At 73.0% G+C, this 55,411-nt stretch carries 51 protein-coding genes, 1 tRNA gene and 2 pseudogenes; 26 read left to right on the plus strand and 28 right to left on the minus strand.

Features of this window, described 5'->3' with window-relative positions; all coding sequences use genetic code 11:
* The first annotated feature begins 63 nt into the window (after positions 1 to 63).
* Positions 64 to 1,017, plus strand: a complete 954-nt coding sequence (locus AB0H28_RS26115) for a site-specific integrase (protein WP_358045504.1) — start codon at positions 64 to 66, stop codon at positions 1,015 to 1,017.
* Positions 1,018 to 1,086: 69 nt separating this feature from the next.
* On the opposite strand, the gene AB0H28_RS26120 is transcribed toward AB0H28_RS26115, so the two are convergent.
* Both AB0H28_RS26120 and AB0H28_RS26125 read right to left on the minus strand, forming a co-directional pair.
* Positions 1,087 to 1,158, minus strand: a tRNA-Val gene (locus AB0H28_RS26120).
* Positions 1,159 to 1,208: 50 nt separating this feature from the next.
* On the minus strand, positions 1,209 to 1,742 hold the full coding sequence (locus AB0H28_RS26125) for a TIGR02611 family protein (RefSeq protein WP_358045367.1): 534 nt from the start codon (positions 1,740 to 1,742) through the stop codon (positions 1,209 to 1,211).
* Between the two features lie 273 nt (positions 1,743 to 2,015).
* Here AB0H28_RS26125 and AB0H28_RS26130 point away from each other — a divergent pair, with 273 nt between their 5' ends.
* Positions 2,016 to 2,447: an SsgA family sporulation/cell division regulator gene (locus tag AB0H28_RS26130; protein WP_007457244.1), complete on the plus strand. Its 432-nt coding sequence runs from the start codon at positions 2,016 to 2,018 to the stop codon at positions 2,445 to 2,447.
* 75 nt (positions 2,448 to 2,522) lie between these two features.
* On the opposite strand, the gene AB0H28_RS26135 is transcribed toward AB0H28_RS26130, so the two are convergent.
* A complete protein-coding gene (locus tag AB0H28_RS26135) occupies positions 2,523 to 3,299 on the minus strand; it encodes a glucose 1-dehydrogenase (protein ID WP_358045370.1) in 777 nt (258 codons plus the stop codon).
* A gap of 156 nt (positions 3,300 to 3,455) precedes the next feature.
* Between AB0H28_RS26135 and AB0H28_RS26140 the strand changes: the two genes are divergently transcribed.
* A complete protein-coding gene (locus tag AB0H28_RS26140; protein WP_358045373.1) occupies positions 3,456 to 4,373 on the plus strand; it encodes an AraC family transcriptional regulator in 918 nt (305 codons plus the stop codon).
* A 7-nt stretch (positions 4,374 to 4,380) separates the two neighbouring features.
* Entirely contained in the window at positions 4,381 to 4,836 is a 456-nt protein-coding gene (locus tag AB0H28_RS26145; protein WP_358045376.1) for an Rrf2 family transcriptional regulator, read from the plus strand.
* 9 nt (positions 4,837 to 4,845) lie between these two features.
* Here the strand turns inward: AB0H28_RS26145 and AB0H28_RS26150 are convergent, their stop codons facing one another.
* The gene (locus AB0H28_RS26150; RefSeq protein ID WP_358045379.1) at positions 4,846 to 5,409 is read right to left on the minus strand and encodes a flavin reductase family protein; all 564 of its coding nucleotides are present in this window, start codon (positions 5,407 to 5,409) and stop codon (positions 4,846 to 4,848) included.
* A 587-nt stretch (positions 5,410 to 5,996) separates the two neighbouring features.
* Here AB0H28_RS26150 and AB0H28_RS26155 point away from each other — a divergent pair.
* Together AB0H28_RS26155 and AB0H28_RS26160 are read left to right on the plus strand one after the other, a co-directional pair.
* On the plus strand, positions 5,997 to 6,170 hold the full coding sequence (locus AB0H28_RS26155; protein WP_064498970.1) for a DUF4236 domain-containing protein: 174 nt from the start codon (positions 5,997 to 5,999) through the stop codon (positions 6,168 to 6,170).
* A 106-nt stretch (positions 6,171 to 6,276) separates the two neighbouring features.
* Positions 6,277 to 6,795: a potassium channel family protein gene (locus AB0H28_RS26160; protein ID WP_358045382.1), complete on the plus strand. Its 519-nt coding sequence runs from the start codon at positions 6,277 to 6,279 to the stop codon at positions 6,793 to 6,795.
* Here the strand turns inward: AB0H28_RS26160 and AB0H28_RS26165 are convergent.
* Positions 6,761 to 7,660, minus strand: a complete 900-nt coding sequence (locus tag AB0H28_RS26165) for a hypothetical protein (protein WP_358045384.1) — start codon at positions 7,658 to 7,660, stop codon at positions 6,761 to 6,763. The two genes, AB0H28_RS26160 and AB0H28_RS26165, sit on opposite strands and share 35 nt — an antisense overlap.
* 48 nt (positions 7,661 to 7,708) lie before the next feature.
* Positions 7,709 to 8,229 (minus strand): annotated as a pseudogene (locus AB0H28_RS26170) (VOC family protein).
* A 50-nt stretch (positions 8,230 to 8,279) separates the two neighbouring features.
* Between AB0H28_RS26170 and AB0H28_RS26175 the strand changes: the two are divergent.
* On the plus strand, positions 8,280 to 8,750 hold the full coding sequence (locus tag AB0H28_RS26175) for a MarR family transcriptional regulator (RefSeq protein ID WP_358045386.1): 471 nt from the start codon (positions 8,280 to 8,282) through the stop codon (positions 8,748 to 8,750).
* Between the two features lie 48 nt (positions 8,751 to 8,798).
* Positions 8,799 to 10,514 carry a tetratricopeptide repeat protein gene (locus tag AB0H28_RS26180; RefSeq protein ID WP_358045389.1) on the plus strand — a complete coding sequence of 572 codons (1,716 nt, stop codon included), beginning with the start codon at positions 8,799 to 8,801 and terminating at the stop codon, positions 10,512 to 10,514.
* Positions 10,515 to 10,518: 4 nt separating this feature from the next.
* On the opposite strand, the gene AB0H28_RS26185 is transcribed toward AB0H28_RS26180, so the two are convergent.
* Both AB0H28_RS26185 and AB0H28_RS26190 read right to left on the minus strand, forming a co-directional pair.
* Complete coding sequence (locus AB0H28_RS26185) at positions 10,519 to 11,940, minus strand: HAMP domain-containing sensor histidine kinase (protein ID WP_358045392.1); 1,422 nt, start codon at positions 11,938 to 11,940, stop codon at positions 10,519 to 10,521.
* Entirely contained in the window at positions 11,937 to 12,593 is a 657-nt protein-coding gene (locus AB0H28_RS26190; RefSeq protein ID WP_358045395.1) for a response regulator transcription factor, read from the minus strand. The genes AB0H28_RS26185 and AB0H28_RS26190 overlap by 4 nt, the downstream gene beginning before the upstream one ends.
* Before the next feature lie 95 nt (positions 12,594 to 12,688).
* Here AB0H28_RS26190 and AB0H28_RS26195 point away from each other — a divergent pair, with 95 nt between their 5' ends.
* Together AB0H28_RS26195 and AB0H28_RS26200 are read left to right on the plus strand one after the other, a co-directional pair.
* Positions 12,689 to 13,798, plus strand: coding sequence for a sigma-E factor regulatory protein RseB domain-containing protein (locus AB0H28_RS26195; RefSeq protein ID WP_358045398.1), 1,110 nt, complete (start codon positions 12,689 to 12,691; stop codon positions 13,796 to 13,798).
* Positions 13,799 to 14,041: 243 nt separating this feature from the next.
* Positions 14,042 to 16,258, plus strand: coding sequence for an AAA family ATPase (locus AB0H28_RS26200; protein WP_358045506.1), 2,217 nt, complete (start codon positions 14,042 to 14,044; stop codon positions 16,256 to 16,258).
* 56 nt (positions 16,259 to 16,314) lie between these two features.
* On the opposite strand, the gene AB0H28_RS26205 is transcribed toward AB0H28_RS26200, so the two are convergent.
* Complete coding sequence (locus AB0H28_RS26205; protein ID WP_358045401.1) at positions 16,315 to 16,737, minus strand: hypothetical protein; 423 nt, start codon at positions 16,735 to 16,737, stop codon at positions 16,315 to 16,317.
* Positions 16,738 to 17,048: 311 nt separating this feature from the next.
* On the opposite strand from AB0H28_RS26205, the gene AB0H28_RS26210 reads away from it, so the two are divergent.
* Positions 17,049 to 17,384 carry a hypothetical protein gene (locus AB0H28_RS26210; RefSeq protein ID WP_358045509.1) on the plus strand — a complete coding sequence of 112 codons (336 nt, stop codon included), beginning with the start codon at positions 17,049 to 17,051 and terminating at the stop codon, positions 17,382 to 17,384.
* 63 nt (positions 17,385 to 17,447) lie between these two features.
* Here AB0H28_RS26210 and AB0H28_RS26215 read toward each other — a convergent pair whose 3' ends face one another.
* From AB0H28_RS26215 to AB0H28_RS26250, 8 genes are all read right to left on the minus strand, one after another.
* Positions 17,448 to 18,479: a sporulation protein gene (locus tag AB0H28_RS26215; RefSeq protein WP_358045404.1), complete on the minus strand. Its 1,032-nt coding sequence runs from the start codon at positions 18,477 to 18,479 to the stop codon at positions 17,448 to 17,450.
* Between the two features lie 101 nt (positions 18,480 to 18,580).
* Positions 18,581 to 20,005, minus strand: a complete 1,425-nt coding sequence (locus tag AB0H28_RS26220) for a condensation domain-containing protein (RefSeq protein WP_358045407.1) — start codon at positions 20,003 to 20,005, stop codon at positions 18,581 to 18,583.
* A 29-nt stretch (positions 20,006 to 20,034) separates the two neighbouring features.
* Positions 20,035 to 21,378 carry an MATE family efflux transporter gene (locus AB0H28_RS26225; protein ID WP_358045410.1) on the minus strand — a complete coding sequence of 448 codons (1,344 nt, stop codon included), beginning with the start codon at positions 21,376 to 21,378 and terminating at the stop codon, positions 20,035 to 20,037.
* 22 nt (positions 21,379 to 21,400) lie between these two features.
* Positions 21,401 to 24,988 (minus strand): SDR family NAD(P)-dependent oxidoreductase, encoded by a 3,588-nt coding sequence (locus AB0H28_RS26230; protein ID WP_358045413.1) that lies wholly within the window; start codon positions 24,986 to 24,988, stop codon positions 21,401 to 21,403.
* A gap of 8 nt (positions 24,989 to 24,996) precedes the next feature.
* Positions 24,997 to 25,833: an acyltransferase domain-containing protein gene (locus AB0H28_RS26235; protein WP_358045415.1), complete on the minus strand. Its 837-nt coding sequence runs from the start codon at positions 25,831 to 25,833 to the stop codon at positions 24,997 to 24,999.
* Positions 25,834 to 25,844: 11 nt separating this feature from the next.
* The gene (locus AB0H28_RS26240) at positions 25,845 to 26,867 is read right to left on the minus strand and encodes a hypothetical protein (RefSeq protein WP_358045418.1); all 1,023 of its coding nucleotides are present in this window, start codon (positions 26,865 to 26,867) and stop codon (positions 25,845 to 25,847) included.
* A 527-nt stretch (positions 26,868 to 27,394) separates the two neighbouring features.
* Entirely contained in the window at positions 27,395 to 27,616 is a 222-nt protein-coding gene (locus tag AB0H28_RS26245) for a DUF397 domain-containing protein (RefSeq protein WP_358045421.1), read from the minus strand.
* The gene (locus tag AB0H28_RS26250) at positions 27,613 to 28,470 is read right to left on the minus strand and encodes a helix-turn-helix transcriptional regulator (protein WP_358045424.1); all 858 of its coding nucleotides are present in this window, start codon (positions 28,468 to 28,470) and stop codon (positions 27,613 to 27,615) included. The genes AB0H28_RS26245 and AB0H28_RS26250 overlap by 4 nt, the downstream gene beginning before the upstream one ends.
* 428 nt (positions 28,471 to 28,898) lie before the next feature.
* Between AB0H28_RS26250 and AB0H28_RS26255 the strand changes: the two genes are divergently transcribed.
* Together AB0H28_RS26255 and AB0H28_RS26260 are read left to right on the plus strand one after the other, a co-directional pair.
* On the plus strand, positions 28,899 to 29,141 hold the full coding sequence (locus tag AB0H28_RS26255; RefSeq protein WP_358045427.1) for a DivIVA domain-containing protein: 243 nt from the start codon (positions 28,899 to 28,901) through the stop codon (positions 29,139 to 29,141).
* Positions 29,138 to 29,461: a hypothetical protein gene (locus tag AB0H28_RS26260; protein WP_358045527.1), complete on the plus strand. Its 324-nt coding sequence runs from the start codon at positions 29,138 to 29,140 to the stop codon at positions 29,459 to 29,461. The genes AB0H28_RS26255 and AB0H28_RS26260 overlap by 4 nt, the downstream gene beginning before the upstream one ends.
* Before the next feature lie 9 nt (positions 29,462 to 29,470).
* Here the strand turns inward: AB0H28_RS26260 and AB0H28_RS26265 are convergent, their stop codons facing one another.
* Together AB0H28_RS26265 and AB0H28_RS26270 are read right to left on the minus strand one after the other, a co-directional pair.
* Positions 29,471 to 30,247, minus strand: coding sequence for a DeoR/GlpR family DNA-binding transcription regulator (locus tag AB0H28_RS26265; protein ID WP_358045430.1), 777 nt, complete (start codon positions 30,245 to 30,247; stop codon positions 29,471 to 29,473).
* Positions 30,248 to 30,283: 36 nt separating this feature from the next.
* On the minus strand, positions 30,284 to 32,293 hold the full coding sequence (locus tag AB0H28_RS26270; protein WP_358045433.1) for a beta-galactosidase: 2,010 nt from the start codon (positions 32,291 to 32,293) through the stop codon (positions 30,284 to 30,286).
* 228 nt (positions 32,294 to 32,521) lie between these two features.
* On the opposite strand from AB0H28_RS26270, the gene AB0H28_RS26275 reads away from it, so the two are divergent.
* The 6 genes from AB0H28_RS26275 to AB0H28_RS26300 all read left to right on the plus strand — a co-directional run bounded on the left by AB0H28_RS26275 (position 32,522) and on the right by AB0H28_RS26300 (position 39,888).
* Positions 32,522 to 33,859 carry an ABC transporter substrate-binding protein gene (locus AB0H28_RS26275; protein WP_358045436.1) on the plus strand — a complete coding sequence of 446 codons (1,338 nt, stop codon included), beginning with the start codon at positions 32,522 to 32,524 and terminating at the stop codon, positions 33,857 to 33,859.
* A gap of 22 nt (positions 33,860 to 33,881) precedes the next feature.
* Entirely contained in the window at positions 33,882 to 34,841 is a 960-nt protein-coding gene (locus tag AB0H28_RS26280; RefSeq protein ID WP_358045439.1) for a sugar ABC transporter permease, read from the plus strand.
* The gene (locus tag AB0H28_RS26285; RefSeq protein WP_358045442.1) at positions 34,838 to 35,722 is read left to right on the plus strand and encodes a carbohydrate ABC transporter permease; all 885 of its coding nucleotides are present in this window, start codon (positions 34,838 to 34,840) and stop codon (positions 35,720 to 35,722) included. Before AB0H28_RS26280 ends, AB0H28_RS26285 begins: the two co-directional genes overlap by 4 nt.
* A 65-nt stretch (positions 35,723 to 35,787) precedes the next feature.
* The gene (locus tag AB0H28_RS26290; RefSeq protein WP_358045444.1) at positions 35,788 to 38,142 is read left to right on the plus strand and encodes an alpha-galactosidase; all 2,355 of its coding nucleotides are present in this window, start codon (positions 35,788 to 35,790) and stop codon (positions 38,140 to 38,142) included.
* Between the two features lie 103 nt (positions 38,143 to 38,245).
* A complete protein-coding gene (locus AB0H28_RS26295) occupies positions 38,246 to 38,638 on the plus strand; it encodes a YciI family protein (protein WP_358045512.1) in 393 nt (130 codons plus the stop codon).
* A 2-nt stretch (positions 38,639 to 38,640) separates the two neighbouring features.
* Positions 38,641 to 39,888, plus strand: a complete 1,248-nt coding sequence (locus AB0H28_RS26300) for a DUF6596 domain-containing protein (RefSeq protein ID WP_358045515.1) — start codon at positions 38,641 to 38,643, stop codon at positions 39,886 to 39,888.
* Between the two features lie 50 nt (positions 39,889 to 39,938).
* On the opposite strand, the gene AB0H28_RS26305 is transcribed toward AB0H28_RS26300, so the two are convergent.
* Positions 39,939 to 40,508, minus strand: coding sequence for a hypothetical protein (locus tag AB0H28_RS26305; RefSeq protein WP_358045447.1), 570 nt, complete (start codon positions 40,506 to 40,508; stop codon positions 39,939 to 39,941).
* 128 nt (positions 40,509 to 40,636) lie between these two features.
* Entirely contained in the window at positions 40,637 to 42,025 is a 1,389-nt protein-coding gene (locus tag AB0H28_RS26310; RefSeq protein WP_358045450.1) for a cellulase family glycosylhydrolase, read from the minus strand.
* A gap of 326 nt (positions 42,026 to 42,351) precedes the next feature.
* Between AB0H28_RS26310 and AB0H28_RS26315 the strand changes: the two genes are divergently transcribed.
* Together AB0H28_RS26315 and AB0H28_RS26320 are read left to right on the plus strand one after the other, a co-directional pair.
* Complete coding sequence (locus AB0H28_RS26315) at positions 42,352 to 43,314, plus strand: TIGR03557 family F420-dependent LLM class oxidoreductase (RefSeq protein ID WP_358045453.1); 963 nt, start codon at positions 42,352 to 42,354, stop codon at positions 43,312 to 43,314.
* A gap of 173 nt (positions 43,315 to 43,487) precedes the next feature.
* A complete protein-coding gene (locus tag AB0H28_RS26320; RefSeq protein WP_358045456.1) occupies positions 43,488 to 44,123 on the plus strand; it encodes a GAP family protein in 636 nt (211 codons plus the stop codon).
* 76 nt (positions 44,124 to 44,199) lie between these two features.
* On the opposite strand, the gene AB0H28_RS26325 is transcribed toward AB0H28_RS26320, so the two are convergent.
* The 7 genes and pseudogenes from AB0H28_RS26325 to AB0H28_RS26355 all read right to left on the minus strand — a co-directional run bounded on the left by AB0H28_RS26325 (position 44,200) and on the right by AB0H28_RS26355 (position 49,487).
* Positions 44,200 to 45,003, minus strand: a complete 804-nt coding sequence (locus AB0H28_RS26325; protein WP_358045459.1) for an endonuclease/exonuclease/phosphatase family protein — start codon at positions 45,001 to 45,003, stop codon at positions 44,200 to 44,202.
* Positions 45,004 to 45,010: 7 nt separating this feature from the next.
* On the minus strand, positions 45,011 to 46,504 hold the full coding sequence (locus AB0H28_RS26330; RefSeq protein ID WP_358045462.1) for a phosphatase PAP2 family protein: 1,494 nt from the start codon (positions 46,502 to 46,504) through the stop codon (positions 45,011 to 45,013).
* A 76-nt stretch (positions 46,505 to 46,580) separates the two neighbouring features.
* Positions 46,581 to 47,582, minus strand: a complete 1,002-nt coding sequence (locus tag AB0H28_RS26335) for a YihY/virulence factor BrkB family protein (RefSeq protein WP_358045465.1) — start codon at positions 47,580 to 47,582, stop codon at positions 46,581 to 46,583.
* Positions 47,575 to 48,582: a diacylglycerol kinase family protein gene (locus tag AB0H28_RS26340; RefSeq protein WP_358045518.1), complete on the minus strand. Its 1,008-nt coding sequence runs from the start codon at positions 48,580 to 48,582 to the stop codon at positions 47,575 to 47,577. Before AB0H28_RS26340 ends, AB0H28_RS26335 begins: the two co-directional genes overlap by 8 nt.
* A gap of 92 nt (positions 48,583 to 48,674) precedes the next feature.
* A complete protein-coding gene (locus tag AB0H28_RS26345; protein ID WP_358045521.1) occupies positions 48,675 to 49,064 on the minus strand; it encodes a Clp protease N-terminal domain-containing protein in 390 nt (129 codons plus the stop codon).
* Between the two features lie 52 nt (positions 49,065 to 49,116).
* Positions 49,117 to 49,251 (minus strand): annotated as a pseudogene (locus tag AB0H28_RS26350) (Clp protease); the annotation flags it as partial.
* Positions 49,251 to 49,487, minus strand: a complete 237-nt coding sequence (locus AB0H28_RS26355) for an HTH domain-containing protein (protein WP_358045468.1) — start codon at positions 49,485 to 49,487, stop codon at positions 49,251 to 49,253. The gene AB0H28_RS26355 and the pseudogene AB0H28_RS26350, both read right to left, overlap by 1 nt.
* Before the next feature lie 102 nt (positions 49,488 to 49,589).
* Here AB0H28_RS26355 and AB0H28_RS26360 point away from each other — a divergent pair, with 102 nt between their 5' ends.
* From AB0H28_RS26360 to AB0H28_RS26380, 5 genes are all read left to right on the plus strand, one after another.
* Positions 49,590 to 50,390 carry a PP2C family serine/threonine-protein phosphatase gene (locus tag AB0H28_RS26360; RefSeq protein ID WP_358045471.1) on the plus strand — a complete coding sequence of 267 codons (801 nt, stop codon included), beginning with the start codon at positions 49,590 to 49,592 and terminating at the stop codon, positions 50,388 to 50,390.
* Between the two features lie 68 nt (positions 50,391 to 50,458).
* Complete coding sequence (locus AB0H28_RS26365) at positions 50,459 to 51,019, plus strand: helix-turn-helix domain-containing protein (protein WP_358045474.1); 561 nt, start codon at positions 50,459 to 50,461, stop codon at positions 51,017 to 51,019.
* Positions 51,016 to 51,840, plus strand: coding sequence for an oxidoreductase (locus AB0H28_RS26370; protein ID WP_358045477.1), 825 nt, complete (start codon positions 51,016 to 51,018; stop codon positions 51,838 to 51,840). The genes AB0H28_RS26365 and AB0H28_RS26370 overlap by 4 nt, the downstream gene beginning before the upstream one ends.
* 65 nt (positions 51,841 to 51,905) lie before the next feature.
* Positions 51,906 to 52,736, plus strand: coding sequence for a universal stress protein (locus AB0H28_RS26375; protein WP_358045480.1), 831 nt, complete (start codon positions 51,906 to 51,908; stop codon positions 52,734 to 52,736).
* Between the two features lie 128 nt (positions 52,737 to 52,864).
* On the plus strand, positions 52,865 to 55,276 hold the full coding sequence (locus AB0H28_RS26380; protein ID WP_358045483.1) for a phosphoketolase family protein: 2,412 nt from the start codon (positions 52,865 to 52,867) through the stop codon (positions 55,274 to 55,276).
* Positions 55,277 to 55,411 lie beyond the last annotated feature (135 nt).

Raw genomic sequence — 55,411 nt, forward strand, 5'->3', positions numbered from 1 at the left:
CCGACGGCTCAGCGGCCGGCTGTCCCACGGTGGTCTCGGTCGTCATCTGGCGTCTCTCCCTTGATCGGTCGATCAGCCGTTATTTGTACAGTCCCGACCTACGGACTCAACGGCCGATCAGACCGCACCAAGACCAAGTGCGAGATCCTGTGCCGTACCCACATCATCCCGGCGTTGGGCGCTCGGAAGCTGCGCGAGCTTCGCGCCCAGGACGTCGATCGCTGGCTAGCCGACAAAGCGACCACCCTCAGCACCCGCACCCTCGGCGACCTCTTCGGGTGCCTCAACCGCTCGGTGAATCGAGCCATGGCCCGGGATAAGGTGAAGCGCAACGTCGTCGCGCTGTGCACCGTCCCGCGTGGCCAGGAGGGACGCCCCTCCAAGTCCCTGACCCTCGTTCAGGCGAAGGCGGTCCTGAATGCGGCCGAAACTTCGCCGATCTACGCCTACGTGGTGCTGTCGCTTCTCATCGGAGCGCGCACCGAGGAGCTACGCGCCCTGCGTTGGGACCACGTCGACCTTGATGGACGGCCTAGGCTCGACCCTCCTCTACCGCCCTCAATCCAGGTGTGGCACTCCGTCCGGGCCGGCGGTGACACCAAGACCAAGAAGTCGCGACGGACGCTCGCACTTCCTCAGCGCTGCGTGACGGCGCTGCGACTGCACCGGGAGCAGCAGAACCGGCACCGGGCCAAGGCCGGCAAGGACTGGCAAGCCCTCGGCCTGGTCTTCACGACCACTCTCGGTACCGCCCTCGACGCGGCCAATGTCCGCCGGGCCTTCCGCCGAGTCGTCACCCTTGCCGGCCTCGATCCGGCTGCCTGGACACCCCGCGAGCTACGGCACAGCTTCGTCTCGTTGCTCTCCGAAAGCGGGGTCAGCCTCGAAGACATCGCGGACCTGTGCGGCCACGCGGGAACGACGGTCACGGAGAAGGTCTACCGGCACCAGCTCCGGCCGGTGCTTCTCGGTGGCGCACAGGCCATGGATGCGATCTTCGGGCCTGCGGACTCGTAGTCACTCAGTTAGTAACTCAGGAATGGAGAAAGGCCCTGATCATCGATGTGATCGGGGCCTTTACCTGCGTGGGCGATACTGGGATCGAACCAGTGACCTCTTCGGTGTGAACGAAGCGCTCTCCCGCTGAGCTAATCGCCCTCAGCGCCCATGACTGTACCCGATCGAGAGGCCGGACCAAAAACCGGGCCTCAGTGCGTGGCGAGGTAGTGCAGCGCCCGCGCCACCACGTCGATGCCGAAGCTGTACTTGAGCGACAGCCACACCACCACGCAGACGAAGACCAGCCCGACCAGGCCGAGCACGAAGCGCACCGGCAGCGACCGGCTGGTCACCCAGCGGGTCCAGGCGTTGACGTGGCGGCGGGTGAAGGCGAGCAGCCGGCGGGCCCAGTGGAACTCGACCGCCCAGACGCCGAGGCCGGCGATGACGAGCAGCCAGCCGGGGCCGGGCAGCGGGATGAGCGCGACGCCGACGGTGACCACGAGGGCGCCGAGGATGCCGATGAAGATCTTCAGGGCGACGCGACCGGTGGGGTTGGCGCGGATGAGTTCGAGCGTGGTGTGCAGGCGGGTCCGCCAGCCTCGCTGTCGGCGCGGGGCGAGGGTGCCGCGCGAACGGCCGTCCACCGGCACCTCGTACCCCCGATCTCTGGCCGTTCGGGCCGCATCCTCGGACGGATCGGCCGCGGCGCTGGTCGCCACCGAGGTACTCCTCGTGACCATTTCCGCCCCCAGTGTCGCCCGCGACCGTCACCCCTGCTGACGACTGGACGTTACCGGAGTAAGTCGACGACTGAACCACCCGTTGCCGGGCGGAACGACGGAGTGGGCGGAACCGGAAATTCTACGCGGGGTCGGGTGATCCCGGGGGCTTTCCGACCCCCTTCCCACCACTGGGTGAAGTCAGCGTATGGCGGAGCGTAGCCAGGAGCAGCACCTGAGTATGGGAAAAGCGGGACACGCGCGTTCCGCAGCGGTGCCGGGGGGAGAACGTCCATGAGTGTCATCCGACCGACGACCGTAGAGGTCGAGACGTCGCTAAGGCTCGTCGCGCCTGACGCCACCGCCTTGCCGGTGCGTGCCAGCCTGCGTTACGACCCTGCTGACCCGTATGCGGTCCATGTCCTGTTCCATGCCGAGTCCGCCGGCGGCGAGGCGGTGAGCTGGTCGTTCGCCCGCGAACTGCTGGTCACCGGGCTCGACGAGCCGGCCGGCATCGGCGACGTCCGGGTCTGGCCGTGGGCCACCCCGCGCGGCGACTTCGTCGCGCTGGCGCTGTCGTCACCGGACGGCAACGCCCTGTTCGAGGTCCCGCGCAGCGTGCTGGTGCGTTTCCTGCGCCGGACCTACGTCGTCGTCCCGCGTGGCCGCGAGGCCGAGCACCTGGACGTCGACACCGCGGTGAACCGGCTGCTCGCCGGTCGCTGAGCACGACCACAACCGGGGCCGCGCGGATCTGCCGAGTCCGCGCGGCCCCGGCCGTGCACCCCGGGGGTACGCGGGTCAGCCGCGCGTGGTGATCCCGCCGTCGACCGGGATGACCGCCCCGGTGAGGTACGCGCCGGCGCGTGAGGCGAGGTAGATGGCGGTGCCCGCCATGTCCTCGGGGCGGCCGATGCGGCCCAGCGGCACCTGCTGCTCGATGGCCGCGCGGGACTCCGGGTCGTCCAGCGCGAACGCCATCATCTTGCTCTCGAACGGCCCGGGCGCGATCGCGTTGACGGTGATCGCCTCGCCGGCGAGCTGGTGGGCGAGGCCGCGGGTGAGCATGTGCACGGCCGCCTTGGTGGCGGAGTAGGCGTACACCTCCATCCACGGCACCCGCAGCCCGTCGATCGACCCGATGTTGATCACCCGGGCCGGATCGTCGGGGTCGGCGGCGGCGCGCAGCGCGGGCAGCAGCGCGGTGGTGAGCCGGAAGACGGCCTTGACGTTCACCGCCCAGAGCTTGTCGAACGCGCCCTCCGGGTATTCCTCCAGCGGCGCGCCCCAGGTGGCACCCGCGTTGTTGACCAGCACGTGTAGCCGGTCGTGGCGCTGCCGGACGGCCTCGGCCAGCGCGAGCGCGCCTTCGTCGCTGCTCAGGTCCGCCGGGATCGCCTCGCAGTGCCCCTCGGCGGAGAGTTCCTCGGCGACCGACTCGCACACGTCGGCCTTGCGCGAGGAGATGATCACCCGGGCGCCGGCCCGGACGAAGCCACGCGCGATCATCAGCCCGATGCCCCGGGAGCCGCCGGTGACCAGCACCGTCTTGCCGTCGACCGAGAACAGATCCGTCATGCCCATCCCATCGCCGTTTTCCGCCGGTCACGGCCGTCGACCGGCCCGCGCCTTACCGACCGGTAACGTATCCGCCGGTGGTACGCGCCGACAAGACGACCGAGCGGGGCGAAACCGTCGAGATGCAACGTGCCGTCCGGCCGGTTACCGTCTCCGATGATGGTCACTACCGGTCAGCCAGCGCCGGCCACCCGCACCGGCCTGTCGGAAGCCCGCCTCGACACCGACGAGATCGTCACCGGCCCGCTCGACGACCTCACCCCCGCGACCGGACGCGCCCGGCCGGTCCTGCTCGACCGTGACCTGCTGATCCTGGTCACCCACGGGCACGGCACCGCCGAACTCGACTTCCGGGCCGTGCCCTGCCGTCCCGGCACGCTGCTGCGCGCCCGCCCGGGCCAGGCGCTGCGTTGCCTCGGCACCCAGCTCGACGCCACGGTGGTGAGCTGGGGGTCGGACGCGCTGCGCGGCCTCGACGTCGACCCGGACGCGGTGCCCGCCCACCGGCAGCTCGCCGGCGAGGACGAGGACGCGGTGATCAGCGAGGTGACCCAGCTCGCCGTGGACGCCGACCGGCACGCGCTGGTGCCCGCCGCCACGGCGCTGCTGCGCCATCAACTCGCCGTGCTGCTGCTGCGGTTGAGCCTGTTGCCGCACGCCGGGGAGGCGTCGACGCCGCGCGCCGAGGCGGAGACGTTCCGGCGGTTGTGCCGGGAGGTGGAGCGCGGCTACCGGCAGACCCGGCGGGTGGAGGACTACGCCGCCCAGCTCGGTTGCTCGGTGCGTACCCTCACCCGGGCCTGCCTGGCGGTGACCGGTCGCAGCGCCAAGCAGGTCATCGACGAGCGGGTGGCGTTGCAGGCATGCCGGCTGCTGGCCGCCACCGATGACCCGATCGCCCGGATCGGCCGGCGGCTCGGTTTTCCCGAGCCGACCAACTTCGGCCGTTTCTTCACCCGGGAGGTGGGGGTCAGTCCGGGTGCGTTCCGGGCGGCCCGGGAGCAGCCGCTGCCGGTGCGTCCGGGTCGTCCGCGCCCGCCCGCCGACGCCCCGGCGCCGGCCGGCCGGGCATGATGGCACTGTGCAGATCTCCGCGCGCGGCGACTACGCGGTCCGGGCCGCCCTGAGCCTGGCCACCGCGTACCCCACCCTGCTGTCCACCCAGGCCATCGCGGCGGAGCAGGACATGCCCCGCAAGTTCCTCGAAGCGGTCCTGGCCGATCTGCGCCGGTCCGGGATCGTCCGGGCGCAGCGGGGCGCCGAAGGTGGGTACACGCTGTCCCGGCCGCCACGGGACGTCACCGTCGGCCAGGTGCTGCGCGCCGTCGACGGTCCGCTCGCCGGGGTACGCGGGCTGCGTCCCGAGGAGACCCGCTACGAGGGCGCGGCGGAGAACCTGCCCCGGCTCTGGGTGGCGGTGCGCGCCTCGCTGCGGCGGGTGGTCGACGAGGTGAGCCTGGACGAGTTGGTCAGCGGCCGGTTGCCGGCCCACGTGCGCAAGCTGACCACCCAGCCGGATGCGTGGGAGCCGCGCTGACCCGACCGGTCACCACGGCTCGGGCCGGTCCTCGATGGTGGTGGCGTAGCGGGCCCGGTGGTGCAGCAGCGGGTCGCCGTCCTCGCCGGCGCCGAGCGCCAGCGGCTCGCCGAGCACGATGGTGTGGTCGCCGGCTTCGATCCGGCGGACCACCCGGCACAGCAGCACCGCCAGCGCGTCGCCGATCAGCGGCACGCCGAACGGCCCGGTGGTCCAGCCGGGGTGCGCGGTGAACCGGTCGATGCCGCTGGTGGCGAAGATCTGCGCGATCTCCTGCTGGTCGAAGGCGAGCAGGTGCACGGCCACGTGCTCGGCGTGCGCGACGGTCGGCCAGCTCGACGACGCGCGGCCGAGGCAGACCGACACCAGCGGCGGGTCGAGCGAGACCGAGGTGAACGAGGTGGCGGTGAAGCCGGCCGGCGGCAACGTCGGCCGGCGCCGTCCGCCGTGCAGGCCGGGTGCGGTGACCACGGTGACCCCGGACGCCTGGCGACGCAGCAGCCCGCGCAAGGAGTCGACGTCGACCGGGCGCAGTTCGACGGCGCCGGCGGCCGGGCGGTCCACGGTGGTCATGACGCCACCCGCTCTCGGGCAGCGTGGACGCCGGCCGGCCGGGGCGGGCCGTGGTGCTCGCGCAGCGTGAGCCTGGCGGGTCCGGACCGGAGCGGCCCGGGTCTGCGCGGCGGGGGTACGACGTGGTCCACGAGAGCCTCCAGTCCGTCGGGTAGCAGCGGTGGGCGTGGCAGGCCGGTCAGGTCGAGCCCGGTCGGGCCGGGGAGCTGCGCGAGGGCGCGGGCACGATCGATGCCTCCCGTGCGTCGGCGGGGCACGGCTTCCTCTTCCCTACCCCGGACCGCCGGCGCGACACCGGGCGGCACCGTGGCGATCGGCTCAGCGAAGCGCACCCGCGCGCCGGGCCGGGTTGACGTGCACGCGAGCGTGGTGCGGAGAAGCTCCTCCACCAGGCGAGACGTCGTCGCTGGCTCTGCTGCGACCCACCTCCAAAACAGCATCTACCACCCCCCAAGACCTACCAGATGAATAGAGATTGTGCCGACCGCTGCACCCGCCGTCCAGACCGGACGCGATCGGGTTTCGCGAATCGTCGGTCCGGGCATGTTCGATCCCGCAGAGGCAGGGAGACGAAGGAGGCACCCCCGATGGGCGTCCAGTTCCGCAAGCGCAAGAAGTACGGCCCGCTGATCCTCCACTTCACCCAGAACGGGTTCTCCTCGTGGAGCATCAAGATCGGCCGCTGGTCCTGGAACTCGAACACCCGCGCCCACCGCGTGGACCTTCCGGGGCCGCTGTCCTGGAAGCAGGACAAGGCCTGAGTCCCGGGCGAGGAACGGGGTGCCGGCGATGCGCCGGCGCCCCGTTCGTCGTTTCGACATTCGCCGTTCCGCCGACGACGCCGCCCGCCCGGCGGAGAATCGCGACATGGCGGACCCGACCCTGCGGCGGGCGCGGCGCCGGGCCGCGGCGGCCTGCGCGCTGCTGCTGGCCGGCTACTTCCTGGTGCCGGTCGAGGCGGACCCGAACGGCCTGCGACTGGCCCTGCGGTCGGCCGGCACGCTGCTGCTGGTGGCCGTGGTCGCGTTCCTGGTCACCGGTCAGGTCCGCCGTCAGATCGGCCGCGACCAGCCGACCGGCCGGGACGAGGACCGGGCGCTGACCCGGCTCGCGGTGGCGCTGGTCGCCGGGCTGCTGGTCTTCGCGCTGGCCGACTACGTGGTGGCGAACACCCGGCCCGGTGAGTTCGCCGGGCTGCGCACCCGCGTCGACGCGCTCTACTTCGCGCTGGCCACGCTCACCACGATCGGCTACGGCGACGTGCACGCCCAGGGGCAGATCGCCCGGGTGGCGGTCTGCGCCCAGATGGTGTTCAGCATCGGCGTGGTGGCCACCGGCGCGTCGGTGGTGTTCAGGCAGATGACCCCGCGCTCGGCGCGGCGCTGATCACCACGTCCCCGCCGAGGCGGCCGGGCTCCGGGTCGCGGGTCACCGCGCCGCCGTCGAGCAGCGAGGCGAGCGCGCGGTTGGCGTCGGCGGCCCGGTAGACGGTGGCGGTGGCGGCGAACCGGCGCAGCTCGGTGACCGTGCGCGGGCCGGAGCGGGCCAGCTCGGCCAGCAGTTCGCGGCGCAGCGGCCCGGGTTCCGGGTCCAGGCTGATGTCGAGCAGCTTCCCCGCCGGGTCGGCCGGGTCGCGGTAGCGCACCCCGGCATACTCGTCGACCGCCCAGAGCGCCTCCTTCAGCGCCTCCAGGCCCCGGTCGGAGCCGGTGCCGTAGCCGAGCAGCCGGGCCGGTCCGTCCTCGGGCACCAGCTCGACCTCGGTGACCAGCGGGAAGCCGGCGGCGGTCAGCGCCGGGCGCAGCGACCGCCCGGCGTCGGTGGCCAGCAGCAGCTCGGCCGGGCGACCGGACGCGACGGCGGCCAGCAGCGCCGGGTCGGGCTCGCCGCCGTCGACCACGGCGAGCAGCGGCGCGCCGGCCGCGCCGGCGGCCTTGAGCGCCACCGGCAGCCGGTCGGGCCGCCCGGGCACCACGTGCACGGCGACGTCGGCCGGCAGGGTGACCTCGGCGGCGCCGATCCGGGTCGGCAGCTCGGTGTCGCCGTCGGCCAGCACCAGCACGGTCAACCGCCGCCCGCGCAGCCGGTCGGCGAACTCGCCCACCACGCCCAGCGCGGCCTCCGCACCGGCGACGGCATCCCCGGCGTACGCGAGCGCGAGCGTGGCCCGCCGCGCGCGGTGCAGGGCCGCGGGCAGCCAGTGGTCGAGCTGGCGGACGAGCAGCTCGCGCAGGACGTCGTCGGTCGGCATGGTGCCGTTTCTACCGCACCGCGCGAGCCTCGTGCCGGCGAACCCCGCTCAGGCGGGTACGGAGACGCCCACGCCGCCGCGGGTCTGGCCGCCGTAGCGTTGCCGTTCCCGGTCGAGGTCGAGCCGGCCGATCCGCTTGCGGGCGGCGAGCGCGGCGTCGTCCAGCAGGTTCGCCGGGACGATCCAGACGATCTCGAACTCCAGCCCGTCGGGGTCGCGGCCGTAGAGGCTCTTGGTGGTGCCGTGGTCGGACGCGCCGACCAGGGCGTCGGCGGCGGCCAGCCGCTCGGCGGTGGCGGCCAGCTCGTCGAGCGTGTCCAGCTCCCAGGCGAGGTGGTAGAGGCCGACGGCGCCGCGCCCGGCCTCGGACGCCCGGGCCGCCGCGCCGACGGAGAACAGCCCGAGGTCGTGGTCGTTTGTGGAGTCGGGCGCCTGGAGGAAGGCGGCGCCGCGAAACCGTCGGGCGTCATCGGAACCCGGCGGAAGCCCAGCACGTCGCGGTAGAAGGCGACGCTGCGCTCCAGGTCACTGACGTAGAGGACGGCGTGGTTGAGCCGGTGGATTCCCATGACACCGACGGTAGCGCGGTTTTGTTGAGTGTTCAACTATAGACGCTATGATGGGCGACATGACCAGGTGGCTGAACCCCGACGAGCAGCGGACCTGGCGGGCCTTCCTCGCCGCCTCCCGCGCGCTGATGGAGACGCTCGACCGCGAGCTGCAACGCGACGCCGGCCTGCCGCACGCCTACTACGAGATCCTGGTCCGGCTCTCCGAGGCGCCCGACCGGCGGCTGCGGATGAGCGATCTGGCCGAGGTCACCGGCTCGTCGCGCAGCCGGCTCTCGCACGCCGCCGCCCGGCTGGAGGCCGCCGGCTGGGTCCGCCGGGAGGACTGCCCCACCGACCGGCGTGGCCAGCTCGCCGTGCTCACCGACGACGGCTTCGCCACCCTCGCCGCCGCCGCGCCCGGCCACGTCGACGGGGTACGCCGGCACCTGTTCGACGCGCTCAGCCCGGCCCAGGTCGACCAGCTCCGCCGGATCAGCGAAACGCTCGCCCAGCACCTGACCGGATCGGAACCAAACTGATCCACTCCGGGGGTTGTACATACCGTCGCCGGATGAGCACGATGGGGCGTGTCCTCCGGCTTCGCTGACCTGACCGTCCAGGCGCACCAACTGGTGTCCGAAGGCGACCTCACCGGCGCGCAACGACTGCTCGCCGACGCGCTCAGCGACGCCGACCCCCGCCCCGGCAACGCCTCCCCCGAGCTGACCGAGGCGGCCGGCCTGCAGGCTCGGCTGCTCGTCGCGCTCGGCGAGCCGCACTCCGCCCGGGGCTGGGCCGCGTTCGCGTACGCGGCGGCCACCCGGTTGTTCGGGCGCTCCGACGAGCGCACCGTCACCGCCGCCGCGACGCTCGCCGCGGTGCTGCACCGGGTCGGCAGCGACGCCCGCGCCGCCCGCCTCTACTCCGACGTCATCATCGAGCTGACCGCCCGTGACGGGCCGGAGTCGCAGCGGGTGCTCGCCGCGCACGCCGACCTGGCCACTGTGGAATACGCCCGCGGCCAGTGCGAGGTGGCCCGCGACCGGCTCACCGACGCCTGGGAGCTGCACCGCGAGGTCTACGGCGACGGCCATCCCAGCGGCATCAAGATGCTGGCCAAGCTCGGCGCGATGGAACGCGACTGCGGCCGGTACGCCGACGCGCACGAGCACCTGGCGCTCGCCGAGGACCTGTGCCGTGCGCACCTGGCCGTGGACGACCCGCTCGCCGTCCAGGTGGCCGGCCTGGCCCGGGCCGCCGCCGACCCGGATCACGTCTGCGCCGCGCCCGAGCCGCCCGCACCCCGGACGCCGGTGGTGCCCGCCGCCCGGGTCCCGGAGTCCGCCGAAGGTCCTCCCGACCTGCCGCCCTACCTCCCGCCCGCGCTCGACGACCCGGTCGAGACGCCGCTCTACCATCCGCCCGGCCGGACGGCCGACCCCACCCACGTGCCCACGCCGCGCACCCCGCCGGAGGCCGACGGCGACGCGTTCGACGACTACCCGTGGCCACCGGACGAGCCGGGCGAGCAACCGTGGCGACCGGACGGGCCGGCGGAGCAGCCCTGGCGGCCCGGCGGGCGTGCGGAGCAGCCCTGGAGGCACGACGAGCCGGCCGGCCCGCCCTGGCAGCCGGACGACCCGGCGGAGCAGTCCTGGCAGCCGGACGACCCGGCGGAGCAGTCCTGGCAGCCCGCTGCGGGTGCGCTGCCGCCGACCGTGGCCGGGCTCACCGACGACGAGCCGGCCGGCGTACGCCGGGTCACGCCGCCGGTGGAGGCGCCGTCGCGTTACCTGCCGGTGCACGTGCCCCGGCCGCCCGCCGCCCCCCGGCGGGAGCGGCCCTGGCTGCCGCTGGCGGTGCTCGGCGTGGTGGTGGCGCTGCTGCTCGGCACCATCGCCGTCATCGCCGGCGTGTCCCGGGTGGACGACGGCCGGGACACCCCGGCCGCGCCGTCGGGCGCCGCGTCCGGCAAACCGCCGCCCGCCTCCGCCCGCCCCACCCCGAGCGGGCCGCCGGCCGCCTCCCCGGGCACCCCGCCGGGCCGGTTCACGCTCACCGACCGGCGCGACAGCATCGTGCTGAGCTGGACCTACCCGCCCGGCGCGGAGGGCCCGGTGGTGGTCGCCGGTGGCCGGGCCGGCCAGCCGCAACGCACGTTCGAGACGCTGCCCGCCGGCTCGGCCGACTACATCGCCTACGGGCTCGACCGCACCACCGACTACTGCTTCACCGTGGCGCTGGTCTGGTCCACCGACACGGTCGCCCGCACCGGCCCGACCTGCACGAAACGGCGGCGCTGAGCGGTCACTCCGGCTCCGGCTCGACGAGCGCGGGCAGTCGTACCGTCACCCGCAGCCCCGGCGCGGGGGCGCCCGGCGTCGCGTCGGCCAGCTCCACCGTCCCGCCGGCCCGCCGCACCAGCTCCCGCACGATGGCCAGGCCGAGGCCCGCGCCGCCGGCGTCGCGGGCCCGCGCGTCGTCCAGCCGGGTGAACCGGGCGAACACCCGCTCCCGGTCCGCCACCGGGATGCCCGGCCCGTCGTCGGTCACCGTCACCAGGTGGTACGCCCCCTGGGGGCCGGTGACCGACAGCCGCACCTCGGCGTGCGCGTGTCGCAGCGCGTTCTCCACCAGGTTCACCAGCACCCGGCGCAACTCCCCCGGATCCCCCTCGGTCCACCAGGCCCCGGCCGGCGCCACCAGCCGCACCGGCGGGGACGGACAGCGGTCGGCCACCGCGCGCAGCAGCTCGCCCAACTCCACCGGACCCACCGCCGCCGGCCGGGCCGGACGCCCGTCGTCGGCCGGTCGGCGCTCCGCCGGCGCCTGCTCGTCCAGGCGGGCCAGCAGCAGCAGGTCGTCGACCAGCCGGCTCAGCCGTTCGGTGTCGGCGAGCAGGTCGTCGGCCACCGCCGGCCAGTCGGTGTCGGCACCGAGCCGCCGGGCCACCTCCAGCTCGGTGCGCATGTTGGTCAGCGGGCTGCGCAGCTCGTGCGCGGCGTCGGCGACGAACGCCCGCTGCCGGTCCCGGGACGCGGCCAGCCGGTCCAGCATGTCGTTGAGCGTCACCGCCAGCCGGTGGATCTCGTCCTGCCCGGCCGGCACCGGCAGCCGCTCCGCCCCGGCCCGGCCGGTGATCTCGGCGGCGCCGCTGCGCAGCTCCTCCACCGGGCGCAGGGTCGCGCCCACCACCCGCCAGGCCACCACCGCCAACCCGGCCACCAGCAGCGGAAAGCCGACCAGCAGCAGGTTGCGCACCACGTGCAGGCTGTGCCGCACGTCCGACAGCGACTTCGCCACCAGCACCGTGCGCGGCTCCTGCGGCGTGCCCGCCGGCACCGTCACCACCCGCACCGGCCCGGACAGCCCGACCCGCCGACCGTCCACCACCAGCCGCTGCGCCTGACCGGGGCGCAGCTCGCCCGGGCCGAGCATCGGCACCAGCCGGTCCGCGTCGATGGACGCGGCCCGGATCCGCCCCTGCGCGTCCACCACCTGCACCCGCAGTTGCCCGCCGGCCACCGGCAGCGGATCCGGCAACGCGTCCTCGGCGGCGAGCAGGGCGACCGCGTCCGCGGTGCGCAGCGCCTCCGCGTCGACCGACCGTTGCAGCGTCCAGCCGAGCGCGCCGAGCAGCAGCGCGCCGCCGAGCGCGAACCCGAGCACCAGCCCCAGCACACCCAGCGCGAGCAGCCGGGCCCGCAGGCCGAGACGAGGGCGATTCACGTCACCAGCCGGTAGCCGGCGCCGCGGACCGTCTCCAACCGCTCCCGGCCGATCTTGCGACGCAGGTAGCCGACGTAGACCTCCACCGCGTTCGGGGCGGTGTCCACCGCGGCGTCCCAGACGTGGTCCAGCAGCTCCGTCTTCGACACCACCTCACCGGGCCGGCGCATCAGGTAGGCCAGCAGCGCGTACTCGCGGGTGGTCAGCACCACCTCGGCGTCGGCCCGGGTCACCCGCCGCCGGGCCGGGTCCAGGCGCAGGTCCCCGACCGTCAGCACGGCTGGCCGCCGGGGCGCGCCCCGGCGCAGCAACGCCCGCAGCCGGGCCAGCAGCACCACGTACGAGAAGGGCTTGGTGAGGTAGTCGTCGGCGCCGCAGTCGAGGCCGTCGGCCTGGTCGTACTCGCCGTCCTTGGCGGAGAGCATCAGCACCGGCAGCCAGCGCTGCTCGGCGCGCAACCGGCGCACCACCTCGTAGCCGGAGAGGCCGGGCAGCATCACGTCGAGGATCATCGCGTCGTAGTCGCCGTGCCGCGCGGCGTCCAGCCCGGCCGGGCCGGTGGCCGCCACGTCGACCACGAACCCCTCCGCCGACAGGCCCCGGCGCAGCGCCCCGGCCAGCCGCGTCTCGTCCTCCACCACCAGCAACCGCACCGGTCCAGGGTGCCACCACCGGGTCACCCGTAGGGGAACTCCTCAGCGTCGTCACAGCGACGATCCCGCAGCATGGAGCGCAGGAGGTGCACACTATGTCCGTGATGAAGAACCGCGCCGTGCTGCGCTGGCTGGTCCCGGTGACCGCGGGGGTCGCCGTGATCGGCGGCGGCGCCGCCGTCGGCACGTTCGCCGCCGGCGCCGACCCGGCCCTGCCGCCGCGCAGCGCCGCCCAGCTCCTGGACGACCTGCGAACGTCGCGCCTGGACGGGCTCTCCGGCACCGTCGTGCAGCGCGCCGACCTCGGCCTGCCGCCGATCGCCGCGCTCGCCGGGAAGGCCACCGGCAACCAGCTCGCCGGCCTGGTCAGCGGCACGCACACGCTGCGCGTCTGGTATGGCGGCGAGGACCGGCAGCGGATCGCCCTGGTCGACACGCTCGGCGAGCAGGACGTGCTGCACAACGGGCGCGACGTGTGGACCTGGAACAGCCGGGAGAACACCGCCGTGCACCGCGAGCTGCCGGCCGACGGCAAGGACGTGCCGTCCGCGCCGGCCACCCCGGCGGACGCCGCCCAGCAGGCGCTGGCCGCGATCGACCCGACCACCGCGGTCACCGTCGGCCGTTCGGCCACCGTGGCCGGGCGGGACGCGTACGAGCTGGTGCTCACGCCGCGCGACAAGGCGTCGTTGGTGCACCAGGTGCGGATCGCGCTGGACGCGAAGGAGCACGTGCCGCTGCGCTTCGAGGTGCTCGCCGACGGGCAGGACGAACCGGCGTTCGAGGTGGCGTTCACCCAGGTCGACTTCCGCACCCCGGCCGCCGACCAGTTCCGGTTCAACCCGCCGCCCGGCGTGCGGGTCACCGAGGAGTCGGCCGAGGCGCGCCCCGGCCCGGCCGGCCGGACGTCCAAGGACGGCACGGCCGATGGGCAGCGGCCGGACGTGCGTACCGTCGGCACCGGCTGGACCACGGTGGTGGTCGCCAAGCTCGGCGACGTGGCCGGTGGCGCGAAGGCCGGCGCGGACGCGCCGGACGCGGACATGCTCGCCAAGGTGCTCGGCGACCTGCCGAAGGTCAGCGGCGACTGGGGCAGCGGCCGGCTGCTCAGCGGCAAGCTGTTCAGCGTGCTGCTCACCGACGACGGCCGGGTGGTCGCCGGCCTGGTCACGCCGGAGCGGCTCTACCAGGCCGCGAAGGGCTGATCGATCACGGGGCTCGGGCCCGGCCGGCGGACGCCGGCCGGGCCCGAGCCGTGTCCGGGCTTGGTGCGATGGCGGGCGACGCGCTATCTTTCTCAGTTCAGACACAAAAAAGGAATGGCATTCGAATGCCATTCCTGCGGCAATTCTAGTCAATGAGGAGCCGGCTTGTCAACGCACTCCGACGTGTCGGGTGACCTGCACCAGGACCGCGACGAGATCGGTCGCGAGCAGGAGTACGTCTCGATGCTCTACGACCGGTTGGACGGGCTGCGGGAGCAGGCCGCCCGCCGGCTCGACGAGGAGTTGCGCCGCACCGGTGGCACCCAGCAGGCGCGCTCGCAGCGCGACGCCACCGTCGCCATGTACGCCGACCAGGTCGAGCAGTTCTCCGCGGTCGAGTCCGGCCTCTGCTTCGGCCGCCTCGACGGCGACGACGGCGCGACCCGCTACATCGGCCGGATCGGCATCTTCGACACCGCCGGCGACTACGACCCGCTGCTGATGGACTGGCGCGCCCCGGCCGCCCGCCCGTTCTACCTCGCCACCGCCGCCAACCCGCAGGGCATACGCCGACGGCGGCACCTGCGCACCCGCGACCGCAAGGTCACCGGGCTCAACGACGAGGTGCTGGACATCGCCGCCGCCTCCCCCACCGCGCACGAGGAGGTCACCGGCGAGGCGTCGCTGCTCGCCGCGCTCAACGCCGGGCGTACCGGCCGGATGCGCGACATCGTCGAGACGATCCAGGCCGAGCAGGACCGGATCATCCGCGCCGACCTGCCCGGCGTCATGGTGGTGCAGGGCGGGCCGGGCACCGGCAAGACCGCGGTGGCGCTGCACCGGGCCGCGTACCTGCTCTACACCCACCGCCAGCAGCTCTCCACCCGGGGTGTGCTGCTGGTCGGCCCGAACGCCACGTTCCTGCGCTACATCTCCCAGGTGCTCCCGGCGCTGGCCGAGACCGGCGTGCTGCTGCGCACCCAGGCCGACCTGTTTCCCGGTGTGCACGCGCGACGCGCCGAGCCGGCCACCACCGCCGCGCTCAAGGGGCGTGCGGTGCTGACCGAGGTGCTCGCCGCCGCGGTCCGGGACCGGCAGTGGGTGCCCGCCGAGCCGATCACCATCGAGCTGCCCCAGCGGGAGGTGCTCACGCTCGACCCGGAGACGGTGCGCCGGGCCCGCGACCGGGTCCGCCGCACCGGCCGCCCGCACAACCTGGCCCGGGCGCTGTTCGACATCGAGGTGGTGCACGCGCTCGCCGACCAGGTGGCCGAGCGGATCGGCGCCGACCCGCTCGGCGGGGAGAACCTGCTCTCCGAGGCCGACCGGGCGGAGATCCGCCGCGAGCTGCGCGAGGAGCCGGAGATCGTGGCCGCGCTCGACGAACTGTGGCCGGTGCTCACCCCGCAGCGCCTGCTCGCCGACCTGTTCGCCTCGCCGGAGCGGATCGCCACCGCCGCGCCGATGCTCACCGACGACGAGCGGGCCGCCCTGCACCGGGAGCCCGGCGGCTGGACGGCGGCCGACGTGCCGCTGCTCGACGAGGCCGCCGAGCTGCTCGGCGAGGACGAGCGGGCCGCCGCCGCCCGCCGCGAGCGGATCCGCGCGATGGAACGCGAGTACGCCGAGGGCGTGCTGGAGATCTGGCGCGGCTCCCGCTCGATCGACGTCGAGGACGAGGCCGACGGCGGTGAGATCCTCGGCGTGACCGACCTGATCGACGCCGCCCGGCTCTCCGAGCGGCAGGAGGAGTCCGACCGGCTCACCACCGCCCAGCGCGCCGCCGCGGACCGCACCTGGGCGTTCGGGCACGTGATCGTCGACGAGGCGCAGGAACTCTCGCCGATGGCGTGGCGGCTGCTGATGCGGCGCTGCCCGAGCCGGTCGATGACGATCGTCGGGGACGTGGCGCAGACCGGCGCGCTGGCCGGCACCCCGTCCTGGGGTGAGGCGCTCGCCCCGTACGTGGCGGACCGGTGGCGGTTGGAGGAGCTGACCGTCAGCTACCGCACCCCGGCCGAGATCATGGCGGTCGCCGCCGAGGTGCTCGCCGAGATCGACCCGGCGCTGCGCCCACCCCGCTCGGTACGCGCCACCGGCGTACCCCCGTGGGACCGCACCGTCGTGGCGGACCGGCTCGTCGCCGAACTGGTCGAGGCGACCGCCCGGGAGGCCGCCTCGCTCGGCGACGGGCGGCTCGGCGTGATCGTGCCGACCGGCCGGGTGGCGGAGCTGGGCGCGGCGGTCGTCGCGGCGCTGCCGGAGGCGGCCGTGGGCGAGCAGCCGGAGCTGGCGAACCGGGTGGTGGTGCTCACCACCGAGCAGGCAAAGGGCCTGGAGTTCGACTCGGTGTTGGTGGTCGACCCGGACCGGATCGTCGCCGAGTCCCCGCGCGGCCACAGCGACCTGTACGTCGCCCTCACCCGCGCCACCCAACGCCTCGGCATCCTCCGGAGGTAAGGAGGGGCCCCTTGTTAACGCCTCCGGTAGAGAAGGGGCCCCTTCTCACCGACGGCTCAGCCGGGGTTGGCGCCCTCGTCGGTGACGTTGGCGACCTGGGCGCCCGGTGTGGAGGCGTCACTCGTGGAGCCGCCGGCGGGGGTGCTCAAGCCGCCGGTGGTCGCGTCGCCGGTGGTGGTCGGGGCCACCTTGCCCGGGTGTTGTTCCGGCTGCCGGGCCACCCGACGCACGCTGGCCGGGCCGGCCGTCCCGCCGGTCGTGGTGACCGCGCCCTGGCCCCGGGTCGGTCCGCCGTCGCGCAGCACGGTCGGGTCGACCGGCACGTGCGCCGGGTCGTCCGGATCCGACTCCTGGATCGTCCGCTCCACGTCGGTCTGCGGCACGGTGACCTCGTCGAGCGCGCCCTCGCCGTAGACCCCGCCGGCGACCCGCTGCTCGGCCCGCCGGGCGGCGTCCTGCCGGATGTCGTCCTCACGCACGTCAACCACCTCGCAGCTCTCGGTGTGGGTATCGGTGTTGCGTGCCCGTGGGCCGAGGGCTGAAACCGGCGACGCGCGGGGCGGAAAGCGCCTGATGTCCGAATCTGAGCGAGGCGCGGAGACCGCCGGAGTCCGGCGGTTACCTTGTCTCGGGGGCCGGGTAGACGGTGGGTGCCCCCGCCACAGAGCGCGAACCGTGCCGTGGCCGACCTGCGGTAGCGGGGCGAGGGTGTGCAGGTAACGACTCATCAAATCCTGAGGAGGACCAGATGAGCACGCAGGCTGCATCCACCAGGCCGATGAACCGGCCCATGTCCGACGTCCAGAGCCGGGCGAACATGCAGGACACCGCGACCCGTCCGATGCCGTCGATGCACGACGGCCACCGGGAGCAGATGCCCAGCCCGGGCACCGAGACGAAGCAGGCGTTCCTGACCACCGAGTTCTGGGTGTACGCCGCAGCCGTCACGGTCGTCGTGATCGCCGCCTTCTGGCGGGGCGCCGCCACCAACGGCCTGAACATCAACAACCCGAACCAGGCGTGGTGGTACCTGACCGGGCTGACCGGCGCGTACCTGGTCAGCCGCGGCCTGTCCAAGGCGGGCAGCGCGCGCCGCTCCGGCAAGGAGCGTCAGGGCCGGCACTGACCCGCGCCGGCACGCCGACGGCGACGCCCCCGGGACCCGTCCCGGTGGCGTCGTCGCGCGTCGTCACTCCTCGCCGAAGTCTCCGAAGTCGCCGCCGTCGTCGTCGCCACCGAACGCGTCGTCCAGCATCTCGCCGGCGACCAGGCCGCCGGCCACGCCCAGCGCCGCGCCCGCCACCACGCCGCCCATGCCCGGGCCGCGTCGGCCGTGGTGGCCCGGCGCGCCGTAGTGACCGGGCGCGCCGTAGTGGCCCGGCGCGCCGTAGTGGCCGGGGGCGCCGTAGTGGCCCTGCCCGCCGAAGCCCTGGGCGCGCAGGCCGCCGTAGCGCGAGGTGGTCTCCCGCAGCCAGCCATCCACGACCTGCGTCCAGTCGGTGCGGGCGGCGTCGCTGTGCGGGACGGAGTATCGGCCGAAGACGTCGTGCCCGGCGCTGAGGAAGCCGCCGCGCTTGTCGCACTCCAGGATCACCTCGACGCCCTGCTGACTGGTCACGAACGTCAGCTCGACCTCGGTGACGGTCTGCGCGTACTGCGGCGCGGCGAAGAACTCGATCTCCTGGTAGAACGGCAGCGTCTGCGGCACGCCGTAGATGTGGCCGCGCTCCAGGTCGGCGTGCTTGAACCGGAAACCCAGCGCCTGGAACGCGTCGAGGATCCGCTCGTGGACCGGCAGCGGGTGCACCGACACCTGGTCCAGGTCGGACTTGTCGACCGCCCGGGCCACCGCGACCTCGGTGCGCAGGCCCATCGTCATGCCGTGCAGCCGCTGGCCGTAGACGTCGGTGATCGGGGTCTCCCACGGCACCGGCAACTGGAACCCGATGGCGAGCTGCTGCTTCGGGGCCAGCTCGAACGCGCCGCTGACCGGCATCCGGTGGAACTCCATGACGCCGGCGTACTCGGTGTCGCCGCCCTCGATCTCGACCCGGGTGACCAGGCCGACGCTGATCTGCTCGATGCGTGCCGGCGCGTCGCCGCCGACGAGGTTGACGTGCCCGTCCAGGGCCAGCCCGGGCCGGGTGTTCGGGTTGGCGAGCACGGTGTCGACGCTGGGCCCGCCCACGCCGAACGCGCTCAACATCTTCTTGAAGACCATCGGTCACTCCCGCGGGGACGGCGCTCCGACATGGACCGTCGGACGCTTGGTGAGGGCACCCTAACCGGCGACGCTGGGAAGTGTCTGAGAGGCGCGCCCGGTCACCGTTCGGCCGCGTCGCACATCCGGTGCCCGTCGTAGATTTCCGTCACCCGGCGCAGGCTCACGTCGCCGCCGGCCAACTCGACGGCGATCTGTTCGACGGCGTACAGGAAGCCACGGATGTCGGCGGGGGTGAGCAGCGCGGTGTCCGCCATCAGCGACAGGTGGATCCGGTCGGCGGGGCCGCTGGCGTCGACGTAGAGCGGCATGCCCTCCGCGGCGGCCTTCTGCGGCCAGTCGAAGGTGGTCCGCCCGGTCAGCCCGGGCAGGTCCGCCAGGCCCGGCGGGGTGCCGGTGGGTCGGGGTGTCAGCGACCACCGGTCGTTGAACTGCCCGCCGACCGGCAGCGGGTGCGGGGCCGCGTCGGCGGCGTCGCGGGCGACGCGCGCGGCGGCCCGGCCGTCGTGGCGGGCATGTCGCATCGCGGCAGTCATCGCGGTACGGGCGTGGCCGAGCAGGTCGTCGAAGGTCTCGCCGGAGACGTCCATGGCGAGGCGGACGGCCTGGTTGAGGCTGGTGACGGTGTGCCGCAGCGTCGGCGCGGCGCGGTTGCTCTGCATGATGTCGAGCGGATAGGCCGGCGCGGCGCAGAACGTGCGGACCAGCACGTTGGTGATGGCCAGCAGCGTGACCGAGGTGCTCGCGCGCAGGCGCCGGGCGGCCAGCCGCAGCGCCGCGGCGGCGGCGTCGGAGGCGAGTTCGCCGCGCCAGTGCCGGGGGGTGGCCGGGGCGGCCCGGGGCGGCAGCGGCGCGACCGGCAGCCGGGCGAGCTGGTCGCGCAGGTGGGCGAGCGCGTCGACGTTGAGACGCTGCCCGTCGACGGAACGTTCGAAGGCCGCCAGGTCGACCGGTTGCGTCGCCGGTCGCGCGGGCGGGGCGGCGGCGCCGTCGGCCCGGGCGCGCAGCAGCTCGGTCAGCTCGGTGACGAGCAGGTCGGCGCTGAGGTGGTCGGCGGCCAGGTGCGAGACCGCGAACATCACCAGGACCGGTACGCCCTCGTGGGTGGCGACCCGGAAGCGGATCGGCAGGTCGGTCTCGTGGTCGAACGGGGTGGTGCCGGCCTCCCGGACGAAGTCGGTGACCAGGTCGGCGAAGCTGACCGGGTCACCGTCCGGCCGGTCGAGAACCTCGACCGGGGTCACGCCCCGGCCGAGCACGTGCTGGCTGCCCTCGCCGGCCGCGCCGGCGGGGAAGACCGTCCGCAGCGACTCGTGCCGCTCCAGCAGGTGCGCGAGCTGCGCCAGCACGTCGTCGAGTTCCAGCAGCAGGGGTACGGGCAGCCACCGGGTCAGCACGAAGAACGGCTTCATCTCCGGCAGCCACTGCCGGAAGACGTCCCAGGTGCCCTGCTGTCCCCAGGTCAGGTGGGCGGACCGGTCGGCGCCGGCGTGGAAGGTGACCTCGGCGCTACGACGTGTGATCAACAGGTGTCCTCACGGGAAGGGTGGGCGGGTCAGGGCACGGTGGCGGGCACCGGTTCGGGCGCCGGGCGGGTGAACAGGACCCGGCGCAGGCACAGCACGCTGTAGGTGAGTCCGGCGGTCCAACTGGCCACCACCGCCCACATCACGGCGTCGATGCCGAACGGGCCGTTCAGCAGCCAGGCGAACGGGATCTGCACCCCGACGAAGGCGATCAGCGTGCAGATCAGCGGCGCGGTGGTCCGGCCCGAGCCGTTGAGGTAGCCGTGGACGACCACCATGACGGTGTAGAGGATCAGGAATGGGTAGATGATCGTCAGATAGCGTCCGGTCAGGTCGCGGGTCGCCGGGTCGTCGGTGAAGACGGCGGCCAGCGGGGCCCGGGCCACCAGCACCGCACCGGTGACGACCACCGACAGCACGGCGGTCAGCCGGATGGTGCGCAGCAGCCCGTCGCGGGCCCGCGCCAGGTCGCCCGCGCCGAGGTTCTGCGCGGCGAAGGCGGTCACCGCGCCGGAGAAGTCGAGGAACAGCAGCCCGGTGAACAGCTCGATGCGGGACACGATGGTGAAGGCGGCGAGGACCACCTCCCCGTACGACTGGATGATCCCGACCAGCACCATGATCCCGACGGCGAGCACGATGTGCTGGCTGGCCAGCGGAAGCCCCAGCCGGGCGGCGTCGACGAGTTCCCGGCGGACCGCCGGGCGCGGCCCGCGCCGGCGGACCGGGTGGGCGCGGGCGGCCCAGACCAGGCCGACCACCAGGGCGGCCGTGCTGGCAACCCCGGTGGCGAGCGCCGCGCCGGCCACTCCCCCGCCGAGCACGGCGACGAAGACCCAGACCAGGACGAAGTTGGCGATGCTGCCGACGCCCTGCACCCACATCGCCGACCGGGAGTCGCCCAGCCCGCGGAAGTAGGCGCTGACCGCGGCGGTGCCGAAGATCCCGGGGAAGCCGATGGCCAGGGTGGAGAAGAACCGGGCCGAGTCGGCGGCGAGCCGGCCGTCGATGCCCATCAGCGCCAGCGCCGGGTCGACAAGCAGCGTGGCCAGGACCACGCAGCCGGCCGACCAGACGACGGTGAGCAGGGCCAGGGCGGCGACCACGTCGCGCCGGCGGTCGACCTGCTGCCCGCCGGTCAGGTGGGCCAGCCGGATCGTGAACGCCGTGCCGAGCCCGATGAACATGGCATTGAGCAGATAGAACAGTGGCCCGCAGGCACCGACCACGGCCAGTCCCTCGACCCCCACGTAGCGACCGACGACGATGCTGTCGACCAGCAGGTAGCCCTGTTGCAGCAGGTTGGCGGCGGTCAGCGGCAGGGCGAAGCCGACGATGCGGCGCAGCGCCGGCCCGGTGGTCATGTCCGACATGCCACCCTCCGATCGGTGTCGTTCAGACGGTGTCGGCCGCGAACGCGACCAGGTCCTCGACGTGGTAGGCGATCTCGGCGACGGTGCGGTCGGCGAGCAGGTCCGCCACGTCGTACGTCACGCCGTGGCGGACCGCGATGGTGTTGGCGACCGAGGCGGCCATGATCGAGTCGCCGCCCAGGTCGAAGAAGTCCGCCTCCACGTCGAGCGCGGGATAGCCGAACGCGAGCGCCAGGCACTGCGCCACCGACCGCTCCACGTCGGTGTAGTCACCGTCCGGCCGTCCCTCCAGCTCCACCGCGACCGCGTCGACGGTGGCCCGGATCTTCTCGGCGGCCTGGCTGAGCCGCTGCTCCAGCGCCTGCATCTCCCGGTCGACCTTCGCGTCGATGTCCGGGGCCAGTCGCACGTCGTAGGAGCGCAGCAGGTGGATCAGCTCGCCCCGGTAGTGCAGTTCCCCGGCGAACAGCCGGGACCGCCCGGAGCGCAGGCCGGCGTCGAGGATCTCCAGCGCGGTCGCGGTCGGCAGGGCCCGGAACATGGTGTCGCCGCTGGTGCCGTGGTCGACGGCCATGCCGATCTCCTTCCACGCGACCCAGTCCAGGGCGATCACGTGGGTCGGCCCGCCGGCCCGCGCCCGGGCGACGTTGTCCAGGTAGTAGTTGGCCGCCGCGTAGTCGGCCTGCCCCGGTGCGGGGAACACCGAGGCCACCGACGAGAAGTGCACGACGAAGTCCGGCGGGTCGTCGCGGGTCAACTCCTCCAGGTGGAACGCGGCGTGCAGCTTCGCCCGGACCACCGCGTCGAAGTCGGCGGGTTCGCGGAACATGACGGTGCTGCCGCCGGGCAGGCCGGCGGCGTGCACGACGCCGTCGACGCGGCCGAACTCGGCGCGGATGCCGGCCACCGCCTCGGCCAGGGCGGTCGGGTCGCCGGCGTCGGCGGCCACCACCCGCACCTGCGCGCCGAGGTCCTCAAGGTCGCGCACCGCCCGGACGCGGGCCGCGCGGGCGTCGCCGCCCGGCGCGGCGAGCAGGTCCGGCCACTGGGCGCGCGGCGGCAGCCCGGAGCGGCTGAGCAGCACCAGGTTCACCCCGGGCTGCCGGGTGGCGAAGGACCGGGCGACGGCCAGGCCGAGCGCCCCGGTGCCGCCGGTGACCAGGTAGGTGCCGCCCGGCCGCAGGTAGACCTGCGGGCCGTCGGTGTCGACCTCGGGCACCTCCACGAAGACCTCGTGCAAACGCCGGCCGTCGCGCAGCAGGAACACGCCGCGCTCCGGGGAGAGGATCTCCGCCCGGACCGCGTCGGCCGACGCCGCCGCGTCCGCGTCCAGGTGGGTGACCCCGAGGTACGGGTACTCGCGGCCGATGACCTTGCCGAAGCCGACGAGCGCGCCGTTCTCCACCACCACGTCGGGTTCGCCGTCACGGGCGCAGACGGCCCGGCGGGTGAGCACGGTCAGCTCCAGCTTGACGCCGGCGGCCATCAGCGCCTTGGTGAGGTGGAAGAGACTGTCCAGGTTCTTGGCCGTGCGCCGGTTCAGTTCGGCGAGGTCGGTGGCGGGGGCGGCGTCGAAGCCGAGCGCGTGCACCACGTGGGTGATCCGGGTCTCGCCGACCAGGTCGGCGATCTCCGCGTGGGAGCCGGCCGAGCCGGCGTCGAAGGGGGCGCCGTCGGGGCGTACCGGCTCGCCGAGACGCAGCACGCGCAGGTCCAGGCCGGTCGCGGCGAGCAGTTCCCCGGCGTCGGTGTCCGGGTCGACCAGGGCCAGCACGCGAGCCGCGCCCGCCGCTTCCGCCGGTTCGGGCGCGGGCTCGAAGACCGCGTCGTGGGTGACCGGCTGCTCCTCGTCGGCGGTGCCGAGGGAGAGCTGATCGCGCCAGGTGTCCGGGAACTGCACCCAGGCGGGAACGGTGTCGAAGACGTACCCGGGGAGGCGGACGATCCGGCGTGGGCCCGGTGACACCCGGCGCCAGTCGACCGGTTCGCCGGCCAGGTAGCGGCGGGCCTCGTCGCCGAGCGGGCCGGCGGGTGGCGGCGTCGCCCCGTCGGCGAGCGAGGCGACAAGTTGCCGGCGCAGGTCGGCGACGTCGTGCACGACGAACGCGGCCCGGTGCCGGTGGCTGCTGCGCGAGACCTGGCTGGTGTGACAGACGTCGGCGATGTCGACGCCGTCGAGCCCGGCGGCGTCGATGAACCGCACGTAGCTCTCGCCGAGGCGGACCAGCGACTTCAGCGTGGCCGCGCTGAGCGTGAACAGGTACGGCCCACCGCCGGCCGGAGCCGGTGGCGGCGGGGCGACGTATTCCTCGACGACGACGTGGGCGTTGGTGCCGCCGAGGCCGAACGCGCTGACCCCGCACCGCCGGGGCCCGTCCGGCGACTCCCACGGCCGCAGGCTGGTGGAGACGTAGAGCGGCCCGGCGGCGAAGTCGAGCTTCGGGTTGGGGTTCTTGAAGTTGGCCTGCGGCGGGATCATCCGGTTGCGCAGCACCGCGATGGCCTTGATCAGCCCGAGCACGCCGGAGCCCTCGAACAGGTGCCCCACGTTGGCCTTGACCGTGCCGACCGCGCAGAAGCCCCGGTCGCTGGTGTGCCGGGCGAAGGCCCGCTTCATCCCCTCGTGCTCGATCGGGTCGCCGACCCGGGTGGCGGTGCCGTGGGCTTCCAGGTAGCCGAGCGTCCGGGGGTCGACGCGGGCGTTGCGCCAGGCGGCGTCGAGCAGGTCGGCCTGCGAGTCGGAGTCGGGGTTGGTGATCCCCTCGGTGTTGCCGTCGTGGTTGACCGCGCTGCCCTTGATCACGGCGTAGATGCGGTCGCCGTCCGCGAGCGCCTGCGACATCCGCTTGAGGACCACCGAGCCGGAACCCTCGCCGAAGCCGGTGCCGTCGGCGGCCTCGTCGAAGGTGCGGGTGACCCCGTCGGAGGACTCGATGCCGATGTTCGAGTGCGGGTGCTTGACCGGGGAGAAGACGATCCGCGCGCCGCCGACCACGGCCATCTCGCAGTCGCCGGCGAGCAGGGCGTTCTTGGCCTGGTGCACCGCGACCAGGGTGGCCGAGCAGGCGGTGTCCACCACCAGGCTCGGGCCGCGCAGGTCCAGCAGGTGCGACAGCCGGTTCGCCAGCATCGCCGGGATGTTGCCGGTGATGGCCTGCTGGCCGTTGTTGGGGTCGACCCGGCAGATGTAGTCCAGATAGGTCGATCCGGGGTTGACCGCGAATCCGACGAAGACCCCGGTCCGGCTGCCGCGCAGCCGGTCGAACCCGTAGCCGGCGTCCTCCAGCGCGAGGAACATCGCGCGCATCACCATCCGGTGGTGCGGATCGGTGAGCGCGGCCTGCCGCGGATTCATGCCGAAGACGGTGTGGTCGAACGTGTCGACCTCGTCGAGGAAACAGCCGTTGTGATATTCGATGTCCGGGTCGGGCACCGGCTCGATGCTGGTGGCCCGCAGATAACTGATGTATTCGCGCAGCTTCTGGCGGCGGTCGACGGGAAACGGCCGGGTGAGGCTCGCGCCGGAACTGACGATCTGCCAGAAGCTGTCCAGGTCGTTGGCGCCGGGGACCTCGACCGACAGGCCGACGACCGCGATGTCCGTGTCCATGCGGTGATTCACCTCTCCGCGATTCGGGTGAGAAATGCGCTGAGCGTCTTGCCGTTGACCTCGTCGAACCCGGTGACCCCGGCGGCCCGCAGCGTGGTGACCGCCCGGACCCACTCCACCGGCGCCCAGAGCTGCCGGGCCAGCAGGTCGGCGGCCTGCGCCGGGTCGAGGACGTCGCCGGTGACGCTGGACACCACCGGGGTGTGCGGGGCGGCGAAGTGACAGTCGGCCAACTCGGCCCGCAAGCGCTCGGCGGCGGGTTCCATCAGCGGCGTGTGGAACGGTCCGCTGACGTTGAGCGGCACCACCCGGGCGCCGGGCAGCGCGCCGATGGCCTTGGCCGCGACCGCGAGTTCGGCGCGGTCGCCGGCGATGGTGTTCTGGGTGTCGGCGTTGAGGTTGGCCACGAACACCCGGGGCAGGCCGGTCTCGGTCAACGCGCGCCGGACGAAGGACACCGGCAGGCCCTGCACCGCCGACATGCCGCCGCCGGTCACCTCGGCCATCAGCGCGGCCCGCCGGTCGACCAGCCGCAGGGCGGTGCCGAGGTCGAGCATCCCGGCCGCGACGAGCGCGTTGTACTCGCCGAGGCTGTGCCCGGCGAAGTAGTCGTACCGCCGCTCGGCGGTCAACTGCCGCGCCAGCAGCGCGTTGACGAAGAAGACGGCCGGTTGGGCGTAGCGGGTGTCGCGCAGTCGCCGGTGCGGGTCGCGGACGCACAGTTCCTCGATCGACCAGCCGAGGATCTGGTCGGCGGTCGCCGTCTCCTGCGGGAACAGGCCGAACAGGTCGGCGCCCATCCCTCTGCGCTGCACGCCCTGGCCCGGGAAGAGTAGACAGTGCACGGGGTGTCCTTTCAGGGTCGGCCCGAGGGGCGTCGGATCGAGGTGAAGCGCAGCGCGCGGGCGCCGGCGCCGAGGCATTCGCGGGTGAAGCGCCGTGCCGCGGGGCCGGGCCCGCAGTCGAGCACCGTGGTGATGCCGGCGTCGGTGACGGCGTGCACGCTGGCGACCGCCCAGTCGACCGGGCGGACCAGCACCTGGTCGAGGAACTCGTCGATCAGGTCGGCGTCGGGCGGCAGCGTGCGGGGCGCGTCGGCGGCGTACACCGGGATCCGCAGCGCCGCGGCGGGGGGCAGCGTGCCGACGAAGCCCCGCTCGCGGCGTACCTGCTCGGCGGCCGGGGCCAGGTGCGGGCTGTGGAACGGCACGGTGTTGGCGAGGAACGCCCACCGGACCGTGCCGTCGCGGAACACCGGTTCGTGGTGGGCCCGGAAGTGCAGCAGGTCGCCGGTGCGCCCGCTGAGCACACCCGTCGTCGGGGTGTTCACCAGGCTCACCGAGACCGGCCGCCGGCTCTCCCGCCGGTAGCCGTCGACCAGGGCCGCGAGGTCGCTCCGGGACAGGCCGCTGACGGCTGCCATCGGCGCCGGCCGCGACCCGGGCTCGCCCGTGTCGGCCCGCGCCGGATCAGCCGCGTGGGACCGGTCGGCCGGGTGCGGCGGCTCGGCCGGGTCGGGTGGCCGGGCGGTCACCTGGTGGGCGCGGACGAGGCTGAGCGCGACCAGCCGCAGCGACGTCTCGGCCAGCGCGAGGAAGTCGTCGGTGCGTCTGGGGCGCAGGCCGGCGACGATGGCCGCCTGGAGGCCGATGCTGTGCCCGAGGACGGCGCTGACCCGATCCAGTTCCGTCCGCTGTGGTTGCAGGTCGCACAGTTGCAGCAGGTGGACGCAGACCCCGGCGGCGACCGAGTCGTCGGCCGCCCCGGGCGGCGCCGCGCCGGGCGCGGCCAGCCACCGTCGGAGTCGGCCCCCGGCGGGCGGCGCCGGCCCGGGCGTGGGGCCGAGGTGCTCCACGAGCATGTCGAGGGTACGGAACATGCGGTCGAAGAATGGCGCGTTCTCCGGTTGTGCATATCGTTCGGCGAGTGCGGCGAGCAGGTTTCCCTGATGTCCGCCTATTCCGTCGAAAAGGGCAAGGACACGCCGGGATGAGGCGAGCGTTTCCAAGGATCTCCTTGCGGATCGGGGTGTTGTCGCGCAATTCGAGTGCGCCCGGAATCTCAGTGTTGCGGCACGAGGATCCACTCACTGTCCGATTTGGATGGTGCTTCTTGGCAGGTCGCGGGCCGGGCACCGCGAACAGTATGCGAACCATCGCGTAGCGTCAATAGCGCGTCGCGCAATTCCCGCGTTTGCGCAGCTCAATCCACTTGCCCTCGACGACCCGCCAAAGAATTGCCAGGCAGGTACCATTTGTCCCGCTCATTGGCGTACGCGCAACCACCCCACGCGGAATTAACGCCGCTGACACCGTTCGTCAACGCACACATGATGAGCTGCGATCACGAAGTAGGGATCTTGGTACGCGACGGCCCCCGGAGGGGCCGTTTCACACCAAGATCTCCTCAGACCGTGGGAGGAGCGAACTCGCCGGCCTTGACCGCGCCGACGAAGGCGGTCCAACCGGTGGCCGGGTAGACGAGCGTCGCTGCCGCACGCGCCTTGCTGTCCCGCACCGCCACCCGACCGGAGCCGTCCAACACCGGCCCCGCCTCGACGCAGCTTCCACCGTTGTCATTGCTCCTGGTGCTGATGTGCCAGGCGACCGCCGGCAAGATCCCGCTCATGACAACTCCTTCACGAGGCTGGCGATCAACTGCGCTGACTCCTTCGCGCTCAACGCAGCCTGCCTGAGGCGATCGTACGCATGAACGAACCTCTCCGATCGCGGTGCTTCCACGTAGAGCCGACCGCCCAGATTCTCCAGATAGGCCACCGCCGGGTACGGCTTGGGCAGGACGAACAGGGTGAAAGCGCCGTCCATGCCGGCGTGCAGCGCCACCGAGGAGGGCAAGACCCTGAGTTCCACGTTCCGCCGCAGCATCAGTTGTTGGAGATGCCGGAGCTGCACACACATCGTCTCCCGGCCGCCGACGAGCCGGCGCAACGCACTCTCGTCGAGGACTGCCGCGACCTTCGTGGATCCGTCCAGGATCTTCTGGCGTTCGAGCCTCAACTGCACCCACCGAGCAACCCTGGACTGTGGCACCCCCGGATCTTCCGCGTTGCGAATGACCGCCTCGGCATAGTCACGAGTCTGCACGAGTCCGGGAAGCAGGATCGTGTTGTATGAAGCGATCCGCTCAGCACGGCCCTCCAGCCACGGGTACTCGATGAAGGACGAGTCCACGACGTCGCCGTAGTCCTCGTCCCAGCGGTCGGTGCGCCACACCTCCTCGGCCAGCGCCAGCAGGCGGGCCCGCTCGGCGGCGTTGTGGTAGCCGTAGAGGTCCAGCAGCGCGCTCACGTCACCCTTACGGATCGGCCAGTCCGCACGTTCGTAACGGCCCAACGCCGACATGTCGCGTTGCAGATGCTCGGAGACGAGCTTCAACGTCATTCCACGCTCTTCGCGCAGTGCCCGCAACTGCTGCCCGAGCCACTGCGCCCGCAGCGTCCGGATGAACGGCTTGTGCGGCATGACCCACCTTCCGAAAATTTGGCAGCGGCCCGCGAAGGAACCATTGCTCCAGTTCGAGTCCGCTGGAAATCTGGTCTTCGGGTTAAGGTGATCACCGGCCCCCGGGGACGCCCGGTGCAAGCGCAGTAACCGCGGCTGTGCCAACAGCCGAGAAGGTGACGAGAGGCGGCCTCGCGGGCGGCAACCGCATACCGGCTCTCGTCGGGCCTCAACGTGGAGCCGCGCCACAGGCGCATTCCGGCTCCGACCGACTTGCCTGAATATCTATCACGCAGACCGGGGCGTGCGCGACCCTGACCTGCTCGACATCACCGATCCACCGGCAGCCCGGTGCGCCGTACCCGCCGATCGAGGCTGCGGTCACCGGGCGGGGCGGCCCTGCGCCGGAAATCAGGGCCGCCCCTTCCACAGACGAGGAAGGGCGACTCATGACCCGAGGCACCATCCGCGGCGGCGGCACACTCCACCCGACCGTCGTACGCGACCGCCAGTTCACCGTCGTCGGCTTCGGCCGCCGGGGCCTCGACCCCGAGGAGGTACGCCGGTTCCTGTGCCGCGTCGCGCTGGAACTCGCCACGTTGCACGACGAGATGACCCGGCTGGCGGACGAGAACACCCGGATCAAGCGGGCGCTGCGCGAGTGGCAGGGCATGCACCGGCGTCAGCCATGAGCCCGGATCCCGACGCGGTGTTCGCGCCGCTGCCCCGCGCCGTGGTCGAGGGGTGCGCCGAACCCGACGACACGCCACCCCGCCACGTCGTTCACCTGCCGATCACGATCGCCGGGACGGACGAGGCGGTGCGCTTCGCGTACATTCTGGCCCGTTCACTGGCGTCGATCCCCGGGGTGGAGGTCGCCGGCGCCACCGTCTCCGCCGAGGACGCCCAGCACGTACGACGCTGGGTCTTCTGCGACCTGGTCATGCCCGATCGCCGCCGGTGCCTGCGCGCGGCCGGTCACGACGGGCGGTGCGCGCCCGGTGGGCAGTGAGTCCGCGTCTCAGCCGGTGTCGACGACGACCAGCTCGCCCACCTGCTCGCCGAGTTCCTGGCGGGCGTCGACCGGCAGGCCGGCATCGGTGACCAGCACGTCAGCCTCGCCCAGCGGGGCGATGGTGGCGATGCCGATGGTCTCCCACTTGGTGTGGTCGGCGAGCACCACCAGGCGGCGGGCCGCGCCGATCAGCCGGCGGTTCACCGCCGCCTCCAGCAGGTTCGGGGTGGTGAAGCCGGTGCGCCGGCTCATCCCGTGCACGCCGAGGAAGAGCAGGTCGACGTTGAGCACGGCGATCGCCGCCTCGGCGACCGGACCGGTCAACGCGTCCGACGGGGTGCGGATGCCGCCGGTCAGCACCACGGTCTGGTCGGGGCGGGGGTTCTGGTAGAGCGCGTCGGCGACCGGGATCGAGTTGGTGACCACGGTCAATCCGCGTACCTCGGCCAGCCGGGCGGCCAGCGCGGCGGTGGTGGTGCCGGCGGAGAGCGCCACGGCCATGCCGGGCTCGACGAGGCCGGCGGCCCGCTCGACGATGGCCTGTTTCTCGGCCCGCTGCCGCACCGACTTGGCGGCGAAGCCGGGTTCCTCGGTGGAGCCGGGACCGACCAGGGTCGCGCCGCCGTGCACCTTGTCGATCAGCCCGCGCTCGGCGAGCACCTCCAGATCCCGCCGGATGGTCATGTCCGACACGCCGAAGCGGCTCACCAGGTGGCTGACCCGGACGCCGCCGCGCTGGCGGATCAGCTCCAGGATGGCGCTCTGCCGTTGCTGGGCGAGCATGGGGACCTCCTCGGCGCGCGAGCGGCAGGGTAGCGGTTAGGTGGTCGCGGGTTCGGGCACGGCTTCCTCGCGGACCACCGCCACCTCGCCGGGCGGCACCGTCAGCTCGCCGTCGCACCGCTCGCCGGTGAGCAGTTCGGCGCCGGTGACCGGCAGGCGGGCCGATTCGTCGGTGTGGTTGACCACGAACAGCCAGCTCCGGTCCGCTGCGCGGCGGCGGACCACCTCCACGCCGGCCGGGGCGGGCGTCGCCGGGCGCACGTCGGCCTCGGCGAGCAGCCGGGCCACCAGCCGGTCGGTCGCCGCGTCGTCGAGCCGGGTGCCGACGTACCAGGCGGCGCCCGCGCCGACGGCGTGCCGGGTCAGCGCGGGCACGCCGGGCAACGGCCCGTCGGCGTACGCGGCGAGCACCTCGGCGCCCTCGGCGTGCAGCCACTCGGTCCACACGTCGGCGCGGGCGCCGTCGTCGAGGCGGACCGTCTCGCCGTCGCGCAGCGGGAAGAACTCCTCGGTTCGGACGCCGAGCAGGTCGCGGAACGCGCCGGGGTAGCCGCCGAGCCGGATGTGGTCGTGCTCGTCGACGATGCCGCTGAAGTAGGTGACGAGCGCCGTGCCGCCCGCTTCGACGAAGCGGCGCAGCGCCGCCGCGTCGGCGTCGCGGGTCAGATAGAGCGTGGGTACGCACACCAGCCGGTAGCGGGACAGGTCGGCCGACGGGTGCACCACGTCGGCGGTGACGCCGGCCCGCCACAGCGCGCCGTGCAGGGCGGTGGGCCGGTCGGGGTAGGTGACGTCGACGCTCGGGTGGGAGTCGAGTTCCGCGCCCCACCACGCCTCGTAGTCGAAGAGCACGGCGACGTCGGCGTCGACGCGGCTGCCGCGTACCTCGGCCAGCGCCCGCAGGTCGGCGCCGAGCCGGCAGACCTCCCGGAACACCTTCGTCTCCGGCCCGGCGTGCGGCACCAGCGCGGAGTGGAACTTCTCCGCGCCGGCCCGGGAGGCCCGCCACTGGAAGAAGAGCACCCCGTCGGCCCCTCGCGCCACGTGCGCGAGGCTGTTGCGGCGTAGCTGCCCGGGCGTCTTGGCGACGTTGCGGGGCTGCCAGTTGACCGCGCTGGTGGAGTGCTCCATGAGCAGCCAGGGCGCGCCGCCGGCCACGCCGCGGGTGTGGTCGGCGGCGAACGCGAGGTCGACCTCGGGGTGCGGGTGGGCGGCGTTCAGGTAGTGGTCGTTGGCGACCACGTCCACGTCGGACGACCAGGAGTGGTAGTCCAGGTGCTTGATGCCGGTGCCGATCATGAAGTTGGTGGTGACCGGCTGGGCGACGAGGCGGTTCAGCAGCTCCCGTTCGGCGCGGAGCTGGGCGCGCTGCTCGTCGGAGGAAAACCGCAGGAAGTCGAGCTGCTGGGTCGGGTTGGCGAAGGTCGGCGCGGTGCGCGGCGGGTTCACCTCGGCCCAGTCGTGGTAGCGCTGGCTCCAGAAGGCGGTGCCCCAGGCGGCGTTGAGCGCGTCCAGGTCTTGGTAGCGAGCGCGCAGCCAACGCCGGAACGCCTCGGCGCTGACGTCGCAGTAGCAGTGCACGTTGTGGCAGCCCAACTCGTTCGAGACGTGCCAGAGCACGACGGCCGGGTGCGCGGCGTACCGCTTGGCGACCGCCTCGACCAGGGCGAGCGAGCGGTCCCGGAACACCGGCGAGCTGGGGCAGTATGCCTGCCGGCCGCCGGGCCACAGCAGGGCGCCGTCGGCGCGGCGGGGCAGCGTCTCCGGGTGCCGGTGGGCCAGCCACGGCGGCGGGCTGGCGGTGGCGGTGGCCAGGTCGACGCCGATCCCGCCGGCGTGCAGCAGGTCCAGTGCCCGGTCCAGCCAGCCGAACTCGTACCGGCCGGGGGCGGGTTCCAGCAGGGCCCAGGAGAAGATGCCGACGGAGACCAGGTTGACCCCGGCGCGGCGCATCAGCTCGACGTCCTCGGCCCACACCTCTTCGGGCCACTGCTCCGGGTTGTAGTCCGCGCCGTAGAAGATTCCGTCGCCGTGCCAGTTCCGCATGAGAGCAGAGGGTGCCCCCGTCCGGCAGCCAAGTCAACACTTTCCAACATCGACAAAAATTACAACGTTTACCCGGCCTTTCCCCTGCCACACCCCCGTTATCACCGTCCTTTCACCCCCTTGACACCGCCGAACCAAGGGGTAGCTTCAACCGCCACCGGCTATTTCTGTTCGGACGTGTGGATTCTCGGTGGATCTCGTCGCACACCTCTCCACGCAGGAGGCGCAATGTCCCGTCCCCGTTCCCAGGCCGAGTACCTCGCCCGGCTCGTACCCCCGTCCGTCGCCGGGCTGAACCGGCGCTCGCTGCTCGCCGGCGCGGCCGGCGCGGGCGCGCTGCTCGGCACCGGCGCGCTCGCCGGCTGCGGCGACTCCGACTCCGACTCCGACTCCGGCGGCGACGCGAAGAGCGTCTCGCTGGGCTCGAACCAGTCGGACCCGAAGCCCAAGGACGTCGTCGCCAAGGTGATGGACGGCTTCAAGACCTCGTCCGGGGTGACCGTCGACATCAACACCGTCGACCACAACACGTTCCAGGAGAACATCAACAACTACCTTCAGGGCAAGCCGGACGACGTGTTCACCTGGTTCGCCGGCTACCGGATGCGGTTCTTCGCGGCGAAGGGCCTGGCTGGCGACCTCAGCGACGTCTGGGGCAAGCTCGACGGCTACTCCGACGCGTTCAAGAAGGCGTCCACCGGCGACGACGGCAAGCAGTACTTCGTGCCGGCGTCCTACTACCCGTGGGCGGTCTTCTACCGCAAGTCGGTCTGGCAGCAGCGCGGCTACCAGGTGCCGACCACGCTGGACCAGCTCACCACGCTCGGCGCGCAGATGAAGAAGGACGGGCTGACCCCGATCGCCTTCGCCGACAAGGACGGCTGGCCGGCGATGGGCACGTTCGACATCCTCAACCTGCGGATCAACGGCTACCAGTTCCACGTCGACCTGATGGCCGGCAAGGAGGCGTGGACCTCCGACAAGGTCAAGAAGGTCTTCGACACCTGGGCCGGCCTGCTCCCCCTGCACCAGCCGGACGCGCTGGGCCGCACCTGGCAGGAGGCCGCCCAGTCGTTGCAGCAGAAGAAGAGCGGCATGTATCTGCTCGGCCTCTTCGTCGGCCAGCAGTTCAGCGGCGCGGACCTGGAAGACCTGGACTTCTTCACGTTCCCCGAGGTCGACTCCACGATCGGGGCGAAGGCGCTGGACGCGCCGATCGACGGCTACATGATGGCCCGCAAGCCGAAGTCCAAGGACGCGGCCACCAAGCTGCTGACCTACCTGGGCTCGAAGGAGGCCGCGGACATCACGGTCAAGAACGACCCGAGCACGCTGGTCGCCAACAGCAACGCGGACACCGCCAGCTACACCGCGCTGCAGAAGAAGGCCGCCGAACTGGTCGGCTCGGCCACCGAGATCGCGCAGTTCCTCGACCGGGACACCCGGCCGGACTTCGCCTCCACCGTGATGATCCCGGCGCTCCAGCAGTTCATCAAGAACCCGAAGGACATCAGCGGGATGCTCACCAGCGTCGAGAACCAGAAGAAGTCGATCTTCACAAGCTGACGGCGGAAGGGGGAAGGACACCATGTCCGACCTGCCCCTGATCCAAGCGGATCGCGCCGTGCCGCCACCGGCCGCGACCACCACCACCGGTGGTGGCCGCGGCCGCCGGCTACGGCTCCTGTCCCGCACCGACCGCGTGGTCATCACGCTGATGGTGCTGGTGCCCCTGCTGCTCGTCCTCGCCCTGGTCTGGCTGCCGGCGGCGGCCACCGTGCTGCTCTCCGGCACGAGCTGGGACGGCATCGGCCCGATCAACGAGATCGACTGGGTCGGGCTGAAGAACTACGACGACGTGGTGAACATCTATCCGCCGTTCGTCCCCGCGGTGCAGCACAACCTGCTCTGGCTGGCCGCGCTGTTCGTGGTGGCCACCCCGTTCGGGATGTTCCTCGCCGTGCTGCTGGACAAGGAGCTGCGCGGCAGCCGGTTCTACCAGACCGCGCTCTACCTGCCGGTGGTGCTGTCGCTGGCGCTCATCGGCTTCGTCTGGCAGCTCATCTACAGCCGCGACCAGGGTCTGCTCAACGGTGTGTTCGGCGGCGACACCGACTGGTACGGCGACCCGAACGTCAACATCTGGGCGGTGCTGGTGGCCGCCGGCTGGCGGCACGTCGGCTACATCATGCTGCTCTACCTGGCCGGCCTCAAGGGCGTCGACCCGTCGCTGCGGGAGGCCGCCGCGGTGGACGGCTCGTCGGAGACCAGCACCTTCTTCCGGGTCGTCTTCCCGGTGATGCGCCCGATCAACATCATCGTGCTGGTGGTGACCGTGATCGAGTCGCTGCGCGCGTTCGACCTCGTCTGGGTCATCAACAAGGGCCGCAACGGGCTGGAGCTGATCTCCGCCCTGGTCACCCAGAACGTGGTCGGCGAGGCGAGCCGGATCGGCTTCGGCTCGGCGCTGGCGACGATCATGCTGATGGTCTCGCTGGCCTTCATCACCATCTACCTCTGGACCGTGATGCGGGAGGACAAGCGATGACCGCCGCCGTCTCCACCGGGCGCCGCCGGCCGCTGCGGCCGGCCCGGGTGGTCCTGCACCTCTTCCTGGGTACGGTCGCGGTCGGCTGGTTGTTCCCGATCCTCTGGGCGGTGCTCACGTCGTTCCGCTCCTACGAGTACACCGCCGTCAACGGCTACGTCTCGCTCGGCGGGTGGACCGTCGACAACTACGTCACCGCGTGGCAGACCGCCGAGTTCGGCAAGCACTTCCTCAACTCGGTCTACATCACCGTCCCGGCGGTGCTGCTCACGCTCTTCCTCGCCTCGTGCGTGGCGTTCGTGATCGCCCGGTTCAGCTGGAAGATCAACATCGCGCTGCTCGGCCTCTTCACCGCGGCGAACCTGCTGCCGCAGCAGTCCCTGCTGATCCCGCTGTTCCGGATGTTCACCGAGATCCCGCTGCCGGCCTGGATGAGCGACTCGGAGCTGCTCTACGACAGCTACTGGGGGCTGATCCTGGTCAACGTCGCGTTCCAGTGCGGCTTCTGCGTCTTCGTGCTGAGCAACTACATGAAGGCGCTGCCGCACGAGCTGTACGAGGCGGCGATGGTCGACGGGGCGAGCGTGTGGCGGCAGTACTGGCAGGTCACCATGCCGCTGTGCCGGCCCGCCCTGGCCGCGTTGGCCACCTTGGAGGTGACCTGGATCTACAACGAGTTCTTCTGGGCCACGGTGCTCATGCGCAGCGGCGACAAGTTCCCGGTGACCAGTTCGCTGAACAACCTGCGCGGCCAGTTCTTCACCGACAACAACCTGGTCTCGGCCGGTTCGGTGCTGGTCGCGATCCCCACCCTGGTGATCTTCTTCCTGCTTCAGAAGCAGTTCGTCCGGGGCCTGACGCTGGGCGCCTCCAAGGGCTGACGGCTGCGGGCTCGCGTCACTCTTCGTGACGAGAACGGGTGAGCATTCCACAGAATCGAGTGGTCATGACGCCTCCGGCCATCGTCCACCTGCGCCGCGCGCGGACCAGCCTGGTGCTCGACGCGCGCGGCCCGGGGCTGCCCCGGATCGTGCACTGGGGCGCCGACCTCGGACCGCTGTCCACCGAGGACCTGCCCGCACTTGTCGACGCCACGGTCCCGCCGGTGGTGCCGAGCAGCTTCGACGAGCCGACAGTGCTGTCGCTGCTGCCCGAGGCGAGCGCGGGCTGGAGCGGCCGGCCCGGGCTTGCCGGCCACCGCGCCGGCCGGGACTGGTCCACCGCCTTCCGTCTGATCGACCTCGACGTGACCGACCAGCCGCCGGCCGTCGGGCCCGGCGCCGAGCCGCAGCACGTCGCGGCCCTGACCGAGCCCCGCGAGCACGACGGACCGGCCGGACCCCGCGAGCACGACGGACCGGCCCGACCCCGCGCGCACGACGGGGCTGCGGCCCGTGAGCCGGGTCGCGTGGCCGACGGCGGGGAGTCGGTGCGCGTATCCGATGAGGAGCGGGACCACGACGGCGGCGGGGCGGCGCGGGTGACCGTGCGGGCGACGGACCCGGACGCGGGGTTGAGCCTGACCGTCGAGATCACACTGGACCCGGCCGGGCTGCTGACGCTGCGGCACCGGCTGCGCAACGACGGCGACGGCCGCTACGAGCTGCGGGAGCTGACGCCGGTGCTGCCGGTGCCGGCGGTCGCCACCGAGCTGCTCGATCTGACCGGGCGCTGGTGCCGGGAACGCGCGCCGCAGCGGCACCCGTGGCCGATGGGCGCCTGGGTGCGCGAGGGGCGGCACGGCCGCACCGGGCACGACGCCACGCTGCTGCTGGTCGCCGGCACCCCCGGCTTCGGCTTCGGGCACGGCGAGGTGTGGGCGGTGCACACCGCGTGGAGCGGCGACCACGTCACGGTCGCCGAGCGCCGCCCCACCGGGGAGGCCACGCTCGGCGGCGGGGAACTGCTCGCGCCCGGCGAGGTGGTGCTCGCCCCCGGCGAGGAGTACGCCACCCCGCTGCTGTACGCGGTCCGGTCCGCCGACGGGCTGGACGGGCTCAGCGACGTGCTGCACACCAGCCTGCGGGCCCGGCCGGAGCATCCGCGCACCCCCCGGCCGGTGACGCTGAACGTCTGGGAGGCGGTCTACTTCGACCACGACCTGGACCGGCTGCGGACGCTCGCCGACCGAGCCGCCGAGGTGGGTGTGGAACGCTTCGTGCTCGACGACGGCTGGTTCCGTGGCCGGCGGCACGACCTCGCCGGGCTCGGCGACTGGTGGGTCGACGAGCAGGTCTGGCCGGGCGGGCTGCAACCGCTGATCGACCACGTACGCGCCCACGGCATGCGGTTCGGGCTGTGGGTCGAGCCGGAGATGGTCAACCCCGACTCCGACCTGTTCCGGGCCCACCCGGACTGGGTGCTCCAGGCGCCCGGCCGCCTGCCGATTCCGTGGCGGCACCAGCAGGTGCTCGACCTGGCCCACCCGGACGCGTACGCCTACCTGCTCGGCCGGCTCGACGCGGTGCTCGGCGAGCACGACGGGATCACGTACCTGAAGTGGGACCACAACCGGGACCTCACCGAGGCCGGGCACGCCGGCCGGCCCGGGGTGCACGCCCAGACGGTGGCGGTCTACCGGCTGCTCGACGAGCTGCGCGCCCGGCACCCCGGCCTGGAGATCGAGAGCTGCTCCTCCGGCGGCGCGCGGGTCGACCTGGAGATCCTGCGCCGCACCGACCGGGTCTGGGCCAGCGACTGCAACGACGCGCTGGAACGGCTGGCCGTCCAACGCTGGACCGGGCTGCTGCTGCCACCGGAGCTGATCGGCACCCACGTCGGCCCGGACCGCTCGCACACCACGCACCGGGTGCACGACCTGGGCTTCCGGGCGGTCACCGCGCTCTTCGGCCACCACGGCATCGAGTGGGACATCAGCGCGATCGACGTGTCCGCGCGGGCCGAACTCGCCGCCTGGGTGGCGCTGCACAAGCGGCTCCGCCCGCTGCTGCACTCCGGGCGGGTGGTCCGGGTCGACCACCCGGACCCGGCCGTGCAGGCCCACGGCGTGGTCGCCCACGACCGCTCCCGGGCGGTGTACGCGGTCAGCCGGGTGGCCACCTCCGTCGCGCAGGTGCCGGGCGCGGTGCGGCTGCCGGGGCTGGACCCGGCGCGGCGCTACCGGGTGCGCCCGCCGGCCGGGGTGCCGGAGCCGGCGCTGCTGGAGCTGACCCCGCCGGCCTGGCTGGCCGCCGGCGATCAGGTGACGCTGCCCGGGTCGGTGCTCGGCACGGTAGGACTGCAACTGCCGGCCCTGCACCCGGAGCAGGCGCTGCTGCTGGAGGTCGGCGAACTTTCCTGAGAATCCTCGCCGGCCGATGTCGAGAGCCGGGGTGGCGGCTTCTACCCGAGGGTGCAAGCACCGACAATCGGTGCTCGGGCGTGAGGAGCCGATCGTGAAGTACATGCTGTTGATGCAGTTCAGCGCCGCCGGGGCCGACTTTCCGTCCATCGACACCTGGACGCCGGAGGAGTTCCGGGCGCACATCGACTTCATGGGCGAGGTCAACGCGAAGCTGATGGCCGACGGCGAGTTCGTGCAGGGCGAAGGGCTGGGCGGGCCCCAGCAGGCCCGGATCGTGCGGGCCGGCGAGAACGGTGCGCCGGTGGTCACCGAGGGGCCGTACGCGGAGACCAAGGAGTTCCTGGCCGGCTTCTGGATCGTCGACTGCGACAGCCCGCGGCGGGCGGTGGAGATCGCCGCGTCGATCTCCACCGCGCCCGGCCCAGGCGGTCGGCCGCTGAACATGCCGATCGAGGTGCACCCGGTGATGTCCGGCCCGCCGCAGGAGATGTGACCCTGGCCGACCACCCCGTCGAGGACCTGCTGCGCGAGCTGGCGCCGCGGGTCCTCGGCGTGCTCGCCCGCCGCTTCGGTGACTTCGCCACCGCTGAGGACGCGGTCCAGGAGGCGCTGCTGGCGGCGACCCGGCAGTGGCCGGTCGAGGGGCTGCCGGAGCACCCGCGCGGCTGGCTCACGCGGGTCGCGTACCGGCGGATGGTCGAGCTGGTGCGGGCCGAGGCGGCCCGGCGGGACCGGGAGGAACGCGCGGCCCGGCGCACCGGCGACGACCGGCGGACCGCGCCGGCCGCCGACGAGCCGCCGGCCGCCGACCGGGACGACGCGCTGGTGCTGCTCTTCCTCTGCTGCCACCCGACGCTGACCACGCCGTCGGCGATCGCGTTGACGCTGCGCGCGGTCGGCGGCCTGCGCACCGCCGAGATCGCCCGCGCGTTCCTGGTGCCGGAGGCCACCATGGCGCAGCGGATCAGCCGCGCCAAGCAGCGGATCAAGGACTCCGGGCTGCCGTTCCGGCTGCCCGAGCCGCCCGACCGGCAGGCCCGGCTCGCCGCCGTGCTGCACGTGCTCTATCTGATCTTCACCGAGGGGCACACCGCGAGTCTCGGCGACGACCTGCGCCGGGTCGATCTCTGCGAGGAGGCGATCCGGCTGGCCCGGGAGATGCACCGGCTGCTGCCCGACGACAGCGAGGTGGCGGGGCTGCTCGCCCTGATGCTGCTCACCGACGCCCGCGCCGCCGCCCGCACCGGCCCGTCCGGCGAGCTGATCCCGCTGGCCGAGCAGGACCGGTCCCGCTGGGACGCCGCCGCGATCGCCGAGGGCACGACGCTGGTCACCGACGCCATGCGCCGGGGACCGGTCGGGCCGTACCAGCTCCAGGCGGCGGTGGCCGCGTTGCACGACGAGGCGCCGGACGCGGCGGCCACCGACTGGCCGCAGATCCTCGCGTTGTACGGGGTGCTGGAGCGCCTCACCGGCAGCCCGGTGGTGGCGTTGAACCGGGCGGTGGCGACCGCCATGGTGCACGGCCCGGCCGCCGGGCTGGACGCGCTCGCCGGGCCGGCCGCCGACAGTCGACTGGCCGGCTCGCACCGGCTCGACGCGGCCCGCGCCCACCTGCACGAGATGGCCGGCGACCGGGACGCCGCGGTGACCCACTACCGGGCCGCCGCCGCGCGCACGACCAGCCGCCCCGAACAGGAATACCTGTTGACCCGCGCCGCCCGCCTGCGCCGGTTGCGTTGATCAAGGAGTTTGCGTCGGTATCCACCCGGTTCGCGACGCGGACTCCTTGGTCAACCAGTGCGCGAGGTGGTGTGGCGGAGGGCCAGGGCGACGGTGGCGAACAGAGCGGCGCCGCAGCCCACGCCGGAGACCAGACCGACCGCCGCCGCGTCACCGCCCAGTGCGTAGGTGAGAAAGCCGGCGAGGCCGAGCGCGGTCATCACCGCGCCGAGCCAGTGGTAGCGCGGCATCCGCCACACCGCCGCCAGGCCGAAGAAGTGCACGCCGACCACCACCGCGACCCAGGCCACCGACACGGCGGGCCGGTCGAGCACGTTGTTGATGACGGCGAGGCCGCCGAAGAGCGCTACCGCCTCCAGCGCCACCACGATCCAGTAGCGGCGGTCCATGAAGCCCGCCGCCTCCTGTCCCTGCGCGGCCGGCGGGGCCTGCCGTGCCACCCGGAACAAGCCGACCAGGAGCAGTGCGGCCACCACCAGGCCGGCCGACCGGATCACGAGCGGCCACGGCGCGGGCAGCCCGCCGCTGTTGACCATGATGAAGACGGTCCCGAACGAGAGGGCCACGAGCGAGCCGATCACCAGCCCTGACGGTCGGCCCCTGGTCCCCGGCGTGCTCATCGCGTCCCCTCCCGACGATCGCGCGCCGGCCGGTCGGCGCGACGCGCGCCAGATCGTACGGCAGCCCGACCGGCCCGCCCGCGCGGTGGCCGGGTCCGTGCGGACCCGGCCACCCGATGCGCGGTCGGTCAGCTCGCGGTGCAGGTCACCGCAGGCGTCGAGTTGGTGCCGTTCCAGCTCGCGATGAAGCCGAACGTGGTGCTGGCGCCGGCGCCGAGGCGGCCGTTGTAGTCCACGTTGCGGGCGGTGTAGGCCGAACCGCTGTTGCTGAGCGTGGCGTTCCAGGACTGGCTGACGGTCTGGCCGTTGGCGAACGTCCACTTCGCCGTCCAGCCGTTGATCGCGGCGGAACCGGCGGTCACCTTGACGTCACCCTGGAAACCGCCCTGCCACGAGTTGACGACGGTGTAGGTGGCGGTGCAGCCGCCGGCCGGCGGGGGCGGAGTGGTCGGCGGGGTGGTCGGGCTCGGGCTGGTGGTCGGGCTCGGGCTCGTCGTCGGGGTGGGGCTGGTGGTCGGGCTCGGCGAGCTGCCGGCGTAGACCGACGCCTCGCGGGAGGTCGCGGCGATGCCGTTGGCCCCGTTGAAGATGCGCTGGCCCCAACTGGTGAGCTGCGCCGGGTTGAACCCGGTGGTCATGTCGAGGTATTCGACGCCGCCGCCGTTGCCGCTCCACGACCAGCCCAGGTAGCCGATCCGGTTGGCCTGGGCGTAGGACATGATGGTGTCCTCGTCGGGGTTGCCGTCGGAGTGGTTGAAGCCGAACTCCCCGACCACGATGGGCAGCCCGGCGGTGCGGAAGCGGCCCAGGTAGTCGGTGATCTCCGCGGCGGTGTCGAAGACGCCGTACATGTGGATGGAGAAGACGGTGTTGCGCTGCGGGTCGGCGGCGAACACGGTGGGCGCGTTGTCGCGCATGGTGAACGACCAGTCCTGGCCCCAGTTCGGGGCGTCCACCATGATCGTGTGGGTGAGGCCGCCGGCCCGCAGCCGCTTGATCGCGTTCGAGGTGTCGGTGGTCCAGGCGCTGTAACCCTGGTTGCCGAACGGCTCGTTGCCGATGTTGACGATGACGTACTTCTCCTGGCCCTTGAGCACGTCGGCGATGCTCAGCCAGTAGTCGGTGGCCTTGGCGAGCGTGGTGGCGGCGCCGTCCTCGCCGTAGCCGGTGGTGTCGTGCACCTCCAGTACGCAGATGAGGCGGTTGGCCTTGCACAGCGAGATCACGTTGGCCACGTCGGCGGCGCTGTTCTTCGTCCAGCGGTCGCCGCTGGCCAGCACCACCCGTACGGTGTTGGCGCCGAGCGCCTTGATGTTGGCGAAGGAGCTGGTCTGCTGCGGATACCAGGTGTGCGCGTGGTTGACCCCGCGCATGACGAACTCGGTGCCGTTGGCGTCGTAGAGTCGACCGTTCGAGACGGAGAAGCCGGTGGCGGCCTGCGCCGGCTGCCCGAAGGCGAAGACGGCGGTGAGTGCCGTCAGCAGGGCGGCGCCTGCGACGGAGAGCATCTTCTTCATGGCTGTCCTCAGGGGAAGGTTCAACCCCGTGCCCGAGCGGGGGTGCGGTGATGGTGACGACGGTCCCGGACGCCGGCATCAGCGTAGGCCGATGAGGCGGGTAAGGCAACCGGTTAAGTCCTGCGGCGGCCCGCACGTCCCGGGCCGCCGCAGGGGCGGTCATCCCCACCACAGGATGGTGCGCCGCGCCGGTATGAACCGGTTAAGCCCGGACTGTAGGCAGGATCCGGCAGACCGTCAAGAGATCCGACCAGGGAAGCGGACACCAGGGTTGACCCGTTGCCCGCGGGGTATCCCGGGACGATCCACCCGGGAGGAGAGACGCCATGGTGAACGTCGGCTACACCCTGATGTGCGAGCAGGCCGGCCCGAAGGAACTGGTCGACCACGCCGTACGCGCCGAGGCCGCCGGCTTCGACCACCTGGTCATGTCCGACCACTACTACCCGTGGCTGGAGGCGCAGGGCCACTCCCCGTACGCCTGGTCGGTGCTCGGCGCGGTCGCCCACGCCACCAGCCGGCCCGAGCTGCTCTCGTTCGTGACCTGCCCGATCCGGCGCTACCACCCGGCGGTGGTGGCGCAGAAGGCCAGCACCATCGGGGTGCTCTCGGACGGGCGGTTCACGCTCGGCCTCGGCGCCGGAGAGAACCTGAACGAGCACGTGGTCGGCGGATGGCCGCACGTGCAGCAGCGGCACGAGATGTTCGAGGAGGCGCTGCAGATCATCCGGCCGCTGCTCAACGGCGAGACGCTCACGTTCTCCGGCAACCACTTCGACGTGCCCGACGCCTTCGTCTGGGACCGGCCGGAGCGCCCGGTGCCGATGGCGGTGGCCGCGTCCGGCCGGCAGTCGGCCACCCTCGCCGCCGAGTACGCCGACGCCATGATCGCCACCGACCCGCTGTCGCACCTGGTCGACATGTACTCCGAGGCCGGCGGCGCGGGTCGCCCCCGCTACGGTCAGGTGGCCATCTGCTACGGCCCGGACGAGGACGAGTGCCGCAAGATCGTGCACGACCAGTTCCGCTGGTTCGGGATGGGTTGGAAGGTCAACGCCGACCTGCCGAACCCGGACGCGTTCGCGGCGGCCACCCAGTTCGTCCGCGAGGAGGACGTGGCCGAGGGCATCTCCTGCGGCCCGGACACCGACCGGCACGTCGAGGCGTTCAAGAAGTTCGTCGACGCCGGCTTCACCCACGTGGCGCTGGTGCAGGTGGGCGGCGACAGCCAGCCGATGTTCCTCGACTGGGCCCAGGAGGAACTGCTGCCCCGACTGCGCGAGCTGTGACCGGGAGGGTGTCATGCGTATCGGCAACACCGAGATCCGGCCCGCCGGCGGTGGCCCCGGCTGCCTTCTGATGATCCTTTTCTCGATCGTCGCGTCGGTGGTGCTGACCGTGCTGCTCAACCTGATCCTCTAGAACGGCCCGCGCCGTCGCCGGGCGGCAACAGAATGAGGCCATGAACCTGCTGACCGTGCTGCCGCTGGCGTTCGTGATGGTCGCCGGGCCACAGCTGGTCAGCGCGATCTTCCTGGCGGCCAGCCGTGACCCGCGGCGCGGTTCGGTGCTCTATCTGGCGGGGGCCGCGCTGGGCGTGCTGGTTCCGCTGGCCGTCTGGTACGGCGTGTTCCGGGTGGTCCGGCACAGCGCCGGCAACGGGACCAGGGACAGCGGTAGCCGGCACCTGATCGACTGGATCGTGCTGGCGCTGCTGCTCGTGCTCATGGTGATCACGTTCCTCAGGCGCGGGCGGAACCAGCCGCCGGGCTGGATGCGCAGACTGCAGGACCCGAAGCCGGCGTTCGCGTTCGGGCTCGGCGTGGTGCTCTTCCTCGCCATGCCCAGCGACGAGGTCACCATGGCGTCGGTCGCCGGCAGCCTGGCCGGGCACGACCGGCCGTGGTGGCACCTGCTGCCGTTCGCGGTGCTGACCGTGCTGCTGCTGGCGCTGCCGCTGCTCGCGCTGGTGCTGCTCGGCGCACGCGCCGAACGGCTGCTGCCGAGAATCCGCGACTGGTCCAACGCGCACTCCTGGATCATCAGCGAGCTGGTCATCGCAATCTTCGTGGCGATCGTGCTCTCCGACCTCGCCTGACCTGACGGGACGCCGCTGTTTCACGGAAAGAGTGCCCATGGGCGGCTGGATGAGCGCTCTTTCCGTGAATCAGGGGTCACGGGGCGGCGGGTGTGAGGTCCAGGTCGGCCAGGAGGGGGTAGTGGTCGGAGGCGGTGTCGGTGTCGGCGTCACGGAGCACCCGGACGGCGCGGAGATGGGCGGCCAGCGCGGGGGTGGCGAGCAGGTAGTCCAGCCGCATGCCGGCGAACTCCGCGCCGCCGTGCCCGGTCGGCACCGTCAGCCCGCCACGGTCGTCGCCGCCGGCCCGCGACCAGAGGTCGACCAGACCGCCGTCGAGCAGCCGGGCCACCGCCCGGGTGTCCACGGTACGGCCGTCGCGGCGCAGGTGCCGGCGGCGGTACGCGGCGGCGAGCCCGGCCAGCCGGTCGGTGTGGTCGACGGCCGGTTCCAGGGTGTTCAGGTCCCCGGCGAGCAACGCCAGCTCTCCTCCGGCGCGCCGGACCGCCGCCGCCAGCCAGCCCGCCTCGATCCGCCGCCGCCCACCCGAGTACGGGTTCAGGTGGGTGCTGAACACGGTGAGCGGTCCCGCCGTCGTGGCGACGCGGACCCGGGCGGCGCCGTGGTGGAACGGTCGGCGCACCGGGCCGGCGCGCAGCACCCGCAGCGGCGGGCGGACCAGCACCGCGACCGGCTGGCCGAAGCAGGACCGGGCCAGGTAGGGCACCATGCCCATCCGCTCCGCCAGCCCGCCCAGCGTGCGGTCCAGCCCGCGCAGTTCCTGCAGCGCCAGCATGTCCGGGCGGTGCGCGGCGACGACCGAGGCGATCCGGTCCCGGCGGTCGTTGCCGTCGCGGTCCCGACCGCCGGTACGGATGTTCCAGGTCATCACCCGCAGCATCGCCGAGTCAGTCCGACCGGCCGGCCCTGGCCAGCTCGTCGTCCAGCTCGTCGACCTGCTCCGACTCGATCGCCGGCCGGTTGCCCTGCTCGACGTCGGCGTTCGGCCGGATCACCCACCAGAGCAGCGACAGCCAGAGCGCGCCGAGCAGGATCGCGCCCATGAAGTCGGTCGGGTGGTGCATGCCCCGGTACATCCGGGAGGTGGCCACGCCGACCGGCATGATCACCGCCATCGCCACGAACAGCCACCGCCACCACCGGTCGGTGCGCGGAAACACGATGATCGCGATGGCGACCCAGAGGCAGATGGTCGCCGCGATGTGCCCGGACGGGAAGGACGAGGTGGGCATCTGCCCGTCCAGGTTCTCCACCGGCGGGCGGGGCCGCTCCACCACCCGGGCGCTGGCCAGGAAGAGACTCAGCTCGCCGAACATGGCCAGCACCACGAACAGCACCGGCCGCCAGCGCCGCCACACGGCCAGCACGATCGGGCAGAACACCAGCGAGACGAGCAGGATGGCGTGGGTGTCGCCGAACTTGCTCCACCACCAGCTCAGGTCGGTGAGCGCGTCGGTGTGCCGGGCGGCGAACCAGCGCGGCACCTCGGTGTCGAGCGCGTCGAAGAACGTGCCCTTGGCGTGGTAGCTGACGTACATGCCGAACGCGTACAGCGCGCCGAACACGATCACCCAGCCGACCAGCAGCTCGGCCACCGACGAGCGCGGGTGCTCCAGCACCTTCTCCTCGGCCGGGGCGGGGGCGATCTCCGCGCCCGCCTCGGGCTCCAGGCCCTCGGTCAGCGGCGGGACCGGCCGGCCGCGCTCGCGCCGCCACAGCCGGAAGGCGTACGCGGTGACGCCCAGCCAGGCCGCGCCGAGCAGCCACCCACCGAGCACGTCGGAGACGAAGTGCACGCCCAGCGCGATCCGGGTCAGCCCGACCAGGAGGACCAGCACGGCGGCGATGGCGATGGCCGGCTTGCGCCAGCGGGGTGCCATCGCGGGCAGGAACACCAGCAGCAGCGCACCGTACGCGACGAACGAGCCGAGCGCGTGCCCGCTGGGGAAGCTGTTGCCGGGCGCGCTGGCGACCGGCACGTCCACCACCGGACGCAGCCGCCCCACCAGCGCCTTCAGTGACGGGTCGAGGATCAGCCCGCCGACGCCGGTGGCGATCAGGTAGACCGCCAGCCGGGACTGGCGACGGATCAGCAGGCCCACCACCGCGATGGTGATCAGCCAGATCAGCACCGGTCGGCCACCCAGGTCGGTGATCGCCTGGAGCACGGCGACCAGCGGGTGGTGCGGCGCCACGAGGTTGTTGAACCATTCGGCCGCCTCGTGGTCGGCGTGTTGCAGCGGGCTCCAGCGGAACCGGACGAGCATCAGCAGCACGCCGAACGCGACCCCCGCGCCGGCCACCGCGAGCAGCCCGACCAGGCTCCGCTCCGCGAAGTGGCCGAGCGGCCGGCGCCCGGATTCCTCCTTGACCGCGGTCACACCGCACCTCCCTTTTCTCCTGCGAGGCGCGCTGTACCCGATCGCGGTGGCTCTCACACGCCGCGTCGGCGCGGCGTCAGAGCGCGGTCATCTCGCCGGTGTCGAGCAGCTCCTCGCGCTGCGCCTCCGGCTCCCACATGTCCGGCTGGGCCGGCTCCTCCACCCCGATCCGCATCGCCTCCAGTTGGGCGGCGAAGGCCAGCCCGCCGAAGAGGGCCATCCCGGTGAGGTTGGCCCAGATCAGCAGCGCCATCATGCCGGTCAGCGCGCCGTAGGTCTGGCCGAACCCACCGCTGTACTTCACGTACGCGGCGAGCAGCAGGCTGGCCGCCCACCAGATCGCGATGGCGATGCCGGCGCCGAAGAAGAGCCAGGACAGGCCGGGCTGCCTGCGCCGGGGCGCGTGGCGGAACAGCGCCGCCACGGCGAGCACGGTCAGGCCGAGGCTCAGCGGCCAGCGGACCACGTCCCAGATGACGGTGGCGACCTCGCCCCACTCGTAGTGGGCGCGCACCGAGTCGCCGACCGCGCCGCCACCGACCAGGATCAGGAAGCCGGTCAGCGCGGGCACGCCGGCGACAAGCGCGAGAACGGCGGCGCGCACGTACTTGGCGAACGCCGGCCGGTCCCGCTCGACGCCGTAGATGCGGTTGGCGCCCCGCTCGATCTGGGCCATCGTGGTGGTCAGCGCGACCAGCCCGGTGATCAGGCCGAGCGTCAACGCCAGCTCCCCGGCGTCCTCGGTGCGCTCGGAGTCGGTCAGCAGCTCCTGCACCATGTTCTCGCTCTGGCCCGGCGTGATCGCCAGCACCGTGTCGGCGACGACCTTGCCGCCCTCGTCCGCGCCGAGGTCGGTGATCAGGCCGGTGAGCGCGATCAGGAACGGCACCACGGCCAGGCAGAGCTGCAACGCCAGGGCCCGGGAGTGACTGAAGCCGTCGCCGTAGCGGAACCGGATGAAGGCGTCCCGCAGCAGGCACCAGCCGCCGTGCCGGCGCAGGGTGCGCCAGGCGTCGTCGGCCGAGAGCTCCTCGGAGGTCATCAGCCGGGTCTCGGGGACGAGCCGGGTGCTACTCACGGCGGGCGTCCTCGACGAGGCGTTCGCCCCGCTCGGCCGCGGCCCGCGCGTCCTCGGCGAGGTCGGGGTGGTCCTCCGGCCGCGGCACGCAGAGCCAGAGCGACTCGGGCCGGATGGTGGCGGTGAGCGAGCGGCCCGGCTCGATCAGGTCGCCGTCGAGCTGGCGGGGCTGGGCCCGGTTGCTGGCGATCTCGACGGTGCGGGCCCGGAACACCTCCAACCGCGGCACGCTGCCGCGGCGGCGGACCACCGCCCAGCCCATGGCGAGCCAGTGGCCGAGCGTGCGCGGAGTCAGCACCGCCACGTCGAGCCAGCCGTCGTCGGGCTCGGCGTCGGTGAGCAGGCGCACCCCGCCCTGGAGGCGGCCGACGTTCGCCACCAGGACCGAACGGGCGCGGCGGCGCAGTGGCGGCCGGCCGTCGATGCGCACCGAGACGCGCATCGGCCGGTCCCGCAGGTGGCGGGCCGCGCCCATCAGGTAGGCGGGCCAGCCGATCCGCTTCTTGGTGGTCTCGGAGGTGGCGTCGAGCATCTGGGCGTCGAAGCCCATCCCGGCCATCACCGCGAAGCACTGGTCGTCGACCACGCCGACGTCGAGCCGGCGCATCCCGCGCTCGACGGCGACCTCCAGCCCGGCGGCGAGGTCGTTGGAGAGGCCGAGGTTGGCGGCGAGCAGGTTGCCGGTGCCCTGGGGCAGCACCGCGAGCGCCACGTCGGTGCCGGCGAGCGCGGTGACGCAGGCCATCACGGTGCCGTCGCCGCCGCAGGCGAAGACCACCTCGGCCCCGGCCTTGACCGCCTCCTCCGCCTGGCCGCGACCCGGGTCCTCGACCGTGGTCTCGTGCCAGGTCGGCGCCGGCCAGCCGGCCGCGTCGAGCGCGCCGTCCACGGTCCGCCGGAACTCGTCCAGGTCGGCCACCTTCACCGGGTTGACCACCACGGCGGAGCGCGGGGTCCGGTTCTCCGCGGTCACCGGCCGCTTGTCGTCTGCACCGTTCACGGCGTCAGTGTGCCGGACGCCGGCTGCTGCGGCGAGCCGGCGGGCGGGGTCGTTGCGTGGACCGCAAACAGGTTTGGCATCGCCGAGCGGCGTCAGGCCGCCTCGCGCAGCGCCGCCTCCACCCGCCGGCGCAGGTCGTCGAGGTCCGCGCCGGCCTCGGTCAGCACCTGCGCGCCCAGCCCGTCGCCCTCCCGGAGCAGGCCGAGCAGGATGTGTTCGGTGCCGATGTGACGGTGGCGCAGCCGCAGCGCCTCGCGCAGCGACAGCTCCAGCACCTTCCGGGCCCGGGGCGAGAACCGGCCGCCGTCGTGCCGGCGTCGCCACCACCGGCGCGGGCGGGGCGCGGCCTCGCGGAGCGCGTCGGGGCCGAAGGACTCCTCGATCCGCGCCACGATCGCGGCCAGGTCGATGCCGATCTCGCGCAGCGCGGCGGCGTCCGCCGCACCGAGCCCGTCCACGCCCTGCGCGGTGTGGCGGGCCACCGCCCGCGCGCAGGGCGTCGGCGTCGATGCCGTCGGCCGCGAGCAGCCGGACCGCCAGGTTGCCCCGGTCGGCGAGCACGCCGAGCAGCAGGTGTTCGGTGCCGACCGGACGCCGGCGGTCGGTCTGGGCCTCGACGACCGCGTGGTGCACCACGGCCCGGGCCCGGTCGGTGAATCGTTCGAACATCACGCCTCCCAGCTTTCGGGCACCGCCGGTCGCCCGGCGTGCTTCTTGTGGACCGCCTGCCGGCTGACCTCGAGTGCGTCGGCGATCTCCTGCCAGGACCAGCCCTGTCGCCGGGCGTTGTCCACCTGGACCACCTCCAGCCGTTCGAGCAGCCGGCACAGGGCGAGCACCGCGCGCAGGCCGACCTTCGGGTCGGTGCTGCCGGCCGCCGCCGCGAGTTCCGTGGCTTGACTCATGCTGTCAATGTAGGTTGACACGCGGCAATCGTCAACCCTGGTTGACAGACGACACGCGACCGCCTGCCGGCCCGCCGACCGCACCGGTGTTACGTTCCGTAGGTGTTTCGTCGCCGTCCGCTGGACCGGCCGGTCGAGGCTGCCCGCCGGGTGACCGCCGGACGGCTCACCCTGGAGGTCGCCGGCGGCAGCGTGGTCGGGCACCGCTACCCGGAGAACTACGACGTGCTGCACGTCGACGAGGAGTTGCCGCTGGCCGTGGTCTGCGATGGCATGGGCGAGGGTGAGGGCAGCCGCACTGCCGGCGCGACCGCGACGCGGACCTTCGTCGACCGGGTCCGCGCCGCCTGGCCGACCGTCGACGCCGCCGGACTGCGCGCGGCCACGACCGAGACCCAGCGACAGGTACGCCGGGCCGGCGCGACCCGGCCCGGGCTGACCGGGTGCACGCTCACCGCCCTGGTGGTCGAGCCGACCCACGGCCAGGCATGGCTGGTGCAGCTCGGCGACTCCCGGGCCTACCGGCTGCGCGACGGGCTGCTGGAGCTGGTCACGGTGGACCACACGATGGCCTGGCTGGGCCTGCTGCACGGCTGGTGGCCGGCCGGCTCGCCGGAGGCGACCCGGGCCCGCTACCAGTTGCTGCGCTACGTCGGGCACCCGGACCGGCCGGACCCGGACCTGCTCTGCCCGGCGCTGCGCCGCGGTGACACCTGGCTGCTCTGCACCGACGGGGTGAGCGACCAGGTCGGCTACCACCGGCTGCGGGACCTGCTCGCGGCCCGGCGGGACCCGGCACGCACCGTGCGGGCCCTGCTCGACGCCAGCCTCGCCGCCGGCGGCGAGGACAACGCGACAGCCGTGGTGCTGCGCGTGCACCCCACCCTGCCCGCGCCACGCTGACCGCCGCCGTCCGGGGCGTGACCGGGACCACTCGCCACACACTGACATTCTGTGCAAGAATCGTCAGCATGTCGAACGACCGGTTGGAGACGATCCTGACCGCCGCGTACGCGTGCTTCACCCGGCACGGGATGCGGCGCACCACCATGGATGACATCGCCGCCGCCGCCGGGATGTCCCGGCCCGCCGTCTACCAGTACGTCCGCAACAAGGACGACGCCTACCGGCGACTGGCCGAGCGGCTCTTCGCCGACGCGCTCGACCGGGCCCGCCGCGCGGCCACCACCGACCGTGACCTGCCCGCCCGGTTGCACGACGTGCTCGCCACCAAGCTGGAACTCACCCTCACGCTGCACCGGGACAGCCCGCACGCCACCGAGCTGCTCGACGCCAGCGGGAAACTCACCGGCGACCTCGTCGAGGCGTACACCGCCGAACTGACCGGCCTGGTGGCCGACACGCTGATGGACGCGGCCGGGCCGCGGGCCCGCGCGGTGGCCGACGTGCTCGTCGCGCTCACCCGCGGCCTGGAGGCCGACCTCACCGACCCCGACCTGCCCCGGCAGCGGCTGCGCGACGGCGTCGCGCTGCTCGTCGCCGGCCTACCCCACCAGGGAGACCACGCATGACCGCCATCCTGATCACCGGCACCTCCTCCGGCATCGGCCGGGCCACCGTCGCCCGCCTCGCCCGCCGGCCCGACCTCACCGTGTACGCGACCGCGCGCAACGTCGACGCGATCGCCGACCTGGCCGACACCGGCGCCCGGCTGCTCCCCCTCGACGTCACCGACGAGGCGTCCATGCGCGCCGCCGTGGCCACCGTGGAAGCCGCCCACGGCCAGGTCGACGTGTTGATCAACAACGCCGGCTACGGCGAGTACGGGCCGATCGAGGAGACCCCGATGCAGCGGGTGCGGGCCCAGTTCGAGACGAACGTGTTCGGGCTCGCCCGGCTCACCCAGCTCGTGCTCCCCGGCATGCGCCGCGCCGGCCGGGGCCGGATCGTCAACGTCAGCTCGATGGGCGGGCGGCTGGTCTTCCCCGGCGGCGGCTACTACCACGCCAGCAAATACGCGGTGGAGGCCGTCTCCGACGCGCTGCGCCAGGAGACCCGCCCGTTCGGCATCGACGTGGCGGTGATCGAACCGGGCCTGATCCGCACCGGGTTCGGCGCGGTGGCCGCGTCCTCGCTCGGCGCGGGCGCCGGCCCCGCCGGCCCGTACCACCGGATGGTCGCCGCGGTGGACGCGGCGATGGCGAAGTCCTACCGCAGCCGGCTGCTGGCCGCCCCGCCCGAAGCGGTGGCCCGGACCATCGAGCGGGCCGTGACGGCCCGCCGCCCGCGCACCCGCTACCTGGTCACCGCCGCCGCCTGGGCGATGGTGCACACCCGCCGGCTGTTCGGCGCCCGGGTCTTCGACGCGGTCAACCGCCTCCAGTTCCGCTGACCCGCTCCGGTCGACCGGCCGCCCGGCTAGCGTGAGGGAAAAGCGCGGGCGGGAGGTGAGCCGGCATGGCCGCACCCAGCGACGGCGCGGTGGTGGTGGGCGTCGGCCGGTCGGCGCAGGCGCTGTCGGTGGTCCACACGGCCGCCGACGAGGCCGCGGCCCACCACCGGCCGCTGCGCCTGCTGCACGCGTTCAACTGGGCCCCGACCGGCGGCCCCGCCCCGGCCGGCGGCACCCGCGTCGACGCCGAGAGCGTGCTGGAACAAGCCGGCCGGCTCGTCGCCGACGCCGCGCCCGACGTGCCGGTCAGCGGCGAGATCGTCGAAGGCTCCCCGGTCGAGGCGCTGCTGCGGGCCGCCGACACCGCGTTCCTCGTCGCGCTCGGCGACGGCGGCAGCTCCACCTGCCCGACCTGCGTACCGGCCGACGCGCCGGCCGTCGAGCTGGCCTCCCGGGCCGGTTGCCCGGTCCTGGTCGGCCGGTCCGAGCCGGCCCCGCCCGGGCCGCTGCTGGTCGGCTACGACGGCTCGCCCGGCTCGCCCGCCACGCTGGCGTACGCCTTCGACTGCGCCGAACGCCGCGGCGCCCGGCTGCTCGCCGTCCGGGTGGTCGAACCGGATCGGCGCGACGGCGACGACGGCGTGCTGGAACAGGCGGTCCACCGGCACGCCGTCCGGCATCCCCGGGTGACCGCCGACTGCCAGACGGTGTGCGGGGATCCGCGGACCGTCCTGCTCGACCGGTCCCGCTCGGCGCAACTCGCGGTGGTCGGCGCGCGCGGCGACGGGCCGGTGCGGTCCAGCCTCGGCGAGGTCAGCCAGGCCCTGCTCTACCACTCGCCGGCCCCGCTGATCGTGGTCCGGGGGCTCGACCCGGGCACCGGGGAGGGGTCATGACGCCCCCGCGACCCGGGACCTACGACCCTGACCGCCGGCACCGGCCGGAGGCGACAGTGGACGCGCCGGGGACGGCGGTTCCCTCCCCGAGTGGCAGACGACCCCGAGCCACGAGAGGCTAACGCAGCATGGACACCGCGCTGGACCTGCACAGCCCCCTGACCGACGACGAGCTGCGCCGGCTGGACGCCTACTGGCGGGCGGCGAACTACCTGACCGTCGGGCAGATCTATCTGCTCGACAACCCGCTGCTCCGCGAGCCGCTCAAGCCCGAGCACGTCAAACCGCGCCTGCTCGGGCACTGGGGCACCAGCCCCGGCCTCAACCTGCTCTACGCGCACCTCAACCGGGTCATCGTCGAGAAGGACCTGTCCGCCATCTTCGTCACCGGCCCCGGCCACGGTGGCCCCGCCCTGGTGGCCAACACCTGGCTGGAGGGCACCTACAGCGAGCTGTACCACCACATCCCGCGCGACGAGGCCGGCATGCAACGGCTGTTCCGCCAGTTCTCCTTCCCCGGCGGCATCCCGAGCCACGTGGCGCCGGAGGTGCCGGGCTCGATCCACGAGGGCGGCGAGCTGGGATACGCGCTGAGCCACGCGTACGGCGCCGCGTTCGACAACCCGGACCTGCTGGTCGCCTGCGTGATCGGCGACGGCGAGGCGGAGACCGGCCCGCTGGCCGGAAGCTGGCTGTCGAACGTCTTCCTCAACCCGGCGCGCGACGGCGCGGTGCTGCCGATCCTGCACCTCAACGGCTACAAGATCGCCAACCCGACGGTGCTGGATCGGCTCCCCGCCGACGACCTGCTCGACCTGATGCGCGGCTACGGCTACCAGCCGTACGTGGTCTCCGGCGACGACCCGGCGACCGTGCACCAGATCCTCGCCGCGACGCTCGACCGGGCGGTCGACGAGATCGCCGAGATCCAGCGCCGGGCCCGCTCCGGCGGCGACGTCGAACGCCCCCGCTGGCCGATGATCGTGCTGCGGACCCCGAAGGGCTGGACCGGGCCGGCGGACGTCGACGGCAAGCAGGTCGAGGGCACGTTCCGCGCCCACCAGGTGCCGATCGCCGAGGTACGCGACAACCCGGCGCACCTGGCCGAGTTGGAGCGCTGGCTGCGCAGCTACCGGCCGGAGGAACTGTTCGACGCCACCGGCGGCCCGGCCGCCGAACTGGCCGCCCTGCCGCCCACCGGCGACCGGCGGATGAGCGCCAACCCGGTCGCCAACGGCGGCAAGCTGCTGCGCAACCTGGAGCTGCCGGACTTCCGCGACTACGGCGTCGACGTCGACGAGCCCGGCGCCACGATCGCCGGCGCGGCCGGCACGCTCGGCCCGTGGGTCCGCGACGTGATCAGCCGCAACCCACAGACGTTCCGCCTGTTCGGCCCGGACGAGGTCGCCTCCAACCGGCTCGGCGCCGCGTTCGAGGTCACCGACCGGGCGTTCGTCGGCCGCCGGGAGCCGGGCGACGACCACCTCTCCCCCGACGGCCGGGTGATGGAGGTGCTCTCCGAGCACCTCTGCGAGGGCTGGCTGGAGGGCTACCTGCTGACCGGCCGGCACGGCATCTTCACCAGCTACGAGGCATTCATCCACATCGTCGACTCGATGGTCAACCAGCACGCCAAGTGGCTCAAGGTGACCCGGCACATCCCCTGGCGGGAGCCGATCGCGTCGCTGAACTACCTGCTCTCCAGCCACGTCTGGCGCCAGGACCACAACGGCTTCTCGCACCAGGACCCGGGCTTCATCGACCACGTGGTGAACAAGAAGGCCGAGGTGGTCCGCGTCTATCTGCCGCCGGACGCCAACACGCTGCTCTCCACCATGGACCACTGCCTGCGCAGCCGGCACTACATCAACGTGGTGGTGGCCGGCAAGCAGCCGGCGCCCAACTGGCTGACCATGGACGAGGCGGTCCAGCACTGCCGCCGCGGCCTGGGCATCTGGGAATGGGCCAGCACCGACGACGACGCGGAGCCGGACGTGGTGCTCGCCTGCGCCGGCGACGTGCCGACGCTGGAAACGCTCGCGGCGGCCGACCTGCTGCGCCAACACCTGCCGGAGCTGAAGGTGCGGGTGGTCAACGTGGTCGACCTGATGCGCCTGCAACCGCCGTCGGAGCACCCGCACGGCCTGCCGGACAACGAGTTCGACACCATCTTCACCCGCGACAAGCCGGTCCTGTTCGCCTACCACGGCTATCCGTGGCTGATCCACCGGCTCACCTACCGCCGGACCAACCACGAGAACCTGCACGTGCGCGGCTACAAGGAGGAGGGCACCACCACCACGCCGTTCGACATGGTGATGCTCAACGACCTGGACCGCTTCCACCTGGTCATCGACACCATCGACCGGGTGCCGGGGCTGCGCTCGCGCGCCGCGCACCTGCGGCAGGAGATGGTGGACACCCGGCAGGCGTGCCGCGACTACACCCGTGAGCACGGCGAGGACGACCCCCGGGTCGCCGAGTGGCGCTGGGTCCGCGGGGCCGCGCCGACGGGGAGTTCCGGTGAGCGCGAGGAGTGAGCTTGCGAGCCCCGCAGTCGCGAACGAAAGGCAGGCACGGTGAGCGCGAGGAGTGAGCTTGCGAGCCCCGCAGTCGCGAACGAAAGGCAGGCACGGTGAGCGCGAGGAGTGAGCTTGCGAGCCCCGCAGTCGCCG

This window comes from Micromonospora sp. NPDC050980 (genome assembly GCF_040653835.1).
Classification (GTDB): domain Bacteria; phylum Actinomycetota; class Actinomycetes; order Mycobacteriales; family Micromonosporaceae; genus Micromonospora.

What these genes read in the sequence shown, in the direction of transcription:
- AB0H28_RS26230 (WP_358045413.1), bottom strand. Translation starts at nt 24,988, where the DNA reads ATGGACACGGACATCGCGGTCGTCGGCCTGTCGGTCGAGGTCCCCGGC.
- AB0H28_RS26370 (WP_358045477.1), top strand. Translation starts at nt 51,016, where the DNA reads ATGACCGCCATCCTGATCACCGGCACCTCCTCCGGCATCGGCCGGGCC.
- AB0H28_RS26375 (WP_358045480.1), top strand. Translation starts at nt 51,906, where the DNA reads ATGGCCGCACCCAGCGACGGCGCGGTGGTGGTGGGCGTCGGCCGGTCG.
- AB0H28_RS26215 (WP_358045404.1), bottom strand. Translation starts at nt 18,479, where the DNA reads ATGGTCTTCAAGAAGATGTTGAGCGCGTTCGGCGTGGGCGGGCCCAGC.
- AB0H28_RS26270 (WP_358045433.1), bottom strand. Translation starts at nt 32,293, where the DNA reads ATGCGGAACTGGCACGGCGACGGAATCTTCTACGGCGCGGACTACAAC.
- AB0H28_RS26160 (WP_358045382.1), top strand. Translation starts at nt 6,277, where the DNA reads ATGGCGGACCCGACCCTGCGGCGGGCGCGGCGCCGGGCCGCGGCGGCC.
- AB0H28_RS26250 (WP_358045424.1), bottom strand. Translation starts at nt 28,470, where the DNA reads ATGCCGCACAAGCCGTTCATCCGGACGCTGCGGGCGCAGTGGCTCGGG.
- AB0H28_RS26255 (WP_358045427.1), top strand. Translation starts at nt 28,899, where the DNA reads ATGACCCGAGGCACCATCCGCGGCGGCGGCACACTCCACCCGACCGTC.
- AB0H28_RS26200 (WP_358045506.1), top strand. Translation starts at nt 14,042, where the DNA reads ATGCTCTACGACCGGTTGGACGGGCTGCGGGAGCAGGCCGCCCGCCGG.
- AB0H28_RS26310 (WP_358045450.1), bottom strand. Translation starts at nt 42,025, where the DNA reads ATGAAGAAGATGCTCTCCGTCGCAGGCGCCGCCCTGCTGACGGCACTC.
- AB0H28_RS26365 (WP_358045474.1), top strand. Translation starts at nt 50,459, where the DNA reads ATGTCGAACGACCGGTTGGAGACGATCCTGACCGCCGCGTACGCGTGC.
- AB0H28_RS26165 (WP_358045384.1), bottom strand. Translation starts at nt 7,660, where the DNA reads ATGCCGACCGACGACGTCCTGCGCGAGCTGCTCGTCCGCCAGCTCGAC.
- AB0H28_RS26280 (WP_358045439.1), top strand. Translation starts at nt 33,882, where the DNA reads ATGTCCGACCTGCCCCTGATCCAAGCGGATCGCGCCGTGCCGCCACCG.
- AB0H28_RS26225 (WP_358045410.1), bottom strand. Translation starts at nt 21,378, where the DNA reads ATGTCGGACATGACCACCGGGCCGGCGCTGCGCCGCATCGTCGGCTTC.
- AB0H28_RS26210 (WP_358045509.1), top strand. Translation starts at nt 17,049, where the DNA reads ATGTCCGACGTCCAGAGCCGGGCGAACATGCAGGACACCGCGACCCGT.
- AB0H28_RS26285 (WP_358045442.1), top strand. Translation starts at nt 34,838, where the DNA reads ATGACCGCCGCCGTCTCCACCGGGCGCCGCCGGCCGCTGCGGCCGGCC.
- AB0H28_RS26260 (WP_358045527.1), top strand. Translation starts at nt 29,138, where the DNA reads ATGAGCCCGGATCCCGACGCGGTGTTCGCGCCGCTGCCCCGCGCCGTG.
- AB0H28_RS26245 (WP_358045421.1), bottom strand. Translation starts at nt 27,616, where the DNA reads ATGAGCGGGATCTTGCCGGCGGTCGCCTGGCACATCAGCACCAGGAGC.
- AB0H28_RS26195 (WP_358045398.1), top strand. Translation starts at nt 12,689, where the DNA reads ATGTCCGTGATGAAGAACCGCGCCGTGCTGCGCTGGCTGGTCCCGGTG.
- AB0H28_RS26150 (WP_358045379.1), bottom strand. Translation starts at nt 5,409, where the DNA reads ATGACCACCGTGGACCGCCCGGCCGCCGGCGCCGTCGAACTGCGCCCG.
- AB0H28_RS26240 (WP_358045418.1), bottom strand. Translation starts at nt 26,867, where the DNA reads ATGTTCCGTACCCTCGACATGCTCGTGGAGCACCTCGGCCCCACGCCC.
- AB0H28_RS26125 (WP_358045367.1), bottom strand. Translation starts at nt 1,742, where the DNA reads ATGGTCACGAGGAGTACCTCGGTGGCGACCAGCGCCGCGGCCGATCCG.
- AB0H28_RS26175 (WP_358045386.1), top strand. Translation starts at nt 8,280, where the DNA reads ATGGGCGACATGACCAGGTGGCTGAACCCCGACGAGCAGCGGACCTGG.
- AB0H28_RS26290 (WP_358045444.1), top strand. Translation starts at nt 35,788, where the DNA reads ATGACGCCTCCGGCCATCGTCCACCTGCGCCGCGCGCGGACCAGCCTG.
- AB0H28_RS26275 (WP_358045436.1), top strand. Translation starts at nt 32,522, where the DNA reads ATGTCCCGTCCCCGTTCCCAGGCCGAGTACCTCGCCCGGCTCGTACCC.
- AB0H28_RS26380 (WP_358045483.1), top strand. Translation starts at nt 52,865, where the DNA reads ATGGACACCGCGCTGGACCTGCACAGCCCCCTGACCGACGACGAGCTG.
- AB0H28_RS26135 (WP_358045370.1), bottom strand. Translation starts at nt 3,299, where the DNA reads ATGACGGATCTGTTCTCGGTCGACGGCAAGACGGTGCTGGTCACCGGC.
- AB0H28_RS26295 (WP_358045512.1), top strand. Translation starts at nt 38,246, where the DNA reads ATGCTGTTGATGCAGTTCAGCGCCGCCGGGGCCGACTTTCCGTCCATC.
- AB0H28_RS26130 (WP_007457244.1), top strand. Translation starts at nt 2,016, where the DNA reads ATGAGTGTCATCCGACCGACGACCGTAGAGGTCGAGACGTCGCTAAGG.
- AB0H28_RS26265 (WP_358045430.1), bottom strand. Translation starts at nt 30,247, where the DNA reads ATGCTCGCCCAGCAACGGCAGAGCGCCATCCTGGAGCTGATCCGCCAG.
- AB0H28_RS26305 (WP_358045447.1), bottom strand. Translation starts at nt 40,508, where the DNA reads ATGAGCACGCCGGGGACCAGGGGCCGACCGTCAGGGCTGGTGATCGGC.
- AB0H28_RS26325 (WP_358045459.1), bottom strand. Translation starts at nt 45,003, where the DNA reads ATGCTGCGGGTGATGACCTGGAACATCCGTACCGGCGGTCGGGACCGC.
- AB0H28_RS26315 (WP_358045453.1), top strand. Translation starts at nt 42,352, where the DNA reads ATGGTGAACGTCGGCTACACCCTGATGTGCGAGCAGGCCGGCCCGAAG.
- AB0H28_RS26355 (WP_358045468.1), bottom strand. Translation starts at nt 49,487, where the DNA reads ATGAGTCAAGCCACGGAACTCGCGGCGGCGGCCGGCAGCACCGACCCG.
- AB0H28_RS26320 (WP_358045456.1), top strand. Translation starts at nt 43,488, where the DNA reads ATGAACCTGCTGACCGTGCTGCCGCTGGCGTTCGTGATGGTCGCCGGG.
- AB0H28_RS26155 (WP_064498970.1), top strand. Translation starts at nt 5,997, where the DNA reads ATGGGCGTCCAGTTCCGCAAGCGCAAGAAGTACGGCCCGCTGATCCTC.
- AB0H28_RS26140 (WP_358045373.1), top strand. Translation starts at nt 3,456, where the DNA reads ATGATGGTCACTACCGGTCAGCCAGCGCCGGCCACCCGCACCGGCCTG.